The following is a 57671-nucleotide window of genomic DNA, read 5'->3' as shown; positions in this document are numbered from 1 at the left end:
GCAACGAAACCACAGCTTATGATATCAAGGTTTGCTGCTAGCCAGTTTTCATCTCCTAAAACTTCATAACCGTAAACAATTGAACCAACTGGCTTGAATCCATCCAGTAAGCCAACAATTTGATACAGACCTTCTCTCTCAATTGTATCGATTACGGCTTTTGCATGACCGCCAGCACCATACACGATAATATTTTGCACGAGCTTTCAACCTCCCTATTTGTTAAGTCCAAACATTTAACTCTTCCATTCTAGCAGATTAAGTCGTTATTTTCTAAAAGAATAGTGAATGTATGGAATGTTTATTGACAGATATTAGGCTAGGTGATAATCTGTATCTATGTTCGTTTTATAGAACAATATTTAAGTTATTGTTCGTTATTGGCTAATCAGTTAGAAGGAGATATTCATGAATAACAACGTTACTCTCCATAATGAAGAACTGTCTGACGAATTACGATTAATGCTCGCTTTTCTTTCGTCAGACGATGAAGCGGATCAGTCCTTCGATTATCAGGAGCTGCTGCAAAATGCGGATTGGGACCGGTTTATCGAGCTTGTAAGGCATCATCGGGTGTTTCCAACTATCAATCGCAAGCTTCAGCAACTGAAATCAGCAGAAATCCCGGTGTTTGTTACCCAAATGTTTCAGCGTGACTATTATCGGAATACCTTGCAGATGCTTACGCTCAGTGGAGAGATGGAACAACTCGCAAAGGAATTTTCTGAACGTGGCCTACGTTCGCTGTTTTTAAAGGGGCCGGTTATTGCTGCTGATTTATATGGAGACGTATCGCTGCGTACCTCTTGTGACCTCGATCTCCTTATACCCCTCAAAGAACTTGATCAGGCGGAARCACTTCTGGTGTTCCTTGGGTATGAGAAGGATGAATATATTGTTTCGGTGCTAAATGATTGGAAATGGAGACATCATCATACTACTTTCGTGCATCCCGAAAAAGGTATAAAGGTAGAATTGCACTGGAGATTGAACCCAGCTCCTTCTAAGGAGCCAAGTTTTAATGATCTATGGAGCCGTAAGCGAAAAAGCGCTTTAATTAGCCGTCCGATTTATTATTTAGGAAGAGAAGACCTATTTATGTTTCTTGTTTCTCATGGTGCTCGTCATGGTTGGTCTAGACTTCGCTGGCTGTTGGATATTAAACAGCTAGTTAATCAGAAGCTTGATTGGCCAAAGTTGAACCGGCTGCTTTCCAAGCATAACTATTCCCATATTGGTGGGCAGGCAATATTACTCGCAGCACGTTTATTATCTTCTCCTCTTCGCGATGAAATGAAGCCGCTTCTTGCAGGAAGGAAGGCATATTGGCTCGCGGAGGATGCTATGTTTTATATTAATCGGCTGGTTAATCTACATTCCCCGCCGGTTCCAGAAGAAATTAGAAGCTATCATGAACGATATCTTTTTGCCTTACTGACAATTCCGCAAAAAATACAGTTTATTGCAAGTTTTCTATTTCCTTATCCGGAAGACGTCGAGACGTTACCTCTTCCAAAGAAACTTCATTTCTTGTACTTTCCTCTTCGTCCTTTTTTGTGGATATGGAGGAAAACTAAAAAAAAATCTACAACGTATAAAATGTGATTTTTTAAGTTAGGGGATAACGATGAAAAACGTGCTAATTGCTTCCTATGATATGGAGGTTGGGGGGGTAGAACGAAGCCTTGCCGGTATGCTGGATGAGTTTCAATATGACTATTTTAATGTCGAGTTGATGCTGTATCGGCATAAAGGAGATTTTATGTCGCTTCTAAATGATAGAGCAAATCTTCTTGAAGAGATTCCGCAATATGCTTCTTTCCGAAAAGGTATTGGAAGCCTATTGAAATCGAAACAGCTGCATTTAGGAATTGCTCGCCTCCTATCAAAAATTCATGCGCGCATAATTGGAAGTTTAAAGGGAATACCCGAATCGGGATATATTCAGCAACAGCTAATGTGGAAGTATGCCCTGCCGTTTCTTCCTAAGCTGACACCTGAATATGATATAGCGATTAGCTATTTATGGCCGCACTATTTTGTAGCAGAAAAAGTTAAAGCCAACAGAAAATTTGCATGGATACATACTGATTTTTCTACTGTCCATACCATAAGCAATATGGATTTGAAAATGTGGAATAAATTTGACCACATTATCGCAGTTTCCGATGCGTGCAGAGATTCATTTTTAGAGAAGTACCCTACTTTAAAAAATAAAACGATAGTTATCGAGAATATCATGTCGCCTGAATTCATCAGAAGCATGGCATTAGAGAGACTGCCAAGTAATCCAATGATTTCGGATAAACGATTTAAGCTTCTCACAGTAGGCAGATTGTCTCACGCCAAAGGAATTGATAATGCAGTAAAAGCCTTCAAGCTTCTTACCGACCAAGGATATGATGATATTGTTTGGTATATTGTTGGCTACGGCGGAGATGAAGTGATTATTCAAAACTTGATAGCGGAATATAAACTGGAAGATCGTTTTATTCTGCTAGGTAAGCAAATAAATCCATATCCTTTTATCGAAGCTTGCGACATATATGTTCAGCCTTCCAGATACGAAGGGAAAGCAGTCACAGTTACGGAAGCAAAGATATTGGGAAAACCAATCATCATAACGAATTACGCTACTGCAAACAGCCAAGTAAGCCATGAGGTTGATGGAGTTATTTCCGAATTATCCGTCGATGGGATTGCGAATGGAATACTAAGACTTTATCGAGATCAAGAGCTCAGGGAGCGCTTGTCAAAGAAATGTGCAGAAGTCGACTATGGAAATCGTCATGAGCTTGATAAGCTTTATAGCTTGTTTCAACCGAAAGAGAGGAGTATCGCGAGGTGAGTATAAAGCTAAGTGTGATCATTCCAGTCTATAATGCTGAGCCTTATATTAAACGCTGCATGGAGTCTCTTTTAAACCAGACTATACAAGATTATGAGCTTATTTTTGTAAATGATGGCTCTACGGATAATAGCAAGGAAATCATTGAAGAGTATCAGAAACATAATCGACAGATTATTCTTATTAATCAGGATAATAAGGGTGTCAGCATTGCTAGGAATGAAGGGCTAGCTGCTGCAGTAGGGGAGTATGTTGGTTTTGTTGATGCAGACGATGATGTTGAGCCGGAAATGTATCAGATTCTCTATGCAGCAGCAGTATCAGGGGATTGTGATGTTGTAATTTCAAACTATGAAAGTGAGCTTGATGGTCATTATATTATTACGAGGTATCCTTTCCCTAGTGAAGTTGTCCTAACCGAGGGCGAGATTCAAAAACAAATATTACCCTTCTTCTTGAAGAGTGATCAATTAAATACAGCATGCAACAAAATTTATCGAAAATTTCTCATTCAGGAGCATGAAATTGTTTTCCCTGCCAACGTTGCTCTTGGAGAGGACGGAATGTTTAATATTTTTTTCTTTAGTCATGCAAAGAAACTGAAATATATTGATTACACCGGATACCATTATCGTGAGACAAAAGAGAGTGCAACTAGAAATGTATCCAAAAAGGATTATTTTCAGCGTGCTATTGAGGTATATAAATCTGAGCTTCCTTTATGTTATTCGAATTTAATTAGTGAAGTAAATATTCAACAATTTAAAGCCATTAAACTAATCCATAGCGTATTGGCCTACATACATATTTATCTTGAACCCTCGGCGAATATGCCATTTAAAGACAAGACACATTATGTTAAAAGGATGATATTGCACCATGATGTCAGGGAAGCTTTGCCGATCTACTCCAAAGAAATGAGCGAAGAATTAGGGAAATATCAAAAAGCATTATTGTATCTTATTGATCAAAAGTCATTGCTAGGCATTTATTTGATAACGGCGTACAGCAGATACCGAAATAGAAAAGTAAGGGGGATAACAATATGAAGATAATGATGTTTGCTCATGATGGCAGTCTTAATCGAGGATGTGAAGCTATCGTACGATCTTCAACAGCTATTTTAAAGGAGAGGATAAAGGACGCTAAGGTGTATCTAGCATCTAATAATCCGGAAACCGATCAAATTATAGCCAAGTTGGATGGTATTTATGATGGTTCTAAACTTGAAATAAAAAAATACTCGTATGATTGGTTCCTATCTTCACTAAAGGTAAAACTTTATCAGGATGAATCTTATGCGCTCGGGAAAATCCATAACAATATTATAAAAAATATTGAAAATATGGATGTTTGCATGTCTATAGGTGGAGACAATTATTGCTATGGAGAGCAGCCAGGATGGTATGAAATTGACAGGAGAGTAAAACAACAAGGGAAAAAACTTGTATTGTGGGGATGTTCGATCGGAGAAGAAGATATGTCGGAAAGAAAGCTGGAGGATTTAAAGCTCTTTGATCTAATCTTATCTCGTGAGTCATTGACCTACAATATGCTTATCGGTAAAGGCCTTAAGAACGTAAAGCTTTGTGCAGATCCTGCATTCACTATGGAAAAAGAAGAGTTGGATTTGCCAAAAGGGTGGCAGGAAGGAAACACAGTTGGAATTAATTTTAGTCCGTTGGTATGGAAACGGAATAAACAATCGCAGGCTGCGATCGACGAGCTGATACGGCATATATTGAGTAAAACGGATATGACGATTGCCTTAACTCCGCACGTTATTATAAATGGGAACAATGATTATGAGGTGTTAAAAGGCTATTATGAAACTTACAAGCATACAGGTAGAATTATTCTTTTGCCGGATCATTTAACAGCGATTCAATATAARGGTTATATCGCTAGAATGAGATTTTTTGTTGGTGCACGTACACATGCTACTATTGCTGCTTACTCCAACTACGTTCCGACGATGGTACTTGGATACAGTGTGAAGTCCAAAGGAATAGCAAGAGATATTTTTGGCGAAGAAAAGCTGGTGCTTGGTATCGAAGAATTATCAAATAGTGTCCTATTAATTGAGAAATTCGATGAAATGGTCCAAGAAGAGGCAGAGCTGATACAGAAGCTCAAGCAGGTAATTCCAAACATTCAGAAAATGTCTTATAAAGCGGTGGATTATTTATGTGGTCTAACATGAGGTGGGTATGAAAAAAAATATATTGTTTGTCATTCCAAGTCTTTCAGCTGGTGGTGCGGAACGAAGCTTAATTAATTTAATTACTCAAATTGACTTCAATCAATATAACGTCGATTTATTTTTGTTTAGTCATAAAGGCATATTTATGGATTTAGTGCCTGAGAATGTTCACATTCTGCCGATGTCTGAAAGTTATTATCGTTTTATTAAGCCTCTTTTCCCTTCGGTATCCCAGTTTTTGGTTAGGAGAAATGCAAAGCTGGCCTATAGTCGATTCATGTTCAGTTACAAAAGTAGGATGTCTAAAAGCGTTAGTATTAACGAGCAAGAAGGATGGAAGTATATTGCTCGTTCCATTGATTTAGTAGAGAAGAAATATGATGTAGCTATTGGGTTTTTAGAAAAAACCTCTATTTATTTTTGTGCGGAGAAGGTTAATGCCGCCAAAAAGATAGGATGGGTCCATAATGATTACGACAAGCTGGGGATGAATCCTTATTTTGATCAGGGGTATTTCGCAAAGATGGATCATATTGTAACCGTTTCTGAAGAATGCGGCCATATTTTAAAACAAAGATTTCCCGATCAACATTCAAAAATTGAAGTTATTCATAATATTGTCTCTCCGAAGATCATTAATCAGCTCGCTGATTTGGTTGAGAAGGATGTTTATGATCGTAAGAGTGATGAGCTAGTTATTTTATCTATTGGTCGTTTGCATGCTCAGAAAGGATTTGAGTTGTCGATTAAAGCCTGCAGAATTCTATTGGACAAGGGTTATAAATTCCAGTGGAATATAATCGGCGAAGGTGAAGAAAGGGAAAAACTATCCGCCCTTATTACAAGTGAAGGATTGGATAAAAATATTAAACTGCTTGGTCTGAAGGTAAACCCATACCCTTATATTAAACAGGCGGATATATATGTACAAACCTCATGGTTTGAAGGAAAAGCAATTGCAATCGATGAGGCGAAAATATTGAATAAACCTATCGTCATAACTAATTTCAGTACAGCTAAGGACCAAATTAAAGATGGCGTTGAGGGATTAATCGTTGATTTGGATGTCGATGCCATAGCAGTTGGGATTTCTAAGTTGATAGAGGATCAAGAGACTCGTACAAGGATGACAAAATATTTATCGAGTCTTCATTTAGGGACGGAAGATGAAATTCATAAATTGTATAAAATTCTCGAATAGGTGGATATGCCTTGAAAATTAAAATTCTATTTGTAATGAATAATTTAAATTGCGGCGGTGCCGAGAAGTCGCTTCTCTCGTTATTACAAACAATCGATTATTCGAGATTTGATGTGGATCTCTATTTGTTCAAGCACGAAGGAATATTTTTAAATAAGATTCCAAGCTCTGTGAAATTGTTAGAAGAGCCTGTTCAGTACCAATATTTTGATATGTCTATGAAACTGGCAGTCATTGATTGTTTGAAGAACGGAAAAATAGGGTTAGCGTTAGCAAGATTGAAAGCAGGATACATTTTTTATACAGAAAAGAATCCAGCAAAACTTGAGCAAAGAGTTTGGAAATATTTATCTAAAGCGCTGCCGGTGCTCCATAAAAGGTATGATGCTGCAATAGGTTTTCTTGAGAAGGATCCTATTTATTTCAGTATTGAGAAAGCAAACGCAGCAAAAAAAATTGGATTTATTCATAATGATTACGACAAGCTGCGGATGGATCCGTCTTTAGATGCCCCATACTTTGAGCAATTAGATCATCTAGTCACGGTCTCGGAAGGATGTGGAGAAGTATTGATACAACGCTTTCCACAGTTTATAGAAAAAATTAGAGTCGTTCATAACATCGTATCGCCTACACTGATTCATGAAATGTCAGAGGAAATGACCGAATTAAATCTGAACAAAGGAATTTCTATAGTTTCAATCGGACGATTGAATTACCAGAAAGGTTTTGAAATGGCAATAGATGCATGTAGGATTTTAGTGGCTAAAGGGTATAACGTAAACTGGTATGTAATAGGGGAAGGGGAAGAACGGGGTAAGTTGGAGCAACTGATAGATATGCATCAGCTCACTGACCACTTCCATTTAGTAGGGATTAAAGAAAATCCATATCCTTATATCAAAGAGGCAGATATTTACGTTCAACCATCACGGTTTGAGGGGAAATCCATAGCTATTGACGAAGCAAAGATTTTGCATAAACCAATTATTGTTACTAATTTCAGTACAGCAAAAGATCAAATTGTACATAACCAAAATGGATTAATTGTTGACATGAATTCAGAATCGCTATCTGAAGGGATTCAGCAGCTGATAGAAAATGAAAGTCTAAGACAATTCTTCTCAAACCAGCTTTCAAAGGAAAATTTCGGAACAGAGCTGGAAATTGAAAAGCTATATGCGTTGATATAATTGTTTGTGAAGGAGCGAATAAGATGCTAGAGATTCTAGCTGTTATTTTATTGGGGCTAATCGGTATTATAATATTTATTGATATTATGCCAATTAGCAGGGATTGGCTGAGCAGAATACATATCGGTAGATATAGAAATAAACAAGAATGGAATCAATCCATTACGCATATTGGCGTTAATTGGCTTAATCATACACCAAAAATTAAAGTAACTGATAATGTTAGACTGGTAGCAATCGACATGCTGAAAGGTAATTATTCTAAGAGTGTTATTCAGCATTGGCAGGAAGCATCTTTGTTATTAGGATTATCCGAGTGCTTGAAGAATGGTACAGATAAAGAGCTTGAAACAAATATCAAACAATTTCTTAAGACAAAATTCGACGAGAATGGTCAATGGAGGGAACTTCCTTCCTACATCGACTCTGCCATTCTTGCTTACGGAGTTATGAAGCTAGAAGGTATAGACACCCAAAAATTCAAACCGGCTTTTGACAGTACTTGGGAGCTTATACAGTCACATATCGGAGAAGATGGAACGGTTCAATATCGGAAATTTATGAAAAATTATCGATATGTCGATACGATAGGTTTTATCTGTCCGTTTCTGGTTACCTATGGAATAAGGTACAACAAACAGGAATGTGTACAGTTAGCAGTCAAGCAGTTGGAGCAATATGAAAGGTACGGTATGCTTGACGATCATTTCATACCAAGTCATGCATACCACATGGGAAATGCACTACCACTCGGTTTATTTGGCTGGGGACGCGGGCTAGGGTGGCTAGCAATTGGTCTTTGTGATGCTTGGAGTGAATTACCGGAAGCACATGATTCAAAGGCGAAACTAGAACGGTTTGTAAAAAAATTCGCGCGGGCCATTCTTGTTTTTCAAAGGCCAGAAGGAAATTGGAACTGGACGGTAACACGGAATGAAACAAGAGCAGATTCATCTACTACAGCAACATTAGGCTGGTTTTTGCTTCAGGCATCTCAGATTGAAGAACTTTCTGAAGAATGCTCAGCAGGAGCAGAGAGAGCAATCCAATACTTAATGAAGGTAACAAGAAGAAACGGTGCAGTTGATTTCTCACAAGGGGACACAAAGGATATTGGAGTGTACTCTATGTTATTTAATATCTTGCCTTTTACTCAAGGTTTCTGTATTCGAATTGTAAATTATAACAAGAGAGTAATATAGACTGAAGAGCAATGAGAACAGTAACAATGGGATTTGTCAGATAGGAGCTTCGCATGAGGGTAAAAAGTTCATTATTGAATATTTCAGTCGGRCTAGGTAACCAGCTCATTATAACGGTTTTGAGTTTTATATCCAGGACGGTTTTCATTAACAGCTTAGGCATGGAATACCTAGGGATTAATGGGTTGTTTACTAGTATTCTTGCCATGCTTACATTGGCAGAGGCTGGAATCGGCTCAAGTATTATATATAATCTCTATAAACCTGTTGCCGATAATGATAGGCCCAAAATATTAGCCTTAATGGAGTTATACAAAAAAGCATATCTGGTCATAGCAGGAGTAGTACTAGTTCTCGGTTTAGGGGTTATGCCTTTCTTGGATCTCTTCATCAAAGAAACGAGTGTTGAAAACCTCAATTTGATATATATACTTTTTCTTATCAATACAGCTGCTCCCTATTTGTTTGTTTACAAACACTCTTTTCTTAATGTAAATCAGAAAAACTACATCGTAACAGCTGTATTTTCAATTTCAGCGATTATCTCTACCTGCATGAAAATAGCAATTTTATACTACACGGAGAACTATATTTTATATCTTGCAGTAGAGAGCGCTCTTTCCATTATAACATCCATTATTCTGGTCTTAATTGTAGATAAATTATATCCATACTTAAAGGAAAAGGTAAAGAGCAAGCTGGATCCCGAAACGAAAGCCAATTTCATTAAAAATATGAAAGCGATCATTCTTCAAAATGTCGGGAATTACTTTATTTTTGGAGTAGACAGTATTCTTATCTCTTCTTTTGTCAGTATCGCAGCGGTAGGTCTGTATTCAAATTACAAAATGCTTATTGATATTTGTCGAACATTCCTTAATCAGATATTTGCCAATATGTATCACAGTTTGGGTAATTTGGTTGCGAAAGAAAGTCCCGATGCTGTTTATCGAATATTCAAGGTTACATATCTTCTTAACTTTTGGTTATATTCACTCTTATCAATTGGTTTATATTTATTAATTGAGCCGCTGATCGACATTTGGATAGGCGAAGAGTATAAAATGACGAATGTAGTACTGCTGATATTGGTTCTATCCTTTTATGAAAGAGGCATGCGGAACTCTTTAAGCGCAGTGAAAACGACAGCCGGTATTTTTCATGAGGACCGATTTGCTCCTTTATTCCAGGCTGCGGTCAATCTTGGTTTATCACTGATCCTTGTACAATATTTAGGTATTGCCGGTATATTCATTGGAACATTAGTTAGCGGATTAGCGGTTCCTTTTTGGTATACGCCATTGCTTGTTTATCGTAAGGTATTTCGTCAGCCTGTAGTGCACTATTTTATGAGTTACATGCTCTACACTGCTATTGGAATTGTTGCATGTATCATTGTTGGTGGAATCAATTATTTTCTTCCGACATCCAACGTACTATGGCTACTGCTTAAAGGCATAATCTGCCTCATTCTAGTAAATGGGATTTATATTATCGTATTCCATAGAACGGAGCAATTCAAATATTTACTCGGTATTTTTAAAAATCTATTAATCAAACTACCAAACATAAGTGCAATATTCAGAAGGGCAGAAAAGCGACGTCATGGTATAGAAGCTGGTGGAAATAAGTAACCTTTTACGGATAAGCTACATAAGATAGTGTAAAAGGAAGGTGAGTTCTATGAGTCAACAAGGCTCTTACCGAATAGAACTAGACCGTTTTGCTATTAGCAACTTAGGCATAAATGCAGCTGAGACTACTAAAGGAATAAATGATGCTATTAGTTGGGCTAAATCGCAAGGATTTGTACATGTCATTCTACCAAGTGGAAATTATATTGTAAGAATGGATCCAAGTACTCTCGTAGCTATTAACATGTTGAGCGGTATTCATTTAGAGCTTGAGCAAGGCTGTGTAATAATGCTGGAGGGGAATTCATCTCCAAGTTATACGATTGTCGAAATGAGAGGAATTAATAATGCAAAGATATCAGGTGGTAAACTAGTAGGCGATAAGAAAAACCACGTATATGAGATTTTTGTAAAGTTTGTTAGGGGAGGTATAAACGCTGACGGAACGCTAAACAATGACCCCAACTGGATTCGCAGCGAGGTGATTGACCGTTACGCAAACCCCGGGCTTCTTGCAAGCTTTAGACTATGGAGCATTGCGGGTGTAAATGCTACAGGCTATCAATTCTATCAATATAAAGATACCGTATCTAAAACAACACTTACTGGCTCACGAACGAACGGTGTTTTTGCACCGGCCAGCTCAGGAGGAAGAGGCTGGTTTCTTAATGAGGATAAGGATTTAAGTAAAAATAATAAAATGATTTTTGCGATACCCATTACAGCTCCTCTAACAGATAGTCAAATTGCGGATATTCGGGCTAAGGTTGATAATTCATTTTATACGCATGAAAGCGGGTACGGGATCGGATCGTTTGGATCCAATAATATAGAAATAAGCAATATGGAGATTTCAAATTGTACCGGCGATGGAATTTTAACGGGTTATGAGAAATATCAGCTTGATCCTACCTTATATACGCAGGAACAGATGGGTCAAAATGTTCTTATTCATGACTGTCATATCCATCATTGCAGAAGACAAGGAATTTCTATCTGTGCTTCAAATGATACTCATATTTACAGAAATAAGATTCATCATATTGGCTATGATGACGATGGTGTAACAACTAATTTTAGAAACGGTACACCGCCCATGTTCGGAATCGATATCGAATCAATGTACAGTGAAACCAATATTCCGTATAAAACAGCAGATCGTCCTAATGGGTTTGAGCTTAATTATCGCATATTTATACAAGATAATTATATTTATAATAATGCACGTGGACATCTAGTTAATGCCGATGGTACAAATCTCTTGATAGAGGGAAATACCTTTGAAGGCGTTAATATTGGAGGTGTTAGCTCAAATCCGAATTTCGCAAATGTCAAATACATTAATAATTCATTTGATGGGTGTGAGTTATGGGTACAGGGAGATAACTTTGTTAACGGAGCTGTTATTCGAAACGGAAATTTAAGACTGCTGGATGTAAGGGGAGCAGTTGTTCAAAATTGTCAGGTTAAAAACGGCTTAGTATATGGTTCAAGCGTGTATGGTTATTTTGGATCACCTGCTGTTGATGTTGCTAAAGGCACATTCACATTTAAATCACCTCATCTTATGGGTAACGGAGCACAAGTATCGTTTGAGCAATGGTCCGGTAAGATTCCGACAGGCATAAGTACAGATAAGCTGTATTATACCGTAAATGTTACTTCACTAGGGTTTCAGGTATCTGAATCGCAAGGTGGAGTGCCAGTCATTTTTAAGGATGCGGGTGTTACGGGATTTAACTTGGGTAGATATAATTATGGCAGATGTTATCTATCCAATATAACCGTTGAACGAGATTGGCGTTCTGATAATTCGTTAACTCCGAACTTTAATTTATTAGCAGCCGGAGCTGTTATCAAGGATGTAACAGTGAAAAATTATGATGTATCTATATTAGTTCCGCAAGATTATGCAGGACGTCCAATAGTTGTAGAGGGCTTAACTCTTATTGAAGGCTCTGCAAGGTTTGAGGGTTGCCATATCAGCAATAGTGAATTTATTCGTGCAAAGACTCCTCTTTTAGGTAGTACTGATATTCAGCTAGGTTCAAGTGATACTAAATATATGAGACAGAATACACTAAGAAATGGATTGTTTCAAAATCTTGGACTCGTCATGGATGGAAATTCGCTTGTAACAGGAACTACTTTTATTAATGCTGTAGTTGGAAAAGCAGATAATAACAAAAAAGCAGTCATTTCTCATTCATTTTTTGATAATAGTAAAATCAACTTTAATTGGTTGAGACAAAATAAATCTGCAATTATTACGAAATCTGTATTTAGAGGAGTAACCGTGACAGGTACTGCGCCATATATCTGGCTAGATGATATCTCGGATTTGGGAAGTACTGTATAGCGTAAGTGAAAGAAGAAAATATATCCCTGTAGTTTTTCAAGATGCAGGGATTTTATTCCATATAGTGTTCTTAATAAAGAATAAATACTTTTCTTATAATGAAGGCTGAGAGGGGTCAATGAAATGGCTATCTTAATTACGGGTGGAGCAGGTTATATTGGAAGTCATACATGTGTGGAACTTCTTGAAGCAGGGTATGAGGTAGTTATTGTTGATAATTTGTCAAATAGCAGCTACATCTCATTAAACAGAGTTGCAGAAATTACAAACAAAGCCTTTACATTTTATCAAATGGATCTAATGGATCAAATCGGACTTGAAGGTGTTTTCACCAGACATACAATTGATGCAGTAATTCACTTTGCAGGATTGAAGGCAGTAGGTGAATCTGTGCAATTGCCACTGTCTTATTATCACACTAATATTACTAGCACTTTAATCCTGTGTGAGGTTATGAAGAAGTATGGTGTTCATAAGCTTGTATTCAGCTCCTCTGCAACGGTATATGGTCGACCGGAACATGTGCCGATTGAAGAAAGTTCTTCGCTTGGAGCAACGAATCCTTACGGAAGAACAAAGCTCATGCTAGAACAAATTTTACAGGATTTAGCGGAGTCTAACGAGCAATGGGGGATTTCAATTTTACGATACTTTAACCCAATTGGTGCACATAAAAGTGGAAGAATTGGCGAGAATCCTAATGGTATTCCTAATAACCTTATGCCATACATATCTCAGGTAGCTGTAGGCAGGCTTAAAAAAGTTAATATTTTTGGAGATGACTATCCAACCATAGACGGCACAGGCGTAAGGGATTATATTCATGTCGTGGATCTTGCGAGAGGACATCTATGTGCACTGGAAAAAATCATGAACAAATCAGGTGTGGATATATTTAATCTCGGAACTGGGCGCGGGTATAGTGTATTAGAGATGATTAATGCATTCGAGAAGGTATCGGGACGAAGTATTCCATATTCATTTACAGATCGTAGACCAGGAGATATTGCCATTTGTTATGCAAATACGATGCTTGCAAACGCGGAGTTGAATTGGGTTGCGACACTTGGGATAGAGGAGATGTGCGCTGACTCATGGCGCTGGCAATATTTGAATCCAAATGGTTATGAGGAAGAGACCACTAGAGATTCCATTAAAGAATTAACATCATAATTAAAAGCTGAGTAATAATTAAATACAATTAGGTCTGTTTTCTATGTCTGTTGATAGCTCTTACCTATTTCTCGTTCCGTTTAACATTACTTAAATAAATTCGACAAAAAATGTAATTATCTATCATTTTTGTGAGACATGAAGCGACAGTATGCGCACTTGTGGTGATTTATAATACATCTATAAACGAATGACAAGCATGGGAGACGTTGAAATGCGTTTAGTATCTGGGCACCTTAAACGCATGGAGTCAGTGGTGCAACCGTCCTGAAATGAATGGGGGACATGGGAAGATGGTACTAGCTAAAGCAGAAGATATTCAGGAATTGGATATGGAATGGGTAACATTAATCATGAAAGCACGTTCTTTGGGATTCAGCAAGGACGAAGTAAGGAAAGTATTGCTTTGTCTTGAAGAAAGTAAGGATAATGATGTGCAAGTAACGGCTGTATAAAAGTGGAAAAAGCGCTATTCGCGCTTAATTTTCCATTTATTAAATTCTAAAAACTCTTTAAATTGATCTTTGCTCACACCGGAAGCCATAGCTTCTCTTACTAAATCAGCCCACTCGTTGTCTAAATTGTCGGGTTTGCGATCATTTTTTTCATCGGTATTTAAAAAATCTTCAACCGTCACATTCAATACGGCGCCTACCTTTTCGAGGAATTGAATCGAAGGATTTTGCTGGAGCCCTCGTTCAATGGAGCTTAAATAAGATTTAGCGACGCCCGCCCGTTGGGATAACTCTGTAAGGGATAGGCCATTTCTCTTGCGCAGCAGTTGAATGCGTTCTCCAATCATAACAAATTCCTCCGTTATCACATCGTTGTAGACTATTTCTATTATAACGAATTATTCTTAATTACGAAAGGTTGTTAGCTATAACGCACTTATTTTTTTATTCAAACATTAAAACCACTTATTTTAATAATGAGTGGTTATTTTTTTATTTATAAGAGTACTATGTAGAGTTGAAAAAAATGTTTTTATTGTAAAATACTCAGGCGAAAAACTAATCGACATTTTGTTTTTAATAAAGAACAAAAACTATGAATTTTTTGCAGTTTATCGTAGAAAAGTCATTGACAAAGGTTTATTTCAGGTGTAATATTCAAATATGTTCTTTATAAAGAACTAAAAACAAATGCCTAATTTTTGAAACAAGTACGTTAATAAAACAAATTCGATGACCACCCGGAGGCCACGATGAGCGCCATCGCAGGAGTTTTTCATACCGGCAAGGAAAGTTTGGCATGGCAGCAGGGCGATGCTTTAATGGAGGCACTTTCTCAGTTTCCATGTAATACAGCTCAAGCTTGGCATGACGATAATATATTTTTAGGTTGTCATAATCAATGGATTACACCTGAGTCGATCAATGAACGTAATCCTTTTTTGGATGATGAACGAGGGCTTGTTATAACTGCAGATGCAATTATTGATAACCGCATAGAATTATTCAACCGACTCGGAGTAGAGCAGCAATTAAGAAGAAATATGACGGATAGCGAGCTAATTTTATTAGCTTATGATAAATGGGGGGATAGAACACCTATTTATTTAGCTGGTGATTACGCCTTCCTAATCTGGGATTGTAGAAGACAAAAGCTGTTTGGTGCTAGAGACTTCTCCGGAGGTCGCACGCTCTATTATCATCGAAATAATGAGCGTGTTGCCTTTTGTACAACAATTGAACCCTTACTTACATTGCTGGGTAAGGAGAGATTGTTAAATGAACAATGGCTTGCTGAGTTTCTGGCTATTTCTGGCATGGTTGACGTTGCGGATGCATCCAAGACGGCTTATCGGAATATTGAGCAGCTCCCTCCATCTCATACGATAACGATAACTGCAGGACGAATTACTCTTGCAAGATATCACCAACTGAGACCAGATGAAGTCGTACGCTTTAAATCAAATGATGAGTATGTTGAGGCATTTCAGGATGTGTTTCAACAAGCTGTTACTTCAAGGCTGCGGACACATCGTAATGTCGGAGCACAGCTTAGCGGCGGTTTGGATTCAGGCTCTATTGTTGGCTTTGCTTCAAAGGCATTGCGACCGCAAAATAAAAGTCTGCACACGTTCAGCTACGTACCTACAAGCGACTTTGTTGATTATACACCCAAATCAATGCTGACTAATGAAAGACCACTTATTGAATCGACTGTTGGGCATGTGGGAGGTATTGAAGAGCACTACCTAGATTTTCAAGGGAGAGATTCTTACTCCGAAATCGACGGGTTTCTAAATATTATGGAAATGCCTTATAAGTTTTTCGAGAATTCTTTCTGGATGAAAGGAATGTTTGAGAAAGCAGAGGAGCAAGGAGTTGGTGTGCTGCTTAATGGTGGCAGAGGCAATTTGTCAATCTCGTGGGGAGATGCCATTCCTTATTACGCCACATTGTTGAAAAAAATGAGATGGATCAAGCTGCTTCGAGAAATGCGTCAGTATAGTCTGAATATCGGTTCTGGTCGTGCTCATGTATTTTCAAATGTAAGCCGTACTGCTTTCCCCTTTATAGATCAATTGCGCCCCATTGGAGAAAATTATCATTATCCTATGATTATTCATCCCGATTTCGCCAAAAGGACCGATGTATTTAATCGGCTTAGTGAATATGGAATTGATGCTTCTGGATGGTTTGCAGCCAAAAATGTGTACGATGAAAGAAGAAGCCATTTTGATGAAGTCTATCATTGGAATGCAGGCAATACGCTTTCGACAAAACTTTCATTAAGACACTCATTATGGAAGCGAGACCCCACTAATGATATACGAGTCATTCGTTTTTGCTTGTCACTACCAGAGGATCAGTACGTTCAGAATGGAATGGATCGAGCCCTGATAAGACGTGCAACTCATAATTTATTGCCCGACAGTGTAAGGTTGAATCAGCGCACAAGAGGAGTGCAGGGAGCGGATTGGGTTCATCGTATGCGTCCCAAATGGCAAGCATTCACAGATGAGCTGAGAAAAATGAGCCAAGATCGAGAATTCATGCAATTTGTTGATTGCAATGTGATCCAATCAGCGCTAGCACAAATTGAGCAAGGTGCTCAATCTAAGCTTGCGCTTGATCCGAATTACAGATTATTGATGCGCAGCCTAATCGTTTATCGCTTTCTTATAAAATTGAATTGAAGGGAGGTGACAAAATGCAAACGAAAAAACAATGGAATAAACCTGAATTAGAGGTCCTTCATGTACATATGACTGCGGCTTCTACTAAAAACGGTCCACTTACTGATGAGGCTTATATACCAGGTAAATGGTCTGAAAACCCACGTTTTACTAGCTAAGGAATTATGTGTGTTATGAAGAAGAAGGTCCTTATACTTAAGTAGTATAAGGACCTTCTAATTATTACTAAGGAAATTGATGGAGTGAGGACCTTGCAGCTGACGGGAACGAAAAAGGTGTATAGTGCGTTTGGACTAACGATCGAGAGCGAAATTCCATTGCCGGAATTGACTCCTATTTTAGGAGACCGTAAGCCAATAGACATAACAATTCTAATCGATAGCTCTTTTACAGAAATGATTGAACTGGAGCCTTATGATTTTGTTGTTGAGAAAAACGTTGTAACAGTAAATATGCCGGACGCGGGAGTTTTTCGGATCCAAAATGGTAATCAGATCATCATATCACCTAATAAAGGTGCAGATGATGATCTGATTAGAATTTATGTTCTCGGTACCTGTATTGGTGCACTGCTATTTCAACGCAGCATGTACCCGTTGCATGGAAGTGCAATTGCCATCAATGGTAAAGCTTATGCATTCGTTGGTCATTCCGGTGCTGGGAAATCGACTTTAGCTTCAGCTTTTATTAGACGGGGTTATTCGCTCTTGAGTGATGATATTATTGCTGTGACACGGGATTCCTTAGATCAAATGCCATTAGTTATCCCAGCTTACCCGCAGCAAAAGCTATGGCAGCAAAGCTTAGACGCATTTGGTGTAAACAACGAAGAACTTCGATCTATTTATGGAAGAGAGAATAAATTTTGTCTTCCAATCGAGGCAGACTTTTGTTCTAATGTATTGCCGCTTGGAGGGATATTCGAGCTTGTAATAACGGAATCAGATCAGGTGTCAATTGTTCCTGTTCATAAACTTGCTCGCCTAGACCTCTTATTTCAACATACATATCGACAATTTTTAGTGCAAAAGCTAGGACTAACGCGGTGGCATTTCACTAAATCTGCCTTACTCGCTGAGGAATTGCCTATTTATCAGGTGCAAAGACCTATCGCAAGGTTTACCGCTCCTGAGCTTGTCGAACTCGTTTTACAAACCATATCTACGGGGGATTAGAAGATGACAAAGAGCCAAGCAATTACGATTCAAACATTAGAGTTACAGCAGCTGATTATGCAAGATAGCAACAATATTGTAAGTGATATGGGCGGAGAAAAGGTGATTTTGAGTATTGAGAATGGTAAATATTATAATTTGGGTGTAATGGGCAGCCAAATATGGAATCTGATTAAACAGCCTGCAACGGTATCAGAAGTAGTTGAAGCTTTACTTCAAGAATTTGATGTTGCTAGAGAAGTGTGTGAAGAGCAAGTGCTTTCTTTTTTGTCTCATCTACTTGAAGAACGACTCGTTTATATAAAAGATTAAATATATGGTGATGTCATGGGGAAGTTGATGAAATTAAAAGCATTGTTTTCATTGGATTTCAAAACACTATTTCTATTAATAGAGGCAACATTATTACTAGGATACGCTCGTATACGGATTCTAATTCAGCCGTTTTCTAAAATCGCTCCTACTCTTGGGCAATACATGAAAGAAACGGAGAGTGATGCTGAAGCAGAGCATAGAAAAACATTAGTGCAAATCCGTTATGTTCTTCAAGTTGCAAGCAGAAATACGCCTTGGGATAGTAAATGTTTAGCTCGAGCAATAGCTGGCATGCAAATGCTGGAGAGACGTAAAATAAGCAGTACACTTTATTTAGGTACAACAAAAGATGAAGCCGGCAAGTTGATTGCTCATGCCTGGCTGCGAAGCGGAGCCCTTTATATTACAGGTTCAGAAGAAATGCATCGATTTACGGTCACCGGTATGTTTGCTAATGTAACCTATTCCTAAAGACGGAAAGTGATGAAGCGATGAATCATCTAATGTATTTTTCCAAAAAGCTGCATGCATACGGAGGCAAGATTCTATACTTGAATCTCATAGGCATGATGCTTGTTGGACTTCTTGATGGCGCGAGCATGCTGTTGCTAGCCCCTTTACTTAGTGTGATTGGAATAGTGAACATTCCACTTGCATCATTACCAGGTTTATCTTTATTAGCTTCGTTACAGGAGCTTCCCAAAGAAAGGGCCTTATTTATTATTTTAACGATATATATTTTGATTGTCGCTCTTCAAGCAGTAATTGGTCGTAATTTAAGCTTAAGAGAAATAAGAATACACACTGGTTTTGTTAATCAAATACGTTTAGAGCTTTATCTAGCGCTGTTGCAAGCGAATTGGGGATTTTTTATAAGAAAAAGGAAAACAGACCTTATTAATTCTCTTACTGGTGAACTTTCACGTGTGACGAATGGTGCTTTTCTATTTTTGCAGATGATAACATCTATAGCCTTTACGGTTATTCAAATTGGAATTGCCTTGTTCATATCCATAAAAATGACTTTATTCGTTTTATGTTGTGGGCTTGTTATAGCATTTCTCTCCAGAAGATTTATTAAGCAATCAAGAATGATTGGGAGCACGACGATTGAGCTGGCTCAAAGTTATTTAGCCGGTATTACGGATCATTTTAATGGGATGAAAGATATTAAAAGTAACCTGCTTGAATCATCTCGATATCGTTGGTTGTTAAATTGGTCGAGTGATATCTCACGGGAACGGTATGAAAATTCAAAGGTGCGAAGTAATTCGCAGCTCTTTTACAAGCTGTTTTCAGCTATAATGATTGCTTTTTTTGTTTTCATTTCAGTGATGCTGTTTCAGAGCCAAGGCGGATATTTAGTACTCATCTTGGTCATCTTCTCACGTTTATGGCCACGTTTTACTGGTATTCAAGCCAGCATGGAACAGATTGCTTCCTCTTTGCCTGCTTTTCAAGTTTTGATGGAACTGCAAGAGGAGTGCATAAAGGCCAGAGAATTAGAGGATGTAGGTAGTTTAGGCGGAGAGCATATTTTACCTCTGACACTCCAACACCAGCTCGAATGCCGCCATGTCTATTTTCGGTATGACGAGGAGCAGCCGGAGTATACGCTGGAAGCTATTAATCTGAGCATCCCTGCTAATGGCATGACCGCCATTGTTGGACAGTCAGGCGCGGGAAAAAGCACATTAATTGATCTAATGATGGGACTTATGAAGCCAGAACTTGGTCATGTGCTCATTGACGGCAAGACGCTTACAGATGAGGATCTGTTGTCGTTAAGAAGATCAATCAGTTATGTCCCGCAGGAGCCGTTTCTGTTCCATGGGACGATTAGAGATAACTTAATATTAATCGATCCGAATGCGACGGAAGATCAAATATGGGAAGCGATGGAGTTCTCTTCTGCGGCTGAATTTGTTCGCAAGCTTCCGGATGGCATCGATACGATTATTGGTGATCGTGGAATACGTTTATCAGGCGGGGAGCGTCAGAGACTCGTTTTGGCTAGAGCAATATTAAGAAAGCCATCTATCCTTATTTTGGATGAGGCTACAAGTGCACTAGACAGCTTGAACGAGACAAAAATTCAAGAAGCCATAGAGCGGCTTAAGGGAAAAATGACCGTTATCGTCGTTGCTCATCGCTTATCGACCATTCGGAATGCAGATCAGGTTATCGTGTTGGAAAATGGGAAAATCGTGCAAACGGGCCATTTTATCATGCTCGCTGAGGATAAAAAAGGACTGTTCAGCCGTTTGTTAGGCAACCAGCTGCAAGTAGCTTTATAGTCGTAACTTTACTATACTAATTAGAGTAGTAAAGTTCATGACAGGGACAGGCATTTACTCCTTTGGATAGATTAACTCAGAATTGGTTTCAATGATTAGGAGGACACATTTGGCTATTATACTAACGCTCGGAATAACCGTGCTTCTCTTGTACCTGCTCTTTATCCTCCCAACCCAGTGGTTGAAAATCGAAAAAATTACACATCCCATTGGCATTAACAAACGCATATTGCAAATAAGCGATTTGCATGTAGACAGGCTGCGCATAAGCGCAAAGCGAATTCAGCATGTCATTGCCTCCGTGCAGCCTGACTACATTTTTCTGACCGGCGATTATACGTATAAAGAACACTATTTGACGCGGGTAGGCTATTACTTTAAAGCTATAGCAGACAGCGGAATACCTGTCTATGCAGTGCTCGGAAACCATGATTATGAGCTTCCGCGTTTAAAGAAATTGCTCGATCTATTTGGCGTTTATGGGATTAAGGTGCTGCGTAACGAGAATGTCATGCTCGATGATTTTCAGCTTGTCGGAATCGACGATGACTGCTCTCATCATAGCCGAATCTTACCTTCATTTAGAGGTATGGATGATAGCAAGCCTGTCGTCATTATGACGCATGATCCTAATGTCGTTCTAAAAATTAATCGCCCTTTTCAATATTTAATGGCCGGTCATCTGCATGGGAAGCAGCTGAACGTGCCGTTCTTTTTTGCATTAAAGCCAAAGGGCCCGTTGTCCGTGAAAGGGATCTACAAAGGCCTTCATCACAATAAGGATGGCTCCTTTTACATTTCCAAAGGCATCGGTCAAGCAGGCGTTAACGCAAGGTTTATGGTCAGAAGCGAGATTACGATTCATGACCTATAATCAATGAATCAGAGATGCATCTAGTCATCATCGGTATTTCTGCGGCTTGCCTCGCGAAAGGCAGCTGGAGGAATGCCTTTTGCTTCGGCAAACGTTCGGGAGAAATAATGTACGGATGAGAAGCCGCAGCGCTCAGCGATGGTTTTAATCGGCGTTGCTGTTTGTGATAGCAGCTGCTCCGCCACGCGGACTCGCTCATGTCTAACAAGCATGGAGAACGATTCATGAACGCTTTGCGAAAAAAGCCTAGATAGATGGCGCTCCGACACATTAATGTAGCGGGCAACCTCCGATAAGCTCAAATTAGCGCCTAAATTATCGCGTATGTACAGCTTTGCGCGGCTAATGAGGATAGCTGCATTGGATGCGGGCAAAATGATTTCTGTATTTTTGTTCCTCCCACCTACAATTGTAGGAAACGTTAGGATCAAGGCATGTGCCAGCTGATTCAGCAAGGCGATTGGCACAGCGAACATTTCTTCGCTTGGAATGAGCAGCGATTTCCAAATTTGAGCTGTTGGAGAATGCTGCTGGTTTTCAATCCAAATCGTGCCGCTGTTTAAAGACTGATTGTAATATTCGAATTCATCCGGCTTAGAAAGCTTCTCATCGAGCTCGTAGGCAACATATAATAAATCCAATTGATCTACATCTCTTATTTGATGACGGATATTTGGCCGCGAGCAAAAAAGCACGCCTTCATGCAGAGGATAAGCCGTTCCGCCTTCCTCATAAATACCGGTACCTCCAGCCACGTAACAAACCTCAAAAAAAGAATGCTTATGAACAGCATTTGCAACAAGCTTTGGTACCGCTCCCCAATAATAAACATGGATGGTCAAGCTCTCACCTTGCAGCAATCTTGCATATCTATTTAAGCGTTCCTCGCTTTTTGACCAAACGTACATATGAACGATCAGCTCCTATGGCGTAATAATGCAAAATTATGTCGTTAACAGGTAAATACGATTGCACTATATCCTATCTATAATTAAACCATATTCACATTAATTATACGATAAGGGGAATGAACATGATCACTAATGAAGATGTGCAATTTTATAAAGAAAATGGTTACTTGCTTGTTAGAGGCGTGTTTAACAATGAAGAAGTAGTAGAGATGAGAGCGGCTGTTGAGCGGGTTATTCAACGAGCGGCGCTTGCTCAGGCAGATCATAACCACGCATGGCAAGGAGATTTCCTCCCGCCAGAGCAGCTTAAGAAGCTCGTTCTGAAAGGCTTCCATGATGTGCATTATCATGATGCCTCCTTTACTAAGGCAGTCATTCATCCGAATATGGTATCCGTACTGAATGGAATCATCGGTCCCAATGTACAGCTTCATCACTCCAAAATGCTTGTGAAGCCGCCTGCGAATGGAGCAGCATTTCCTATGCATCAAGATTATCCATATTTCCCTCATAACGACCATTCGATGCTTGCTGCAAGCGTTCATCTTGATGATGCCGATTCAGAAAATGGCTGCTTAGCGGTTATCCCAGGTTCTCATTTGGAAGGACCGCTGAATCATGTGGGAAGACATTATCTCAACCATAAGGAATATCCAATTTCATCTGGAACGCTTTGCCCGGCGAAAGCAGGGGATGTGCTGTTCTTCAACTATTTGACGATACATGGATCGGATGTTAACCGCAGTGACAGAACGAGAAGAAACGTTTTGTTCCAATATCGTGATGCAGCCGACAAACCTTCTGTAAATACTCATTTTGATTGGGGCATGGGCCTTATGGTTAGTGGAGAAAATCTTGATTTCAACAATGTTAAACCAAAATTTGAAATTACGGAGTAACTAATTATACTGAAGTTACGCCACTAAGAGACGTATACAACCGGATGCAAAAGGTTGTTATACGTCTCTTTTTTGTGCGAAGTAATACTTGAAAGAGCTCTACATATTTATAGTATCGAAACTCCAAAAAGCTAAACGAATATTTCTCTGGAAGCTGTGGAAAAATCATATTGACATAAGTTTGAGAACGATGATATATTTGTTTCTGCAAAGTAGAGTATTCTTATCGGAATTAAAAAAGAAATTGATTTTAAGAGTTAATTTTTGCTATTAATCATAATGTGTAGACAGAAAGGATGATTGTTGTATTATGGAAAATAATTTATTGACAGCAATTGAAACAAACTGGATCAGTTTAGTTGTATCAGCAATAATACTTGGCGGTCTTTATTTTATGGCCAAAAAACGTGTAAGCTTCGGAACGAGGGTATTGGTCGCACTTGGCCTTGGCCTTGTGGCAGGTATCATTTTTAACAACTTTAAACTAGATACTGAGGGCGTAGGTACGATTGGCTCCATCTACATTAATTTAATTAAGATGATCGTTATTCCGCTCGTATTTGTTCTCGTTATTAACAGTATTATCTCGATTACGAATCTTGAGTTTCTACGCAAGCTTAGCGTTAAGACGATCAGTTGGTTTCTTGCAACGACAGGTGTAGCCGCAATTATCGGACTTCTAGTAGCATCTGCTATTAATCCGGGTGCAGGCTTCGAGCTTAAAACACCTGAAAATTTTGAAGCGCGTGAAGTTCCAAGCTTTTTCAAAGTGATATTGGATCAAGTGCCTTCGAATCCGATTAACGATGCTGCAGAGGGTAAAGTAGTGCCAATTCTTATTTTCGCACTATTCATTGCTATCGCAATCGTTAAGGTAGGAGCAAAAAATCCGGATTCTGTTCAACCGTTCAAAGCGTTCATTCAATCGGCAACAGTGATTATGCACCAGGTTGTTAAGTTCGTTCTTCGCTTTACACCGTATGGTGTGTATGCCTTGATTGCAGTTATGGCTGCTAGATATGGTTGGGAAACACTCGAACCGCTTGCCATGTTAATTCTTGTAACTTATATCGCATTGCTCTTGCATTTTGTATTCGTCTTTGGCGGCCTTGTATCTTTTGTCGCTAAGGTTAATCCTTTGAAATTTTTCAAAAAAGCATATCCTACGGTAGCGGTAGCGTTCACAACACGCAGCAGCTTTGCAACGCTTCCGGTCAATCTTGAAGTTATTACGAAGCGCCTTCGCATTTCACCAAAAATCGCGAGCTTTGTAGCACCGCTTGGCGCTACAATGAACTTTAACGGCTGCGGCGGGGTTTGGCCGGCTGTTGTAGCAGTATTTATCTCACAAGTTTACGGTGTATCGCTTACTGCAACAGATTATGTACTTATCGTACTTGTTAGTGTAATTTCATCAATTGGTGTAGCAGGCGTACCAGGTCCAGCTTCCATTTCGACAACAGTTGTATTGACAGCAGTTGGACTACCGCTAGAAGGTATTGCACTCGTTGTTGCTGTTGAATCTCTAATTGATATGGGTCGTACGGCTGTTAATGCTACGGGTACTACGGTTACTGCATTGCTTGTAGCAGATTCCGAAGGCGAATTCGATCGTGAAGCATTCAACCGCGGTGACGAAGATGACCTAGAGCTTAATCCTGCATAAACAAACGTATAAATAAGCTTGGAAAAAAGCCCTTGGAAACACGTGATATGACGTGTTATCCAAGGGCTTTGTTTAAATATAAGAAAGTATATAATTTTCTCATACTTATCTTATATTTCACCGTCAAAGCTACTTCAGCGTCTAAGGACGCCGAAGGCGTTTTTGCTTGGTTTAAGGTTCATCATGTACTTCAGGAAAATCATGGTCGTATTCATCTTCACCTGGATAGTCACGAGGCATTCCTGCATGAAGCGCTCGATTCTCATAAGCGAAGCGATTGGATGGTCGCTGATCCACTCTCCAAGGCGTACTTTTTCCTAGCGATTCCATCAGCAGATCAGAGCCATACGGTCCATCCGGAAACTCCTCCGGAATGAGATCGTTGCGCTGCGATTCTACTGTTGATACATCTGTATAGGGCTGGCGATTTTCAGGAACAAATCGATCCATCAGCAGACTCCTCTCAAATGGTATTAGTTTACCATTTTAGTGTACCCTGATTAATCGGTAAAATGCACCGTTCCAACAACAAAGTATAAGAATTGAGCGAGCTCAGCCGCTTCTTCTTCTGTCAGCTTAAACGTATGTTCAAGATAACCTTCCTCTTCAAGGTCATCAGGACCGATAATCGCTGTTTTGCCAAACTGCAAATCAGTAATCAGCTTCTTGCCGTAAAAACGGCTAGTAGATGTAATAGCAAGGTCGAATCGCTTCAAGCTAGGTCCAATAAAAGTGACGTATCTTGTAGACGTTTCTTCCGTGGAATCGGACATAAAATCAAAATCAGGCAACAGCATAAAGTATAGCCTCCAATTCATTAATACAATCATTATACAATATTATGTTCTGCTTTGGCTTATTGCAGTTTATACAAGCTATGGTACATTAGTAATAGCAGTGCCATCAGGAGGGATACAATGATATGAACTACAATTCCGAATCGTCGCGTGATGCAAAAGGATCTATTCGTGACTATGTATACGATAAGCTGAAATCAGATATATTGGATTTGAAACTGGAGCCGGGCCGTTTTATTTCAGAAAAAGATATAATCGAGATGCTGAAGGTTAGCAGAACACCCATTAGGGAAGCATTCGTTAAGCTTTCGCAAGAGGGACTTATTGAAACGATACCCCAGCGAGGTTCATTTATTTCTCTCATTGATCTGGATATGGTGGAAGAGTCACGCTTCGTGCGGGAAACGCTGGAAAGTACGATCGTCAGGCTGGCATGCGAGCAGCTTAAGGCTGAACAAGTGCTGCAGCTGCTAAATTTGATTGCCCTGCAAGAGCTCTGTATCGAAGAAAAAAACTATAAGCGATTGTTTGAGCTCGACGATGAGTTTCACAAAACGATTATCATCGGATGTGGGAAGCTCCGCACATGGAAGCTGCTTCAGGAGCTTAGCGCCCATTACCAGAGGGTGAGGATGCTGCGCCTTGCTGCAAACGATGATTGGCACATCATTTTGAGCCAGCACCGTGCAATCGTAACGGCAATTAAGGACAAGGACGCAGATGCGGCGGAAAAAGTGATGCATGAGCATTTGAATCGTTTTCAACTGGAGAAGGATGAGCTGAAAGAGAAACACCCCGCGTATTTTAAGTARTCATGTGCAATGAAACGGCAGGCAGCCTCATAGGAGGTGTCGGCTGTTTTTTTGATTTTGCTATATATATTCATATAAAAAAGGCATATGCACTTGTCTGAATTAATTGTATACTAGTATTATCAGTTGAGAAAAATGACTAAGGAGATGGAATTATATGATTCGTGTTGCGATTATTGGAACCGGCTCTATATCGTCTGCTCATATCGAAGCTTATCTGGCACTTGGGAACCGCTGCAGTATTGTTGCTTTATACGATATTAATGATGCAAGCGCGCAGGACAAAAAAAAGAAGTTTCAACTGAATTGCGAAATTGTAAACGATTACAAAAATTTGTTGTCGCGTGATGATATCGATTTGGTTTCGATTTGCACACCGCCCTATACACACGCTGATCTGTCCGTAGACTTCCTGCAAGCAGGAAAACATGTCATTGTCGAGAAGCCAATGGCATCTTCGCTGGCTGAATGCGATAGAATGAACGAAGCCGCTGCCGCATCAGGAAAAATTCTTTCCGTTATAAGCCAGAATCGATTTGGCGATGCGGTCATGAAGCTTAAGAGCGTGCTTGATTCTGGGCTTGCAGGACGAATCGTGCATGCGCAGGTAGATTCCTTTTGGTGGCGAGGATATACCTATTACGATTTGTGGTGGCGCGGAACTTGGGAGAAGGAAGGCGGAGGCTGTACGCTGAACCATGCCGTACATCATATCGATATGTTCCAATGGATGATGGGTATGCCTGATAAAGTGACGGCCATTATGGCTAATACTTCCCATGATAATGCAGAAGTTGAGGATTTGTCGGTAGCGATTTTATCCTATCCGCGTGCGATTGCTCAAATCACAAGCTCCGTCGTTCATCACGGACAAGAGCAAAAGCTTATTTTCCAAGGTGAGAAAGCGCGGGTATCCATGCCATGGCAGGTAACCGCTTCATCTGCACAGGAAAACGGTTTTCCTATAGAAAACCCGGAATTGGAGCGGCAAATTGAAGCTGTTGCAGATGGTACAGCTTCCTTAACCTATGTAGGGCACAAAGGCCAGCTGGATAATGTTATAACCGCTATTGAAAACGGCAGCGGTGAAGTACTCGTAACGGGAGTGGAAGGAAGAAAGACGCTTGAGCTTATTACTGCTATTTATCAAGCTTCCAGCACAGGGACAACTGTTGAGCTGCCTATTCGGCCAGACAGCCCTTTTTATACACGGGAAGGGATTATGGCGTCAGCGACTCACTTCTATGAGAAGAAAAACTCCGTTGCAGCGTTCAGCAGCAATCAAATTACGGTAAGCGGAGAAAGCAAATAGGAGGGGATCCGATATGACGTTCGACGAATCGCTGCAGTTTTCCATTCATGCAGGCACTCCGGTCCCAGCCGTTGTTCGAGTAGAAATGGAAGAAACAATGTTTAAGCGGCTTTTGGAATGGTCAGGAAATTGTAATCTATTCGCAGTTAATCATTCGGCAGGTCTTTCGTTTGCATGTCAGTTAAGCCCGTATGCCATGTCAGCAGGGCCGCAAGGTGCAATTGCTGAATGTGCGCTTTATATACTGGTACAGGACGTTTCATTGCCGCTGGAGACCCATTTGTTATTTGAATTAAAAGCTGCTTCAACTGCTGCTCCAGCAGACCGGAAGCATAATCCTTGGAGCGAGCTGCCTGGGGTGTATCTCGATCATCAGGAAGATAATGCAAGAGTTGTCGTAAGCATTGAGGGTAAACTTTTTACTCGGTACCTATATGCGGCTACGAGTGCAAAACCTTACTTTTATCCCTTAATCGGGCCGCATGGAAAGACACTGATCCATGATGGGCCGGACGATCATCTTCATCATCACGGGTTATGGTGGGGACACGATGATGTGAACAGTCATAAGCTGTATCACGAGTTTCGCGGTGAAGGCAGGCAGGTGCACCGGACATTTGTTGTGCTTGCAAGCGGTCCTGTTTTTGGACAAATGACGGCACTGATCGACTGGTTGGACGAGAATGGACGCCTTCTTCTAACAGAAGCTCGAAGTGTCCGCATTTATAATCTGCCTCCAGAATCGAGGTATATGGATCTTACGACACAGTTGTTTGCTGTGAACGGCGATGTCCGGTTCGGAGATACCAAAGAAGGCGGATTTCCATTTATTCGCGTTAACGAGCAAATTAGCGGACATCATCGAGGTGGCCTCACGTCTGCCGAAGGGAAAAAAGGAGAAGCGGACATTTTTGGGTCTGTGACGGAATGGGTTGACTACAGCGGTGAACTGTTTCTCAGCATGCAGCGAGACGGAGATGAAGTGGTCAAGCAGTACACCGAGGCAGGTATTGCGGTTTTCTCCCATCCGGAAAATGAAACTTTTGCTTCTCAATGGTTTGTCCGTGATTATGGCCCTTTCACACCTGCGAATTTCCATTTCTGCGGAGGAAAGCTTTTGCCAGGTGGAGATGCAATAACGATGAAGCACCGTATTTACATTCATGAGGGGAACACAGAAAAAGGCGGAGTAAAGGACAGATACAGTGAATACGCCGAACATGACCGGCAGCTAGCTTCATGGTCTAAGGCATAATCAACAACTGCATGGAGGAGGCCGCGTATTCGCGGTTTCTTTCCTTTGCAGGTAGAGGTTGGCTAGAAGAAGAAACTAGAAACCTCTTTAATTGTAAGCGCTTCATAAATGGACGGGAGGTTGGTTCATTTGAAGATGAACTGGTATTACCGGATGATGCTGTCGTATACGCCGATATTTTTCTTTGTTATTTCATCAGTTATCTTTTTGTTTTTTTCAACGTTAAATAATTCGTCTGAGAAAAAGTATTTAGAAACGAATCAAGCGATCGTGGAGCAGACGATGCAAAATGTGGACGCCAACTTGCAACTGATTGAGCGCAATGTGGTAAGGGAAATGCAGACGGACAAAACGCTGCAAGCTTTTTTTAATGAAAAGCCCAAGTCACTGTATGATTACTTCGTAATTCAAAAAAAGTTAGTTGAAATATCCTCATCTTTGCCGTTCGTTAATTCCATTTATATTTACAGTGATCATACTGGAAAAGTATTATCCGAAGCAGGGATGGTCAAGCTCGAGGCGTTTAAGGACAAACCCTTTTTCGATTCGCATCAATCAAGATCGGCTGCAATGGGCTGGACGAGCCCAAGAGAGTATAGTCAATCTATCCTTGATGATTCCACTCGCAAGGTTGTTTCACTGGTAAAGGCTTACCCATTCGCGTCTGATAAGCAGGGAGCGGTGGTCGTCAATCTTAACGTAAGCTCCATCATCGATTTTATGAATCAATTCAATGGATACGGCGGCACGATTCAACTTCTCGATTGGGAGAAGAAGCCGTTTGAGTCCACTCTGCCTTCTGCCAAGGAAGGCGGTATTTATGCCAGCTCCCCATACACCGGTTGGCAATACTATGCAGACAGCGTGCATGCCAACGAATTTTCCGCCCTCTCATTGTTTTCCAACATGTGGTTTATTATCGTATTTATCATCATCATACTTGCCTTAGTATGGTTTACTTTTATTACGCATGTCTCTTACAAGCCGATCCAGACCATCATGGGTAAAATCGACGGATATGCGGCTCGCAAAAGCCAAGAGCTTGGCATTAAGATGCCCCGAAACGAGTTTAAATTCATCGAAACCGCCATTGATCATTTATTGAAAAAATCGATTGATTATGAGCATCTGCATAAAGAGGATTTGCTGCTCCGTCAACGGAATCTCCTTCAGGAGCTGCTTGTTGGACGATCCATGCTGACCGATCAGGAATGGAAAAAGCAGGCATCGGCACTTGGCTTGCCGCATTCATATGAATACCTTGGCGTCATTGCTCTAGAAATTGACCATTTTGCCGCATTTACCGATAAATATAAAGCCAGTGATCAAAACCTGCTGAAATTTCTTATTGAATCCGCTTTTCGAGAGCTTATGCAGCAGAAGGAATTGCAGATCCAACACGTATGGACAGAGCCTCAGCGAATGGCTTTTGTTGTCCTTTTACAGCAAAGCTCAGAGTCCATTCAAGATAGGCTGGTACAAGTATGCGAGGAATTCCGCAAGTGGATGAACGAGCATTTGGAGTTAACCGTATCTTGCGGAATTGGAGACTTCGTCCATTCGATTCATGATATTGCTGCCGCTTACCGCAGCGCTGCTGAGAATGTATCCTATAAAGCTGTTTTTGGCACAAACAGCGTAATTGATAACCGGTTAAGATGTACAAAACAAACAGGAGAGACACTTCTGTGCTTTCAATCCATATTGGAGCTGTCACGCTCTTGCCGGATGGACGACGGGCAATGGGAAATTAAGCTGAGCCGAATTTTTCTTAAGTTGAAAGGCATGTTAATCTCGCGCGCGGATATTGAAGCGTTCATTCATAATCTAATCCGCCAGCTTGAGAAAGATATGGAAGCATTGCCAAGTGATATCGAGACGATATGGAGCAGCGAATACCGAAGCAGGTTCAGGCAAATCGCGCAGCATGCTGAGACGATCGACGAGCTTGAGATTCAGCTTGCGGCTGTTTTGACTGAACTTGCGGGCGATAGGGATAAGAAAAGGCTGAATGRCAAAAATCATACGATCGCCCTCCAAACGAAGGAATACATCGACCAGCATTACACTGATCCGAGCTTGTCTCTCATTCAAGTCAGCGAGAAGCTTGGTCTAAGCGCGAGAAGCGTTAGTCATTTGTTTAAAGAGGAGCTTGGTGAAAATTTTATCGATTATTTGCTAAAGGTAAGATTCGCACATGCGAAGAACATGCTGCTTGAAACAGATGAGCCTATCCAATGGATTGCTGAACAGGTGGGCTACACACACGTCATTTCCTTCCACCGCGCTTTCAAAAAATTGTTTAATCTACCGCCAGGTGAATATCGAACCATTTATCGGTTAAACGAATGAATGGCAACAAATCTGCCGAATTAATCGGCAGATTTTCTTTTTACTTCCGTAAAGGTTAATCGTCGGAAAATGGTAAAGTCCGCGTGAATAGCGGGATTTCCGATTATGTTAAGCCTCTGATTCTTGTTAATATCCGATTTCTTAATCGCGTGTTACATTTGGAACCAAGTCGAAATATTTGCTTCCAATAAGAGTCAGGAGGTCATCCATGCAGATTGCAACGGAACGCCAGAGGAAGGTCAAGGCCGTGCCGCGCGTTCGTATGAAAGCGCTGTACAGGGATTGGCAGTTATACCTGCTGCTGCTTCTGCCCTTGGCGTATTTTATTATTTTTAAGTACACACCAATGCTGGGCGTCGTCATTGCATTTAAGGACTACAACATGTTTCAAGGCATTTTAGCAAGCCCCTGGGTCGGTTTCGAAACGTTCCGGGAAGTATTTCAGATGGATGGTTTTTACAATGCGCTCCGCAACACCTTTCTACTCAATTTCTTGGATCTTGTCGTAAGTTTTCCGATTCCAATCGCACTAGCGATACTGTTAAATGAGCTTCGTATAAAATGGTTCAAAAAAGGCGCACAGACGATTCTTTATTTGCCTCATTTTATATCATGGGTCATCATCGGCGGGATGGCTATTCAGCTGCTGGCGACCAATAACGGTATTGTCAACAATCTGCTGAAGTCTTTAGGGATGAAGGTCATTCCATTCCTTACGGAGCCTGTTTACTGGGTGCTTACATATTTAGGCATAGGTATTTGGCAGAGCGCTGGGTGGGGAACGATCATTTATCTCGCTGCGTTAACGGGAATTAACAAGGATCTTTACGAAGCGGCAGATGTAGATGGTGCAAGCCGAATGCGTAAAATCTGGCATATCACGCTGCCGGGGATCAAGCCGACAATTATCATTCTACTCATTATTAATATTGGACATATGGCCAGCATTGGATTTGATCGGCCGTTTGTACTTAGCAATCCTCTCGTCACCGATGTGTCTGAGGTTATCAGCACGTATGTATACAAAATCGGAATTCAATCCGCACGATATACAATAGCAACGGCTATCGGTCTGTTCCAAGCGGTTGTAGGTCTTATTTTCCTGCTGTCGGCCGATTATATTTCCAGAAAAGTTAATGATCAAGGCATTTGGTAGGAGGGCAGATATGAGAGCGTATGGAAATGACAAAATCGTAGATGCAATGATCATGGTCGTAATCATAACGGCGGGGCTCTTCTGCCTGCTGCCGCTGCTTCATATTTTCGCCTTGTCGTTAAGCGCCAACGGGCCGATTCTATCAGGAAAAGTTACGATACTACCCGTAGAAATCGATTTTTCCGCTTACGAGGCTGTTTTCGGCAATGCAGCGATGATCCATTCCTTACTTTTTACTATTGGACTAGTTGTTTTGTTCACGGCTATATCGATGCTGATGACGATTATGGCAGCCTATCCCTTGACGAAGCCTAACCTAAAGGGAAGAAACTTTTTTCTTCTCCTTATCGTCCTGACGATGTTTTTCAGCGGAGGAATGATACCGGAATATTTACTCGTAAAAAACTTGCATTTGCTTGATTCGATCTGGGCGCTCATTTTGCCGGGGATGGTTAATGCCTTTTATTTGCTCATCATCAAGACCTTTTTCTCCTCCATTCCAGTAGAGCTGGAAGAGTCGGCGCGGATGGACGGAGCCAACCATTTTAAAATTTTGTGGCATGTCATCCTGCCGCTGTCGCTTCCGGTCATGGCCACACTTAGCTTGTTTTACGCAGTGGGCAGGTGGAACGGATTTATGGATGCCTTGTTGTACATTACCAAATCGGAGCTTTATCCACTTCAATTAAAGCTGTACGAAATGGTCATCAACAGCCAAGTTAACGATATGGCGATAGCAGAGGGGCTTAATGCCTCGGTACCGATACCGGAAAGTCTTAAAGCTGCCTCGATCATGTTCGCAACCATTCCCATTTTGCTCGTATATCCGGCGCTTCAGCGTTACTTTATTTCGGGTATGATGATCGGTGCCGTCAAAGGTTGATAGTCACTCCCGGACAGGCTGGAGCCGAAAGCTCCCGTTTCATGGAGTTGCTATAGATTAAAAAATGATAAAAGGGAGTTGAATGCGTTGAGGAGAGCAAGGCGTAAATTCACGATAATCTTTATGGCAGTGCTGTTGATCACATCCATGTTGTCTGCGTGCAGCAGCGGAAACGGAAATAAGGAGCCTGTCAAAGAAAAGGATGCTGCAAGCAATAAACCGAGCAATTCTGGCTCTGAAGCAACCGAGAAGCCGAAGGGAGATCCAATTAAGCTTCGAATCGAGCTGTTTGACCGAAACAATACACCGGCAGGCGCTCCGAAAATTACCGACAACGACATGACAAAATACATTCAGAAAAATTTTGGTGAACCAAATAATATTACTGTCGAATTTGTTACGGTTCCTCGCTCAGAGGAGGTAGACAAGCTGAACGTGCTTATGGCTGCGAATCAGGCTCCTGACATCGTATTTACTTATGACCAGCCGACGGTACAGCAATACGTAAAAAACGGCGGTCTGACAGATCTTGGTCCGCTGCTGGATGCGCATGGACAAAAGTTGAAGGAAGTATTGGGTGAGGAGCTGCTCAGCTATGGTGTATTCGATGGCAAGCAGTATACGATTCCAGCTAAGCGCGTTCTTCAGCCTCAGAGCTCGACTTTTATCCGTCAGGATTGGTTGGATGAGCTCGGATTGCCGCTGCCGAAAACAACGGAGCAGTTCTATGAGACGATGAAAGCTTTTAAAGAGAAAAAGCCTGGCAAATCCGGTGATAAAGCGATTCCGTATGGACAGATCGACTATTTCCATATGCATCCGATTCAATATTCGTTCTGGGAATGGGACAAAATCACAGATGAGGATCTTTATGCATCAGCTGAGTGGCTCATTCCGGGCAATAAGGAAGCATACCGCTTCTTGAATAAAATGTACAACGAGGGACTTATGGATCCGGATTTTCCGCTCCATATGGGCAAGGATACGCAGCAGTTTCAGAAGAACCTGCTGAACGGGTATATTGGTTCGGCAACAACAAATACCAATGAGCCGGTTTATATGGGCTATTACGCCGAGCTGCAAAAGAATGATCCGAATGCAAAGCTGGCGTTAATCGACCCGTTCACAAGCGCGGACGGCAAGACACCAAAGCCTATTTATTCGCCAAATGGCATATACATGATGGTACCAAAAGCAAGTAAAAATGCTGAAGCGGCCATTAAATATTTGAATTGGATGGCTGAAACGGACAATATTATTGCCCTTCAGAACGGTACGGAAGGCGTAACTTATGAGATGAAGGATGGCGTGCCAATCACGCTTGATAACGATCAGGCGAAGCAGACTTTATATAACTATTTTGATTACTGTATCATTCTTAACGGGAAATATGTCAGTACAACCGATGAGCTGCTGAACATTACAGCAAATGCGTCCGATCCGAATTTCAAAGATTTTACGGTGGAAAGCATCGCGACTGGAACGAAGGATGGAATCATTAAACCTCGTGTGGTGACACCGATTCAATCGGAGATCAAGTACGCTACAACGCTGAAGGAAAAGGACGACGAAATTTTTGTTAAAGTGTTAACTGCGAAACCAGCGGATTTTGACAAGGTTTACGATAAGGAAGTAGCGGATTATATGAAAATTGGCGGCAAGGAAGTAATGGAAGAGAAGCGAGCAGCCTTTAAAGCTGAGAATCCGTAAGGAGAAAAAAGAACGGCTACCCTCCATTAAGGAGTGGAGGCCGTTCTTTTTCAATTACGATGAGACAAAACGCTATACAGTAGGCATATAAATTTTAAAGCTGCCGCTAAGCGCAAGCATGGCAAACAGATAGAGGCAGTTGTCGTAATAGCGGCGGTCGCCTGTGCGAAGCGGCGTGTTCCAAAATAATTCAACGCAAGCTTTGGCGTGCGGTCCTTCGAAACTGGCAAGCGAAGCCATCGCGTTTGTGGCAAGCAGCCCGACGGGATGAAGTGATTTTTCTTCAAATGGTTCGCCAGCTATCGTATAACGTCTATAATCAGACGGATCAATACCTGAGAAAAATGTTTGAATCCGGTTCGCCTCATCATACTGCCATGGATCGACGCCGAACCATTCCGTGTCAAGGCCGATATTGGCGGCCACACGGTACGAGTCGCTGTAAAAATGACCATATCCGCGCTCGTTGTTGGGTGTTCCGTCGTAATAGGCGTACTCGGGTGCTAGTCCAGTAACCGGATGGCATGACAGCTTCAAATAATCTCTGCTCGCAGCTGCAGCTTCTTTCCAGAACTTGCGGTCTTCTGGATTAGCCCACAGCGCAAACAGCTCATAAAAGTGCGGCAAATGGTAGGATGGATCGGAATAGTCGCAATTTGGAATGAATTTGATTAATTTATTGGCAGGCTCCCACATCGGGTAACCGTCGTTATTTTCACCCTTATGCACACAGCTGTGAAGCAGGTTCCGAGCTTGCGCTCCGTAATTAAAAGGAACAGAGCCATCGCCCCATCGGTGTGATGCGAAGAAGAGAGCAAGCGCAAAATATTCCTCGCCGTCGGGCGCCGGACCGTATGATCTTTTGGTGCCATCGGTATTGCATGACCAAGCGAAATAACCGGCATTCTCACCTTCGCTCATATACATGTAAGACATCGTCCATTTCCATATGCGGTCAAAGATATCTTTGCGGTCCATCTGCACAGCCATCATCATGCCATAGGACATGCCTTCGGTGCGTACATCGATGTTTCCGGTGTCTAACAGATACCCCATATCGCTTCCAGCCTCGTAATAGATTCGCGTTTCTTCGTTACCGCCAAACAGGTTGTCCCAAGTATCCTCGACACGTCTCTCAATTTCTTCTTGGCTGTAACCGTACAGCTTAAACAAATTTCGGTAGTTTCCTGTGAAAAAAGCACCCGTTCCCAGCTTCGTCGACATCTTGTATTACTCCCCTTATATTAAATTTTTACTGCATGGAAATGCCTGAGAAATTGACTTCACCAAAACTTTACCTTGTATCGTTCAGAGTTCCTACCCTATAAAGTTTATAGAGTACTGTAATTATTAAAGGTTTGGTCTTATTAAGGAAGTTTGAGAGCATGATTTTGCAACAACAAAATGCTTGTAATAAAGAAATCAATATGATAGCATGAAAGCAATCGAATCATTAAACGTGAGGAAGCACCTCCTTTGCCGCAGGCAGAGGAGGTGCTTTTTGTTGTTTTCCGACATTCTCCCTAATTGTTCGGACGCTTTCCTTGCCTTCAACCGATTCGCGACCACATCTATTTATTGGAGGAATGAGAAACATGCAAATCGTATTTTTGAACACGTTCGAGAAGCTTGGAGAAGGCCAGCGCATTGATAGCGCGCAGCTATCTATCTGTGAGAATCAAGGCATTTGGGCAGTGCTGTGGGTGGAGCTGAATGAGGAGAGCGAAGATCCGATCACTTGGTTTGAAGGAACGTCATGGGAGGAAATGATTGTGGCATTCCGTCATGGCATTGCAAGGGTCATGGGGGAAGGGTACGCGCCTATTATCGATGGCATGCTGGACGATCGCCGTTCTACAACTGGCAGCTTCGTAACTATGCTTCAATGCTACGGAGAGATTCATGCCAATCAAGAACTTTTTCAGAAGCTTCGTGAATGGCGGCGTACGAAAGCGATTGCTGAGAAGCGTTCGGCTTATCTTGTCGCTACTAATCGCATGTTGTGGATGATCAGCGCCTTCGTTCCGAAGACGGCAGATGAATTAGCACAAATTCCCGGTTGGGGAAGCGCCAAGCATGCATCCTATGGATTAGAAGTGCTGGAGATTACAAGTGAGGCTAACCGTGATACCGAGTTTCCGCTGCAATGGGTAAGTGACAAATTAGACTCAATCGCCTATACGCAGTGGCTTTATAAACAAAAGGAAACAAAATATAAATCTCAGATGGATCGCCAGCAGGCAAAAAAACATATTTTGACGGCGGTACAGCAGGGTGGATCGCTTGAACAGCTTGGCGTGGAGCTAGAGCTGTCAAGGCGCGAATTAATGGATCGAATCGAGCAATTAGAACAAGAGGGTTACGATATGGAATCACTGATTACGCGGGAGCTCGTTGAGATGCCAGATGATGAGCAGCAGCTGGTCTGGGATGCTCTCTCGCTGGTCGGCGATAAATATTTGAAGCCGGTATTGCAGCAAGTATATGGCACTTTGGAAGCTTCGCAGTTGAATAAGCCTGTTGATGTCCTTTATGAGCGCTTGAGGCTCATAAGGCTGCGTTTTAGAAGAAGCCTGACAAGCAAGGCTGTATAATTTTTTTTGGGGGAAAAGAAAGACAGGAGAAGGCTCCTTCATTACTCAAGGAGCCTTCATAATTCCGATTTGGTCAGTCCAAACCGTGTCTGCAAAACGGATCGTACTATTAAAGTCGCAATGAAGTCCAGTTTCATAGGAACGATTGTCTATAAGGGCGATGGCATCTTCTCGCAGGAGACGTACATGATAACGCTCCTCTTTTGTAAACTGCGGCTGCTCATAGGCTCTTAGCCAAATGAGGATAGCGCTTACAACCTCAACAGCATCATCTAACGCTTGATTCCATAGCTGCCAAACGCTCTCATTGTGATAGGTGGCGCCGTCCACAGGATCAAGCCAAGGCTGCTCTTCTACATTTAATACGTCAAAGGGCATAGCCCCTCTTTTATAAGTAAAAGGCTCGATTTGCCCAAATGTTAGTATTTTTCGTATGCCAGTCGGATCATGAAATAAACGCTGCGCGGCAGTGAAATCACGATTCGCTTGGTTCCAATCCTCACGTTTAATGAGCGGGGCAAGCTCTTCATAATAAAGGGCAGCAATCGACTCGAAAGCGTCCACTATGGGTGCAGGAAATGCTCCCTTCGTATCGATATGCTTCCAGACTGGAGTTTTCCACGTTTCAATACCCCAAAGCTCACGCGCTATTATCGTATCCATCATAATTTCAAAACGTTGATGATCCCATTTGCGAAAGCCTGATTTGCTAAATACATAAGGATGAAGATTACGATCAAGTATGTGATGCAATACGAATCCTAGTGTGTATAGGATAGAAGAATCAGGACGTTTAGGGCAGGCGGGTCTGCCGACGACACTATCCAGCATTTCGACAAGTACCGGTCCGCAATTGCGATTATGCATTTCCGTTCCTAAACGATTTAAGGCTAGGCTGCGCTGCCAAGGGAAAAAACGATGATAGAACAAAAAGTCAGGTCCTTGGCATCCCATGTTAAATATATTTTTTTTCTCATCTGATTCAATTAGTGYGCATTCGCCAAGCCGCTCGAATACAAGTTGTCCAAAAATGAAGTGAGCCCATACGTTAGGCATAGAAGAGGACCTCCATTCCTATCAATATTCTACAGATTTCGTTTTAAAATATAGTTCTAAAGATACATATATTTTATTTATAGTATACTTGTCCTAGTGAATTAAGTATAATATAAATTAAACAAGACAAAGCGCGAATTTTGTCGAAAAGGAGCGTATCTTCATTATGAAGGCAGAGTACATTAACCCGTTTCTTGAATCTGCAAAAATCGTGATTGAGCAAGTCGTTCAAATACGTCCAGCGACTGGAGAACTAGGTCTCAAGGATATCAAGTTTGTAGAGAACTATATTTGGATTCAAATTGGGCTCAACGGACAGATGAACGGTGACATTGTATTCGGGCTTAGCGAAGAGGTAGCTATGAAAATGGTTTCTGCGATGATGGGCGGATACGTAATTTCTGAAATCGACGAAATCGTGAAGAGTGCTATTTCTGAGCTTGGCAATATGATTAGCGGAAATGCGAGTACGATGCTGTTTAATCAAGGGGTGAGAGTAGATATTACACCGCCGAAGGTTATCCAGTCTGCTCAGTCAGCTGGCTTCACCGCACAAAAAGCGTTGACGATTCCACTGATAATGGAAGGCATTGGAGAACTCGACATCCAAGTTTTAATCGCATCTTAGCATAGAAATGGCTCCTTAGGGAGCTTTTTTTGCGTCTGCAATACCAATCAAGTAAAATTGTAAATGGGTGATGATGGATGTTAAGAGGCAAAGTGATTTTCATCTCCGGTGCATCAAGCGGAATCGGAGCGTTAATGGCTAAAATGCTGGCTGAGCGGGGGGCGATCCCAGTTTTGACTGGACGCAACATCTCGAAGCTAAAGGAGATTTCCGCTGCAATAAAGGGGAAAAGCTCGTTCTATCAGATGGACGTGACCGATAATGAACAGGTGAAGCGAACAGTAGAAGCTGTCATTGCGGAATATGGTAAAATAGATGTATTGCTGAACAACGCTGGCTACGGCAAATTCGAGAATTTTATGAGCATGAATGTGGAAAGCTTTGAGCAAATGATGGACACGAACTACCTAGGCATCGTACGCTGCACGAAGGCAGTTGTTCCTCATATGGTGAAGCAAGGAAGCGGACATATTGTAAACATAGCATCTTTAGCAGGCAAAATAGGCACTGCCAAATCAACCAGCTACACAGCCACAAAGCATGCTGTGCTTGGCTTTACTAATGCGCTTCGCATGGAGCTTCGGGAGCAGGGAATTCAGGTATCTGCGGTTAATCCAGGTCCAATTGATACGCCTTTTTTCTCGCTGGCTGATCCTTCCGGCTCTTACGTTAAAAATGTTAATTGGTTTATGATGAAGCCAGAATATGTAGTCAAAAAAATCATTCGTTTAATCGAGCGGAGAAAAGCCGAGCTTGACCTGCCGAAAACCGCAGCTTTTGGTATTAAACTGTACCAATTGCTGCCGCGAACCATTGATCGGCTATTCGGCGGTATGTTAAATCGAAAATAAAGGTTTAAATGAGAGAGGATTAAAAATGAGTAAGCACACATGGTATGAAATAGGAATTAATGAACTGCTGTCGGATAAGCTCACAGCAAATGGAATTATTGAACCAACGGATGTACAGGCAAATACGATTCCGATATTGCTTGGAGGAAGCGACGTTTCAGCGAGGTCGCAGACGGGTACAGGTAAAACGCTTGCGTATTTGTTGCCGCTTCTTCAGAAGCTGAATTCGCATTCAAGCGCGATTCAAGCGATTATTTTGGCTCCAACACAGGAGCTCGCGATGCAAATTGTTCGTGTAGCAGAAGTGTACGCGGAGCCGCTGAACATTCGCGTTCAGCAATTGATTGGCGGAGCAGCATTAAAGCGGCAGGTGGAGAAATTGAAGCTGCGCCCGCAGCTGGTTATTGGTACACCAGGGCGAATTCACGAATTGCTTAAGCTGCGCAAGCTCAAGCTGAATGATGTGAAAAATGTTGTAGTTGATGAAGCGGATCAAGTATTTCAGCTCGGCTCGACAAAAGAGGTCGAGATCATTTTGCATAGTGTCGGTAAAGAGCACCAAATTGCTTTTTTCTCCGCGACATATCCGGATCAAATGGCTCGTTTTGAAGGACGCTGGATGAAAAACCCGGAACGTATTCAGGTTACGCCGGAGCATACCGTATCACAAACGATCGATAATTATTTTATCGTTAGCGATAAGCGTGATAAAACCGATACGGCAAGAAGACTTGTTCGCTTGCTGAACCCAACCTCTGCGCTGCTTTTCCTAAATGATACCGACAACATTTCCAACTGGGAATCGAAGCTAAGCTATGAAGGCTTTACTGTTGAGGCTTTGTATGGGGATGCGGATAAACAGCGCCGTGCAGCAACATTGACTCGTTTTCGCGAGGGTCGCTGCCAACTGCTGCTAGCTACGGATGTTGCGGCTAGAGGCCTTGATATTGAAGGTCTGCCGCTCGTCATTCAGCTTGATCCTGCATCGGATGCGGATCATTACGTGCATCGTGCAGGACGAACGGGCCGTATGGGACGTCCTGGTACAGTCGTTTCCATTGTTACGCCGCAGGAGCTGTTTATTATGGAGAAATTCCGCAAGCAGCTGGGCATCGAATTGACAGAACGGACAATGTTCAGAGGAAAGCTTCTTAGCGAGGAAGAGCTGCGAGAAGCAACAAAACCGTTTGCGGCTCGTCATGAAGCGAAGCTTGCAGATCGCTCAGAAGCGTTGCAAACGAAGCGAGCTGTAGAGAACAAAAGTGCAGCTGCTGCTCCGAAACAAACGAAGCTTGTAGAGACGAAAGCAGTAGCTGCTCCGCCGAAACCAAAGCCAGCAGCGAAGCCTGCTCCTAAGAAAGTGGAGCGAAAGCGCGAAGGTAAAAACAAAGGTGCTCCTAAGTGGCTTAAAGCTAAACGCGAGGCCGATAAGGAACAATCATAAAAATTTATTTTGAAAGCCACCCTCTTAAATCGATCTGCCTCTCCCGAAACGTATGGGCGAAGGTAAAAAATGCGGCAAAACCCGCAATCGAAAAAGGAGTGTGGCTTTCTTGATGAAACAAACCATGTGGAAAAAGACAGCAATTTCTTCGCTTGCGCTGCTAATGCTTGCAGGCGGTGCGACGTCAGCTTTTGCAGATGGCGGTAAAGGCAAAGGGCATGATGGCGATCGTAATGATGATAAAGGCCGTCATGAGGACAAGGATGACAAGTATGACAAGGACGATAAACATAAAGTAACATGGCAGTTCCAAGATGAAGACGATCTGAAGTGGGCTATGGAATACATTATGCGGTTAGCGTCGAAGGGCGTATTTACTGGCTACGAGGATGGTACATTTAAGCCTAATCAAAAAATCAACCGTATTGAAACGTTGACTGCTGCTGTCAGATTGATGGGTCTTCGCTCACAAGCGGAATCAGCTGATAAAATGAAAACGGATTTGCAATTTAATGACGGGGATAAAATCGCAAAAAAATACCCATGGGCTGTTGGTTACGTTGCAGTAGCGCTGGAGAACGATCTATTCTCTGAGACTGAATCGGAAGTGAAACCGGAAGCAAACGCAACAAGACTATGGTCTACGATTCTTCTCGTAAAAGCGCTTAAACTGGAAGACGAAGCGAAGGCGCTCAATAATACGAAGCTTGACTTTAAGGATGCAAAAGAGATCCCTGCTGGATCTGTAGGTTATGTTGCTCTTGCTTTGAAGAAAGGCATTATTACCGGCTACAATGATAAGAATGGAAAAACGTTCCGTCCAAATCAACCAGTAACCCGTGCAGAGCTGGCAGCGCTTCTCGATCGTACAGATACGGAAATGCCTAATCATGATGCACAAGCCATTACTGGCAAGCTAAAAGCAGCTCCTGCTGATGGCAAGTTGACGGTTGTTAAAGGAGATAACACGGAGGTTTCACTAGCATTAGACTCGAATGTGTTTATTTTCCGAGATGATAAAAAATCGCCAGTGAGCTCACTCCGAGCAGGGGATGAGATACTCGTTCGTACGTATCTCAATCGTATCGTATTTATTGAAGTAACGAAGTCGGCTCCTGTTAGTACAGCTTTCTCGGAGAACGGAATTATTAATACATTAACGTTCAACAATCAGGCGAAATTGACGACGGTTTCTCTCATTACTCGATATGAAAACTCACAGGCAGTTGTCACTACATTCAGCATTGACCCAAGTGTAGTCATCACAGGTGACTCCTCGCAGCTGAAGGTTGGTCAATATGTACAAGTAAAAGGCGACAATGGCGCAGTTAAATCAATTGAAGTGAAATAAGGTATAAATAAGAGAAGGGCTGTCCTGAAAGTAGATTTTTCTACTTTTGGAACAGCCCTTTTTCCATTGCTCAACAATCAAAATACCAGCTTGCGAATCCAGCAGCGCTTTGTTTTCTGCATAATATGCACGATACAGTTCGTTAGAAAATATACGCGTTAACTTTCATAGTTCGTCTGTAAATGAGCTTGATTTCATTGGCGATATCGAACTATAATAAATGTAAATTTTAGGTAGGTGCAACTGGCGTAAACGTGGATGACCACGAGGGAGCACCTATTTCATATGTCGTACGCCTGGGCAAAGTATTTGATCAATGATCAAATGCTTTTTTTATTTTCAGATAAAATAAAAAGGTTGAGGTGAGTATGTTGCAGTCCTATGAAGATCAGTTATTTAATAATCCGTATCCTGGTAGAACGATAATCATGGGGATGAGCCCGTCAGGAAAACATTTTGCTCAAGTGTATTGGATAATGGGCAGAAGCGTGAACAGTCGCAACCGAATCTTTGAGCGTAAGGAGCAGTTTGTAAAAAATAGAGCATATGATGCGGCAAAAATGGAAGACCCTTCATTGATTATTTATAATCCGATAAAGAGTATTAATGGGATGGACATCATTTCCAATGGAGATCAGACGGAAACCATCTATGAAGCTTATGGCAAAAAAGAAACGTTTGAAGATGCATTAAAAAGCAGAAAGTTTGAACCGGATGCTCCCCATTATACACCGCGTATTTCCGGTATTATTGATACTGAATCAGCTGTGTACAGCTTGTCCATTTTGAAAACAAGGCAAAACGATCCGTCATTTTGCATCCGTCATTTCTTTCATTACGACTCTTTTACAAAAGGGATAGGTCATTGCATTCACACTTATAAAGGTGAAGAAAATGGTATTTTGAGATCTTTTGAAGGTGAACCGCTGGAGGTTCCTTTATTTGATTCAATGGATGAAACGGCTCGATTTTACTGGAGCAGCATAAACGCAGATCATAAAATTTCATTGCTTGTGAAGTTTATTCATACCGATGATCGTAAGGTGGAATTTAAAATAATAAATAAAAATCAGACGTTTTAGTGTCTATATAATTAATTCCGACAAAAACGATGGGAAAAATTTAAATAATCGTTGACAGGGTCGTTTCTGAGGAATAATATAGGAATATATTCAAAGTGAGTTGAAAAACCATTTTGTAGGATGACAAAAGAAGATAATCTACTGGACCACCAGAGATTCAATAGGAGCGCAGTTCTGCGCCTTGTTGGGTCTCCTTTTTTTATCCAAAAAAACAAAAAAGCTCAAAGAGCGAAGCGAAAGGGATGTTTACAATCATGAAAAAACTAACACTAACATTAATTTCTGCAACAGTAGCCTTCTCAGCCCTAACCTATGTTGTCGTATCTGCCAAACAGGCGCAAGGTGCGCCTGCGGTGAAGGACAACGCTGCAATTGTTACCGAAGCAAAGGAAGAGAATCAATCCAAAATCATTACCGTTTCTGACACAGAGAAAAAATCAGAAGTAAACACAGCTGCAGCAGAAGGCGAAAAACAACCACAAACAAAAACGGCGGACACGATAGAGGCAAATAAACCTGAAGCAGAAAAAGCAGATGCGAAACAAGAAGATAAATCCAAAGTTACTCTTGCTGTAGATAAGAAGGAAGAGGCGCCTGCAGCTAAAGCGGCAGCAGCAAAGGAAGAGCCTGCGGCTAAAGCAAATACATCGGTTGAAAAAACAGCAACACAGCCGAAAGAAGCTGCCCAGCCTAAAGCAGCAACGACTGTAAAAGAAGAAAGCCAGCCTAAAGCAGCAGCCGTTGTAAAAGAAGAACCAAAAGCAGCAGCACCTGCTGCGAAAGAAGAAACACAATCGAAACCAGCGGAGCCAGCTGCGAAAGAAGAAAAGAAACCATCTAAATCGGTCTCATTCGTGAAAAAAGATGCGGTACAGCCGAAAGCACCATCATCCTCAGAGGCTCCTGCTTCATCCTCTTCATCATCATCTTCGTCTTCCGAAGGTCAACAGCCAGCACCATCGACGACGGAAGAAGAAATCTGCTAGAAACAAGAAATACGTATTTATGAGTTATGAAATGGGGGTGGTCATAAGAGGCAGATCAGTCTCTTATGACCGGCTCCCTGCACGAGATCTTGAAGCGACTAGTGGAGAATACATATTTCACACTTGGCACATCGACAAAATTTGATGAAAACGAGGAATGAACATGAAATTACAATTTAATACATCCAAAAGATGGTTAGCTCTTATATTGGCTGCGTTATTAATTTTGCCGGCTGCCAATATCGTTAATGCCAATCCAGCTTCGGAAACTCTAGTAAATAGCGGCGCCAGCCATTATAACTATTTTAATAATGTGTATGATCATTTGGATGATGAGAACCATATTCTTCAAACGGTAACGTATGAAGATATTATTAATCTCTTTGACAGCGAAGGCACGTATGTTGTGTTGTTTGGCGGAGCTTGGAGCGATAAAACACAAGCGAATATTGGCTTTATTAATCAGGTGGCGAAGCAATATGGCGTAAAAACCATCTATAACTTTGATACGAGGTTAGATGGGAAATCACTAGAAATTGCGGAAACGCAAACGAAAGAAATCAAAGTCGGCAACAACACTTTTGATTTTGCAGAAGCGTATGTCGAGCTGGTCAAAAAATATTTAACGAACCTCGATGAAGTACTTCCAGCAGGAGATATCGTTAGCTATACGAAAAAAGACAGCAAGGGCACAGTAATTTCAGAAGGCTCAGCGAAAAAAATTGAAGCACCATTCTTGTTTGTGTATAACAAAAAGAAAATTGTTTCCTCTTTGGCATCAACGAATGTATGGAACGATTATTTAACAAATGGTGTTTTGGACACGGGCAAAGTAGATGCTTACAAAGCAAAAGTGAGTCAAGTATTTGAAGGAATCACTTCATTTGATACGATTAACCGTTCGAATTCTATCAAAGCAGCTTTCAATAGAAACGGATCAATCATCAACAAAAAAGAAACGATTATTTTTGACGAATCGGATGGCGAGCTCGTATTTGAACATGTAACCTATCACCAATTGACGAAGATTCTCGAGAGCGAAGGGAATTATACGATCTTGTTCGGCGGCTCTTGGTGCCCGAATACACAAGCAGCCATTAAGTTTATTAACGAATATGCGAAAAAAAATAACATTGATAAAGTTTATTTCTGGGACACCAAGCTGGATTCGGGAATTTCGATCCTGGATCTTAATAAAGACCCGAACGCTGACCCGCATAACGGCATATTCTTTCAAACGAGAGATACGAATCATCCAAATGCCAATCTGTATGTAGATTTGATTAACAAATATTTGCCTGATATCAAAACACAATATGTTAAAGCAAGCAACAATGTAAAGTATACGAATGAGAACGGCGTAGAAGTAATCGCAAGCAAAGCTCAGGTTCCTTACCTCTTTCAATATAACAAAGACAACAAGGATGCTGATGGCAACAGAGCTCCGATTCTTGGGCATATTGAATTGATGTATTCTTGGACCAATATTCAACCTGATTATGTAAGCAGCGGGCTTACTGGTGTGAATTACAATAACTATACGAATGCTTTGAACAGCCTATTCGCAAGAGTTGAGGCCAAACCTACAGGGCTGACAGCGGTTAAACCAACCTCATCCGATGAAAATGATGGTCAAATTACAGGAACGAAAGGCAAAGTGCTGGAATACAAGCTTGAAAGTGAAACGGATTACAAGGCTGTAACTGGTGATGCAATAACTAACTTAGTGCCAGGTACTTACAATGTTAGATATTCATCCAAGCTTGGATACAATGGTCCTCATACAGCAGGAATTCCCGCAGCTGTTTCGTACAAAGCGGGCGAAGCTGTAAACGTAGTGGTTCCATCCTTTATTCAAGACCAAGCTGCACCAACAGGGCTGGCAGGCGTTGCACCAACGACGGCAGCTAACAATGACGGTAAAATTACTGGAACAACGACAGCGCTTGAATACAAGTTGTCTAATTCGTTGTCCGATTATATTCGTGCAACAGAACCGTCTGTTACAGATCTTGTTTACGGTACTTATGATGTTCGTTACGCGGCAAAAGAAGGATATCGCCCGAGCCCTAAAGTAGAGGTTGTTATTCCGGCTTACGGCGAGGAAGCGCAAGAAGCGCCGACTGGCTTAACRGGCGTATCACCGACAACGATTGCTAATAACGATGGACAAATTACAGGAACGACTGCAGCTCTAGAATACAGATTAGATGGAACGGATGCTTATCAAGCGGCAACAGAACCAGCGATCACTGGTCTCGCAGCAGGCACCTACAATATCAGATTTGCAGCTAAACCTGGATTCAGTGCAAGCCCAGCAATTGATATCGTTATCAAAGCGTTTGCTCTACAAGAGCAGCCGGAACCATCAGGCTTGACGGGTGTAGCTCCAACCTCTTCAGCTAATAATGATGGACAAATTACAGGAACAACGACAGCACTTGAATACAAGCTGTCAGGAGCTGAGTCCTATCAAGCGGCTACAGCGCCATCTATTACTGGTTTATCATCAGGCACTTACAACGTGAGGTTTGCAGCTAAGGAAGGCTATAATGCCGGCGCAGTGCTAGATGTCATTGTACCTAATTATGTATCCCCTCCAAGCGGTGGAAACAATGGCCCAAATCCAACGCCAACACCTACACCTCCAGCAGGCGGAGATAATGATGGTACAGCACCAACAGCAACGATAACAGCAACAACCGATGCTGCGACAGGAGCAACCGTAGCGAAAGCAACCGCAGCTTCTATTACAAGCCTGGTTGAGCTTGCTAAGAAAGCGGAAGCAGCAGGCAAAACCTCTGTCGTTGAGCTTAAGGTTGAAGCTACAGCTCAAACTAAATCTGTAGAGCTGAGCATTCCTAGAAAATCGTTTAATGAAGTAGCATCTAGCACAAATGCGGGTGTGAAGGCCAATCTTGGCGTTGGCACTGTCGTTTTTGATGCAAAAGCAATCGAAAGCATCAGCAATTCGGCTGAAGCAGGTGACATCAGCATTATTATTACGAAAGTAGAGCTGACTGACGAGGGCAAGGAAGCTTTGGGTGACAGACCGGTTTATGATTTCTCCGTATTCGCAGGAACTACCCAGCTTACAAGCTTTGGCGGCAGCAATGTGCAAGTTAGTGTGCCTTATACTTTAAAAGCCGGAGAAGATCCAAATGCTGTAGTGGTCTACTATGTAACGGATTCCGGCAGCTTGGAAACGATCCGCGGGAAATACAATGCGGGTACAGGAACGGTAAACTTTGTTACGACACATTTCTCCCAGTACATTGTAGGATACAATAAAGTAAGCTTTAAAGATGTATCGGATGCAGCTTGGTATAAGGATGCCGCTTTATTCCTTGCGGCAAGAAGCATTACAACGGGTACAGACGAGGACCATTACAGCCCGAATGCGACAGTGACGAGAGGCCAATTCATCGTCTTGTTATTGAGAGCATACGGCATCGAGCCAAATGAGAAAGAAACAGCTAATTTTGATGATGCAGGGAATACCTACTATACGAATTACTTGGGAGCTGCTAAGCGCCTGGGTATTACGAAAGGTGTAGAAGGCAATACGTTTGACCCTAATAGCAAAATTACACGTCAAGATCTATTTACACTTTTGTATCGTGCACTTGAAGTGTTAGGTGAATTGCCTAAAGCAGAGACAAATGTTGCGGTGTCCAGCTTCAGTGATTCCGCTCAAATTGCAAGCTATGCAACCGACGCTTTCAAGGTGCTAGTTGAGGGCGGCATCATTACGGGGAACAATTCAAAGCTGAGCCCTAAAGATGTTTCTACGAGAGCTCAAGTGGCACAAGTGCTTTATAATCTGCTTTCAAAGTAATACGATATGAACGCAAATCATAGTGTTTAAAGAATGGGCGGCCAATGGCTGCCCATTTTTTTTCGTTTTTGTGCATGCTTCTTGCTTTTGTACACAAATCATTGCTTTCTTTGATATTAGTCCGATAATTCGGTATGCTGTTTACTAGATAAACTAATTTACATAGTTGAAGGTGATAGGATGGATTCTATTTTACAGGTGAATGGTTTAATCGGCGGTTACAGCCCACGAAGACCAGTACTGCATGATATCTCCTTTGAGGTAAAAGCGGGCGAGATGGTAGGATTAATCGGTCTGAATGGCGCTGGAAAAAGCACGACCATTAAGCATATTTTAGGTTTAATGAAGCCGCAGGCGGGGGAAGTAAAGGTTGATGGCGTTACGCTGGAGGAAGAAACGGAGCGTTACAGAAGCGCATTTGCTTATGTGCCGGAGACGCCGGTTCTATTTGATGAGCTGACCGTTGAGGAGCACTTGCGCTTAACGGGGATGGCCTATAGCGTAAAGGACAAGCAGTATGGTGATCGTGAGGACGAGCTGCTGAAGCAGTTCCAAATGACGCCAAAGCGTAAAGCCTTTGCGGCCCACTTATCCAAAGGCATGAAACAAAAGGTCATGATTATGAACGCGCTGCTCGCTGAGCCGCCGCTGTACATCATCGATGAGCCTTTTCTAGGGCTTGACCCGCTTGGCATTCGTTCCTTGCTGGAGCGGCTGGTTGAAGTAAAACAAAAGGGAGCAGCCATCCTTATGAGCTCGCATATCCTCTCAACTGTGGAAGCATATTGCGATCGTTTTATCGTCATGCACCACGGTAAAATCGTTGCGATCGGCACGCTCGATGATATTAGACAAGCAGCAGGCATGGACATGCGCAGCGGTTCTCTGGAGGATGCCTTCTATAAGCTCGTTACTGGGGGCAATCTTTGATGAGCAATATTAGCAAGCTGGAGCTGATGTGGCAGCAAAGAGCAAAGGCATTCCGCGGGGAAACCTTGCCTTATTTTCGGTATATGGGGCAAAGCGGCTTCCCAGCTTTTATGTCATTAATCTTGATCTCCTCTACGATTGGATACATAAATTTAATTCGTCATATGCCAGCCAGCTTTCCCTTTGCGACTGTTGGTGTTATTGCATTAACGTTGGTGTTGTGTTGGAGTCCGCTTCGTACGTGGCTTGCGGCCGGAGACGTCGTCTTTATGATGCCGCGTGAGGCAGAGATGGCCGGTTATTTGCGCTTATCGTTTCGTCATACTTTAATTGCTTGTTCGATACTAGCTGCCATTGTGTTTCTTCTTTATTTGCCGATCTATAACCAAGGCCCAGCCATTAACGGAGCATTGCTTCTTGCAGTCGTGGCTGCCGCTCTGAAGGCGGGCAATGTATGGGGAGCATGGAAAGAGCGCCGAATGACTTGGGCTGGCATGCGACGTCTCATGCGTGTGCTGCGCTGGGCAATGACAGCATTAACGCTGGCTGCTTGGCTTACTTGTACCGCTTGGCAGGCTGCGGGGTTTACGCTGCTCATCGGTATATTGTCTATGCTGCTTTATCGTCTTCCAACAAAACATCCTTTTCCTTGGGAGAGGCTGATTGAAGAGGAAGCAAGGACACGCAAACGGTATTATGTTTTTTTTGGATTGTTTATCGATGTACCTACACTCCCATCGAGTATTGCAAGAAGATCATATTTAAGCTGGATTCTGCGCACGATACCGTATTCGAATCGCAATACATTCGTTTATCTCTATACGGCATCTATGCTTAGAACCGAGATGGGCGGAATTATACTAAGGCTGCTTATTCTCGGCTGCCTCATCACCTATTGGTTTGCTGAAGCCGTATCGCTATCTGGTTATGGCAGTGTTCTCGTATTTTTTATTTTTATGGGGCTCATTGCTGTTCAATTAGGCGGCTTGCGTCATATCCATCGTTATTCGGTTTGGAAGCATGTGTACCCGTTGCCGGAAAAACAGCGAATCGAGCAATATTTGAAAATCGATCGTTTGGCGATGGTGCTGTGCACGCTGCTGCTGTGGCTGTTTGTTGCTTTGCCGCTGGCTTTGGCGGGCGGCGTTTACGTCCCTTCGCTCATAGCTATTGTACTTGCCGCCATGTATATCGCCATTCGTCCAGCGCGTTTGCGCAAGAAGCTTGCGAAAGATGAGGATGAAGACTAAGCAGGGCAGACGGAATACAAAAAAGAACCCCTGAGAGAAGCATTCGTAAAGAAATGCTGACTCAGGGGTTCTTTGCAATTATTCGCGAATGAAGTGCGAGTGTTTATTATACTTTTTGAGCAATCAAATCGTTAACCGCTTTGAAAATCGTATCGAACAGCTCTTCAAGATTTTCTTCCTCGATGCAAGAGAAAGCAACGCGAAGATCTGTTTCACCTAGAGCAATCGTACCGATTCCGTATTGGTTCAACAGATGTGCACGTACGGACTCAGCTGTAACGCCGCTTAGTGTTAGACACATAAAGTAGCCGGAGTTGAATGGGTAATAGCCCCATACATCGCCATAACGGCCGCTGTCGAGCAACGATTTTACGCGATTGGCGCGGCGTTTCATAATATCGTATTTCTCCGCTTTTTGAGCTTCGAATTCAGGTGAAGTCAAAGCGCGCAATACGAATGTTTGTGATGGATGCGGGCCGCTGGAAATCGTAGCACGAATGATACCAATTGTTTTTTGCTCCAACGCATTCAAAGTAGCCGCAGAAGTTGAACCATACGTAATGAAGCCTACGCGGAAGCCCCATACGTACTCTTCTTTGGTCGCACCGTCAACTTTAACGGCAAGCACACGCGGATGCAGATCAGCAAGCTTGGAGAACAGTGATTCTTGCATGGAATCTTCGAAAAATAAACCAAAATAAGCATCGTCTGTTACAACAACTACATTGATGCCAGCTTCCGCTGCGTCGTGAATGGCAGCGATGATTTCATCGCCTTCCTGTGGACCAGGCGTGTAGCCAGTAGGGTTGTTCGGAAAGTTCAGCACAACGATGGCTTTCCCTTTGTCCTTTTGAGCCAGCAAGGCTTCGCGAAGGCCAGCGCTGTTGAAGCGAGTTTGGTCGTTATACAGCGGGTATTCTACAATTTCAGCACCGCGGCGGATACCGAATGTCAATTCGTAGTTTTCCCAGTTTTTATTAGGGATGATTACAGCGTCACCCGCATTAGCGAAAAGGTCAGCTACAATGCTAAGACCGTGGGTCAATGCATTTGTAACGACTGGCGTACCAAAGCCCTTTGATTCAAGGGATGGGTTGTCTTTGATCATTTTTGTACGCCAAGCAGCACGAAGCTCAGGCTTTCCTGCAGGAGGCGCATATTCATATATATCTTTCGGATTGTAAGCAGAGAGGGTATCTTGGATGACCTTCAGGTGCATCGGTTGTCCGCCTTCTGTTGCAATTCCAATAGTAGCATTAAATTTAGTTGCTTTCGTTTTCGCTTCGGCGGACTGACTGAGAATGCCCTCCTTCGGGAAATAAATCGCTTTGCCTAAGTCTGACAACATCGCATAAACGTTAGGGCTTTCTGCTTGTAACGTCTCGTTTAATTGCTGAGCAAGTGGGTTCATGGACTTTATTCCATCCTTCCGAAATCATTCATTTGAATGTAGTATAATTAGGCGTTAGCCGTTTATTCTTGTCGGGTGCTATTATAACATTTTTTTTGAGATGGAAACCATTCACAAAGCAAATTTTTTCGTAACTTCATGTGGCTTGCGCAATAGTTTCTCCCTGTTGTATGATGACGGCATAGATTTGTACAGGAGGTTTCCTTATGCTGCACATTTCGCCTAATTCGTTCATCCTGTTACCTGCGTTTGCCAAAATCGTATGTGAGCCGGGTTGGAGATGGGCTAGACGCGAGAAGCCGATGGCCAATTTTGATTTATTTTATGTTTGGAGCGGAGAAGGGGAAGTTGAAGTCAACGGTACTCACTATGAGGTTGGTCCGGGAAGCTGCTTCTTGTTTCGTCCGGGCGACTACACAAGCTCCACTCATAACCCGCAGCGTCCGCTCGTATTATCCTATATTCACTTTGCCATTAATGAAACGATAGATGCTGTGCCGAGCCGGTATAGGCAATTGAATGACACGGTCGACTTTGAATATATGCTCTCACGCTATGTAAGGCTGTTTCTTGTAAAAACGTATGCAGCGGAAGAGGAGGCGCAGCTTGTTCTTAAGCAGCTGATGATTCATTTGCTTAGAGAGGACAAGCAGCTGCCAGTCGAGAAGAAGGCAAGCAATCAATTGACAGAGGCCATTCATGAGGTGGCAAACTTTGTTCGGCAAAATCCAAGCATTGCGCACCGTGTAGAGGATCTAGCGATGCGGGCGCAGCTGTCGCCCCGATATTTTTCAATGAAATTCAAAGAGCTGATCGGCATGTCAGTGCAAACCTACATGATTCGCACGAGAATTGAACGGGCGCAGCATTTGCTCATGCACGCCGGGATGAATGTGACCGAGGTAGCAGATGCACTCGGCTATCGGGACATCTTTTTTTTCAGCAGGCAGTTTAAGCAGTATACGGGGCGAAGCCCCTCGGAGATCAGATAGGCTAATAAACGAAAAACCCCGAATTCACTCATCGCTGAGAAATTTGGGGTTTTTCGTTTTGAGCTAAGTCTGCTTCAGTTAGTTTTCGTGGAGTGATCCGAGCTTCTCACCCATATGCACCTTCGATCCAAGCATGTGGTTGTCACGCGGAGTAAAGGTTCCATCTTCAAGCAGCAGCACTACAGTAGAACCGAATTCAAAGTAGGCGAGCTCTTCACCCTTGAGCATTTCTTCCTTAAGGGGCTGTACGTACTGAATACTGCTTACGTTCATTGCGCCAACTTTGACAACGGCCGTTTCCCCTGCATGATGCTGCATATAGGTAATCAGCCGCTCGTTGCGGCTAAGCACTCTGCGCATATGGCGAAGACCAAAGTCATTAACCGGATAAACTTTTCCTTCAATATGCTCACGCTCTACAACACGACCGCTGACTGGCGTATGTATACGATGGTAATCGGTTGGGCTCAAATAAAGAACGAAATAATAGCCGTTCATATAATTGGAAGTTCGCGGAGACCGATTAAGAAGCTCCTCAATCGTATAGTCCTGCCCCTTTACGTTAACAATCGTGCCGCTGCTTATTGGCCCAGCTCCGGTTATGAGAGCATCAACAGGACTGACAAGCGAGTCCTCATCTGCATGCACATCACGCAGACCGGGTTTTAATCGCCGCGTAAAAAACTCGTTTAACGTTTTATATTGGGCTAGAGGTTTCTCAGCTTCCTCAGTTTTAATGCCATATGTCGCAGCAAAACGGGAAATAAATCGACGGCTGGCAGCCGATTGAGCGAATTTTCCTGTTATGCGAGATATCCATTTGCGCGAGCTTAATTCTGTCATGGAACGAAGCAGCCATTTTATCATACGTGAACCGTCACGTCCTTTCCTGCAAGGAGGCTTTCGTCCTCACACACATCAAACAGTGTGACATATCCGGTTCTATTTTTCAATATGCAACTGCTTTCCTTTCCTTGCCTGAACCCAAATAACAATGGCAGCAATCATTAAGATAGCAGCAGCGATGCTGGCTGAGAGACTAACCTCGGGCTGCTGATCCTGCTTTACGGCAATAGCAATAAACGACCAAACAAACACTAGAACAAAGGCAGGGTCCACAAACCTAAAACCGATGACAACAGCAAGCAAACTGGCTGCAATCAATAAAGTAATAGTCCAAGCAGCATCAGATAAACCAAAGCCATTCCACTCGGCAGCGTACAAAACGACAGCTGCATTTACAATAGAAGCTACGCAGATCCAACCTAAGTAAATGCTGAAAGGCAGCCGTACAAGCCATTGTTCCATAGGAGCAGGAGGCTGCTTATCCTTTCGAATTGCGCTATAAATAACGATTAGCGAGATCAGCAGAGCGAACATAATGAATACGCTGCTGGTTAGTTTCTCATAGTGCCACAGGAGAATCCAAGCGACGTTGAACAGGCAGCTTATGATGAACCATGGGCCGATGTTCTGTACATTTTTGCTTTTGCCAGCACGTGGCTTGAACTGATAAATGACGAAACCAATCAGCAGCAAATAAATAATAGACCAAATGGAGAAGGCATATGGCGCAGGAGTGATAAGCACAGGGTACTTAGCGGATATTTCTCCAGTCGTTTTCCCGTTGATAGGAAGCCACTGTGCAAGTCCATTAACTGCAAGCACGGCGGCGAGACCGGCAGCATTTAACCAGCGAATAAGATTTTTCATACAGCATTCCTCCAAAATGTTACTTTTATTGGACTTCTTTATCATATGTAAACAAGCTTGGTCGCTTTTATTCGCTATAATCTCATTCCATCCAAAAATGTGAGGTTTAAGTATGCATCAAATGACCGAACCTATCACAAGAGGTGATGGCAAATGATGATATTAATTGGTGCGGCATTAGCTGTTGGCGCCGTTCTCATGGGCTGGTTGAGTCGATTGAGTGGAACAGTCAGTCGAGTTTTGGATGGGCTTGCGGTTACGGCCATCTTTTTATTTTTTGTAACCGCAGCGGATGCCATAACACAGACTCTCATGGATGATACGGTGTTTATGACGGAAGTGCATCGTGTACTCAAAAATTTCGTTTTTTTAATAAGCGGCGCTTATCTTGGCCCTTATGCGCTGGCAAGAATAGCGCTGCAGTCTTCCGCTATGCATAGGCGAAATTGACTAAAGAATCTCTGTCGTCAACGAAGCAAGTGATTAACGGTTAACCTTCATCAAGCCTTGCGATCATTTCCTATATTCCGTTATGATAAGAGCAGACTTTGAAGGAGGTTTCAACTATGGGCATACATAAGCTGCGAAAGCCTGAGGCTGTCATATTTGATATGGATGGAACGTTGTTTGAAACGGATAAATTGCTGGTGCCTGTTCACCACCGCGTTTTTGAGACGCTAAGGGAAGAAGGGCTTTACGAGCATGAAACGCCGCCTGTAGAACGGCTGCTAAGCTGCTTAGGCATGCTGCTGGAGGATATTTGGCGGCAGGTTATGCCAGATAGTACAGAGGCTGCTCGGAAGCGGGCTGATGTCTTGCTGCTTCAGTACGAGCGCGAAGGCTTGGAAAGAGGCGAAGGCCAGCTGTACCCATTTGTCGAGGAAACGCTGCGTGAGCTGCATTCACGTGGGATTAAGCTGTTTGTAGCCAGCAATGGGCTTGAGGAATATGTGAAGGGCGTTGCTGAATTCAAAGGCATTGCGCCTCTATTTGACGGCTTATACAGTGCGGGAGAATATGAGACTTCAACCAAAGTCGACTTAGTTGCTCGCCTGCTTAAGGATCACAATATCCAATCGGCTTGGATGGTAGGAGACCGCTCTTCGGATGTGGAAGCGGGCAAAGGCAACGGTCTTCAAACGATCGGCTGTGCGTATGCTACATATGGTCGTGCTTCAGAAATTGAGGGAGCGGATGTACTGATTAATGATTTCCGCGAGCTCCTGCCTTTATTGGAACAATAATAAGCAGTTTGAATAAAAACACACCTGTTAGGGAGGCCAAGAGATGGCGCCGCCCTAACAGGTGTGTTTTTTTGCTATGGATTTCAAATGCTCAGCCGCATCACAGCTCCTTATCAGAAATGAAGTTCTCATCCACACGGGCATCTGATACGGCAGCCTGCTTCTCTTTACCTTTCTTTCGCTTCTTCTGGTTATATAGCCAGATGGCATATTCCAGAGGTCTAATAATCGCATTGCGATAAACCTCTTTCTCTCCAGCCTGTGCAAATACTTCCCTAGCTGGCTTCGGATTTACCTCCAGCAGCCAGATCCCGCCTTTTCGATCAATTGCCAAATCGAGAGCAAGCTCACAAAGTCTGCCGTAATTTTGCTCTAAGTAAGCGGCAATGCCGACCCCCAGCTTCTCTGTCTCTTCCTTAACCTGCGCGACCTTCGCATCATCGCGAAGCCATTCCTTGAGCAAGCTGCTCATCGTAGCAGCATTGCCGCCGCCGTGTAAATTAGAGGTAATGCTGCCGGATGCCCCGATTCGTCCAGCGCAACCGGTAACTTCCCAATTGCCTTCTCCGTTTTTTTGAACAAGCATCCGATAATCGTGCACACGTCCGCTAGCAAGCTTTATTTGAATGCCCTGCTGGGCGATGTAGCGATTGCCTTTCAAATTCCAAGGAGCCAAATAGCTGTTTAAACCTGCAGTGGAAATATATTGCGGTCGTATAATTTTTCTTGATTGATCCCGGCCTTGGATGTGAAGCTGACCATCCTTGCGCCGTTCGATTCGCAAAATTCCTCTGCCGCCGGTTCCATTAATCGGTTTGAGATAAACAAGCTGATGTTTTCGGATCATATCGGTAATATCTTGATTATCGGTGACATACTTCGTGGCAGGCAAATAGCTTTTATATCGAGAATCTTTCGAGAGGATG

Annotated in this window: 51 protein-coding genes and 2 riboswitches (2 of these 53 cut by a window edge); of the genes, 40 read left to right on the top strand and 11 right to left on the bottom strand. The window is 42.3% G+C overall.

What is annotated here, in order from left to right; all coding sequences use genetic code 11:
- A protein-coding gene (locus tag AC1DPK_RS16830) for an acetyltransferase (protein WP_477511048.1) crosses the window boundary here: on the bottom strand, nucleotides 1–200 show its start. The gene continues 457 nt to the left of window position 1, outside the view; the window shows 200 of its 657 coding nt (coding positions 1–200); it begins with the start codon at nucleotides 198–200; the stop codon falls past the left edge of the window.
- Between the two features lie 208 nt (nucleotides 201–408).
- Between AC1DPK_RS16830 and AC1DPK_RS16825 the strand changes: the two genes are divergently transcribed.
- From AC1DPK_RS16825 to AC1DPK_RS16775, 11 genes are all read left to right on the top strand, one after another.
- Complete coding sequence (locus AC1DPK_RS16825) at nucleotides 409–1605, top strand: nucleotidyltransferase domain-containing protein (protein WP_477511047.1); 1197 nt, start codon at nucleotides 409–411, stop codon at nucleotides 1603–1605.
- Nucleotides 1606–1627: 22 nt separating this feature from the next.
- The gene (locus AC1DPK_RS16820; RefSeq protein WP_477511046.1) at nucleotides 1628–2848 is read left to right on the top strand and encodes a glycosyltransferase; all 1221 of its coding nucleotides are present in this window, start codon (nucleotides 1628–1630) and stop codon (nucleotides 2846–2848) included.
- Nucleotides 2845–3897 carry a glycosyltransferase gene (locus AC1DPK_RS16815; protein ID WP_477511045.1) on the top strand — a complete coding sequence of 351 codons (1053 nt, stop codon included), beginning with the start codon at nucleotides 2845–2847 and terminating at the stop codon, nucleotides 3895–3897. The genes AC1DPK_RS16820 and AC1DPK_RS16815 overlap by 4 nt, the downstream gene beginning before the upstream one ends.
- Nucleotides 3894–5051 carry a polysaccharide pyruvyl transferase family protein gene (locus tag AC1DPK_RS16810; RefSeq protein WP_477511044.1) on the top strand — a complete coding sequence of 386 codons (1158 nt, stop codon included), beginning with the start codon at nucleotides 3894–3896 and terminating at the stop codon, nucleotides 5049–5051. The genes AC1DPK_RS16815 and AC1DPK_RS16810 overlap by 4 nt, the downstream gene beginning before the upstream one ends.
- A 7-nt stretch (nucleotides 5052–5058) precedes the next feature.
- Nucleotides 5059–6252 carry a glycosyltransferase gene (locus AC1DPK_RS16805; protein ID WP_477511043.1) on the top strand — a complete coding sequence of 398 codons (1194 nt, stop codon included), beginning with the start codon at nucleotides 5059–5061 and terminating at the stop codon, nucleotides 6250–6252.
- Between the two features lie 11 nt (nucleotides 6253–6263).
- The gene (locus tag AC1DPK_RS16800; RefSeq protein WP_477511042.1) at nucleotides 6264–7445 is read left to right on the top strand and encodes a glycosyltransferase; all 1182 of its coding nucleotides are present in this window, start codon (nucleotides 6264–6266) and stop codon (nucleotides 7443–7445) included.
- A gap of 23 nt (nucleotides 7446–7468) precedes the next feature.
- A complete protein-coding gene (locus AC1DPK_RS16795) occupies nucleotides 7469–8647 on the top strand; it encodes a glycoside hydrolase family 88 protein (protein WP_477511041.1) in 1179 nt (392 codons plus the stop codon).
- A gap of 53 nt (nucleotides 8648–8700) precedes the next feature.
- Nucleotides 8701–10281 carry a lipopolysaccharide biosynthesis protein gene (locus AC1DPK_RS16790; protein WP_477511040.1) on the top strand — a complete coding sequence of 527 codons (1581 nt, stop codon included), beginning with the start codon at nucleotides 8701–8703 and terminating at the stop codon, nucleotides 10279–10281.
- 49 nt (nucleotides 10282–10330) lie between these two features.
- On the top strand, nucleotides 10331–12640 hold the full coding sequence (locus AC1DPK_RS16785) for a right-handed parallel beta-helix repeat-containing protein (RefSeq protein WP_477511039.1): 2310 nt from the start codon (nucleotides 10331–10333) through the stop codon (nucleotides 12638–12640).
- A gap of 123 nt (nucleotides 12641–12763) precedes the next feature.
- Entirely contained in the window at nucleotides 12764–13813 is a 1050-nt protein-coding gene (gene galE / locus AC1DPK_RS16780) for a UDP-glucose 4-epimerase GalE (RefSeq protein WP_477511038.1), read from the top strand.
- Between the two features lie 193 nt (nucleotides 13814–14006).
- A riboswitch (cyclic di-GMP riboswitch) is annotated at nucleotides 14007–14090 on the top strand.
- A gap of 16 nt (nucleotides 14091–14106) precedes the next feature.
- Nucleotides 14107–14268: an anti-repressor SinI family protein gene (locus AC1DPK_RS16775; RefSeq protein WP_144376746.1), complete on the top strand. Its 162-nt coding sequence runs from the start codon at nucleotides 14107–14109 to the stop codon at nucleotides 14266–14268.
- Between the two features lie 14 nt (nucleotides 14269–14282).
- On the opposite strand, the gene AC1DPK_RS16770 is transcribed toward AC1DPK_RS16775, so the two are convergent.
- Nucleotides 14283–14615 carry a helix-turn-helix domain-containing protein gene (locus AC1DPK_RS16770; protein ID WP_477511037.1) on the bottom strand — a complete coding sequence of 111 codons (333 nt, stop codon included), beginning with the start codon at nucleotides 14613–14615 and terminating at the stop codon, nucleotides 14283–14285.
- A gap of 405 nt (nucleotides 14616–15020) precedes the next feature.
- On the opposite strand from AC1DPK_RS16770, the gene AC1DPK_RS16765 reads away from it, so the two are divergent.
- The 7 genes from AC1DPK_RS16765 (at nucleotide 15021) to AC1DPK_RS16735 (ending at nucleotide 21622) form a co-directional block, all read left to right on the top strand.
- Nucleotides 15021–16961, top strand: a complete 1941-nt coding sequence (locus AC1DPK_RS16765; RefSeq protein WP_477511036.1) for a lasso peptide isopeptide bond-forming cyclase — start codon at nucleotides 15021–15023, stop codon at nucleotides 16959–16961.
- A gap of 14 nt (nucleotides 16962–16975) precedes the next feature.
- Complete coding sequence (locus AC1DPK_RS16760) at nucleotides 16976–17119, top strand: paeninodin family lasso peptide (protein WP_477511035.1); 144 nt, start codon at nucleotides 16976–16978, stop codon at nucleotides 17117–17119.
- Nucleotides 17120–17212: 93 nt separating this feature from the next.
- Nucleotides 17213–18136, top strand: a complete 924-nt coding sequence (locus AC1DPK_RS16755; RefSeq protein ID WP_477511034.1) for an aldolase — start codon at nucleotides 17213–17215, stop codon at nucleotides 18134–18136.
- Nucleotides 18137–18139: 3 nt separating this feature from the next.
- Nucleotides 18140–18448: a lasso peptide biosynthesis PqqD family chaperone gene (locus AC1DPK_RS16750; RefSeq protein WP_477511033.1), complete on the top strand. Its 309-nt coding sequence runs from the start codon at nucleotides 18140–18142 to the stop codon at nucleotides 18446–18448.
- Nucleotides 18449–18463: 15 nt separating this feature from the next.
- Complete coding sequence (locus tag AC1DPK_RS16745) at nucleotides 18464–18922, top strand: lasso peptide biosynthesis B2 protein (protein WP_477511032.1); 459 nt, start codon at nucleotides 18464–18466, stop codon at nucleotides 18920–18922.
- A 20-nt stretch (nucleotides 18923–18942) separates the two neighbouring features.
- Complete coding sequence (locus AC1DPK_RS16740; protein ID WP_477511031.1) at nucleotides 18943–20748, top strand: ABC transporter ATP-binding protein; 1806 nt, start codon at nucleotides 18943–18945, stop codon at nucleotides 20746–20748.
- A gap of 109 nt (nucleotides 20749–20857) precedes the next feature.
- Nucleotides 20858–21622, top strand: a complete 765-nt coding sequence (locus AC1DPK_RS16735; RefSeq protein ID WP_477511030.1) for a metallophosphoesterase — start codon at nucleotides 20858–20860, stop codon at nucleotides 21620–21622.
- Between the two features lie 20 nt (nucleotides 21623–21642).
- Here the strand turns inward: AC1DPK_RS16735 and AC1DPK_RS16730 are convergent, their stop codons facing one another.
- Nucleotides 21643–22530, bottom strand: coding sequence for a helix-turn-helix domain-containing protein (locus AC1DPK_RS16730; RefSeq protein ID WP_441878931.1), 888 nt, complete (start codon nucleotides 22528–22530; stop codon nucleotides 21643–21645).
- Between the two features lie 125 nt (nucleotides 22531–22655).
- Here AC1DPK_RS16730 and AC1DPK_RS16725 point away from each other — a divergent pair, with 125 nt between their 5' ends.
- Together AC1DPK_RS16725 and AC1DPK_RS16720 are read left to right on the top strand one after the other, a co-directional pair.
- Nucleotides 22656–23432, top strand: a complete 777-nt coding sequence (locus tag AC1DPK_RS16725) for a phytanoyl-CoA dioxygenase family protein (protein WP_441878929.1) — start codon at nucleotides 22656–22658, stop codon at nucleotides 23430–23432.
- A gap of 310 nt (nucleotides 23433–23742) precedes the next feature.
- Entirely contained in the window at nucleotides 23743–25098 is a 1356-nt protein-coding gene (locus AC1DPK_RS16720) for a dicarboxylate/amino acid:cation symporter (protein ID WP_076267838.1), read from the top strand.
- A 171-nt stretch (nucleotides 25099–25269) separates the two neighbouring features.
- Here the strand turns inward: AC1DPK_RS16720 and AC1DPK_RS16715 are convergent, their stop codons facing one another.
- Both AC1DPK_RS16715 and AC1DPK_RS16710 read right to left on the bottom strand, forming a co-directional pair.
- The gene (locus tag AC1DPK_RS16715; RefSeq protein ID WP_339207766.1) at nucleotides 25270–25548 is read right to left on the bottom strand and encodes a hypothetical protein; all 279 of its coding nucleotides are present in this window, start codon (nucleotides 25546–25548) and stop codon (nucleotides 25270–25272) included.
- Nucleotides 25549–25598: 50 nt separating this feature from the next.
- A complete protein-coding gene (locus AC1DPK_RS16710) occupies nucleotides 25599–25895 on the bottom strand; it encodes a DUF3055 domain-containing protein (protein WP_179089790.1) in 297 nt (98 codons plus the stop codon).
- 125 nt (nucleotides 25896–26020) lie between these two features.
- Between AC1DPK_RS16710 and AC1DPK_RS16705 the strand changes: the two genes are divergently transcribed.
- From AC1DPK_RS16705 to AC1DPK_RS16675, 7 genes are all read left to right on the top strand, one after another.
- Nucleotides 26021–26707, top strand: coding sequence for a GntR family transcriptional regulator (locus AC1DPK_RS16705; protein WP_441878926.1), 687 nt, complete (start codon nucleotides 26021–26023; stop codon nucleotides 26705–26707).
- A 157-nt stretch (nucleotides 26708–26864) separates the two neighbouring features.
- Nucleotides 26865–28019, top strand: a complete 1155-nt coding sequence (locus tag AC1DPK_RS16700) for a Gfo/Idh/MocA family protein (RefSeq protein ID WP_477511029.1) — start codon at nucleotides 26865–26867, stop codon at nucleotides 28017–28019.
- 13 nt (nucleotides 28020–28032) lie between these two features.
- Entirely contained in the window at nucleotides 28033–29274 is a 1242-nt protein-coding gene (locus tag AC1DPK_RS16695) for a DUF6807 domain-containing protein (RefSeq protein ID WP_477511028.1), read from the top strand.
- 135 nt (nucleotides 29275–29409) lie between these two features.
- Complete coding sequence (locus tag AC1DPK_RS16690; protein WP_477511056.1) at nucleotides 29410–31626, top strand: helix-turn-helix domain-containing protein; 2217 nt, start codon at nucleotides 29410–29412, stop codon at nucleotides 31624–31626.
- 208 nt (nucleotides 31627–31834) lie between these two features.
- Nucleotides 31835–32782 carry an ABC transporter permease gene (locus AC1DPK_RS16685; RefSeq protein WP_477511027.1) on the top strand — a complete coding sequence of 316 codons (948 nt, stop codon included), beginning with the start codon at nucleotides 31835–31837 and terminating at the stop codon, nucleotides 32780–32782.
- A 10-nt stretch (nucleotides 32783–32792) separates the two neighbouring features.
- On the top strand, nucleotides 32793–33665 hold the full coding sequence (locus AC1DPK_RS16680; protein ID WP_477511026.1) for a carbohydrate ABC transporter permease: 873 nt from the start codon (nucleotides 32793–32795) through the stop codon (nucleotides 33663–33665).
- A gap of 123 nt (nucleotides 33666–33788) precedes the next feature.
- Complete coding sequence (locus AC1DPK_RS16675; protein WP_477511055.1) at nucleotides 33789–35375, top strand: extracellular solute-binding protein; 1587 nt, start codon at nucleotides 33789–33791, stop codon at nucleotides 35373–35375.
- Between the two features lie 72 nt (nucleotides 35376–35447).
- On the opposite strand, the gene AC1DPK_RS16670 is transcribed toward AC1DPK_RS16675, so the two are convergent.
- On the bottom strand, nucleotides 35448–36599 hold the full coding sequence (locus tag AC1DPK_RS16670; protein WP_477511025.1) for a family 8 glycosyl hydrolase: 1152 nt from the start codon (nucleotides 36597–36599) through the stop codon (nucleotides 35448–35450).
- 371 nt (nucleotides 36600–36970) lie between these two features.
- Here AC1DPK_RS16670 and AC1DPK_RS16665 point away from each other — a divergent pair, with 371 nt between their 5' ends.
- Nucleotides 36971–37969 (top strand): HRDC domain-containing protein, encoded by a 999-nt coding sequence (locus AC1DPK_RS16665; RefSeq protein WP_475447306.1) that lies wholly within the window; start codon nucleotides 36971–36973, stop codon nucleotides 37967–37969.
- 45 nt (nucleotides 37970–38014) lie between these two features.
- On the opposite strand, the gene AC1DPK_RS16660 is transcribed toward AC1DPK_RS16665, so the two are convergent.
- Nucleotides 38015–39025: a zinc dependent phospholipase C family protein gene (locus AC1DPK_RS16660; protein WP_477511024.1), complete on the bottom strand. Its 1011-nt coding sequence runs from the start codon at nucleotides 39023–39025 to the stop codon at nucleotides 38015–38017.
- Between the two features lie 166 nt (nucleotides 39026–39191).
- Between AC1DPK_RS16660 and AC1DPK_RS16655 the strand changes: the two genes are divergently transcribed.
- From AC1DPK_RS16655 to AC1DPK_RS16615, 9 genes are all read left to right on the top strand, one after another.
- Complete coding sequence (locus tag AC1DPK_RS16655; protein ID WP_054028542.1) at nucleotides 39192–39653, top strand: chemotaxis protein CheX; 462 nt, start codon at nucleotides 39192–39194, stop codon at nucleotides 39651–39653.
- A gap of 77 nt (nucleotides 39654–39730) precedes the next feature.
- Entirely contained in the window at nucleotides 39731–40504 is a 774-nt protein-coding gene (locus tag AC1DPK_RS16650; RefSeq protein WP_076267828.1) for an SDR family NAD(P)-dependent oxidoreductase, read from the top strand.
- 25 nt (nucleotides 40505–40529) lie between these two features.
- A complete protein-coding gene (locus AC1DPK_RS16645; RefSeq protein ID WP_477511023.1) occupies nucleotides 40530–41948 on the top strand; it encodes a DEAD/DEAH box helicase in 1419 nt (472 codons plus the stop codon).
- A gap of 112 nt (nucleotides 41949–42060) precedes the next feature.
- Entirely contained in the window at nucleotides 42061–43299 is a 1239-nt protein-coding gene (locus tag AC1DPK_RS16640) for an S-layer homology domain-containing protein (protein ID WP_477511054.1), read from the top strand.
- Nucleotides 43300–43528: 229 nt separating this feature from the next.
- Nucleotides 43529–43608, top strand: a riboswitch (ZMP/ZTP riboswitch).
- Between the two features lie 59 nt (nucleotides 43609–43667).
- Entirely contained in the window at nucleotides 43668–44381 is a 714-nt protein-coding gene (locus AC1DPK_RS16635; RefSeq protein ID WP_477511022.1) for an IMP cyclohydrolase, read from the top strand.
- Between the two features lie 254 nt (nucleotides 44382–44635).
- Entirely contained in the window at nucleotides 44636–45367 is a 732-nt protein-coding gene (locus AC1DPK_RS16630) for a hypothetical protein (RefSeq protein WP_477511021.1), read from the top strand.
- Between the two features lie 163 nt (nucleotides 45368–45530).
- On the top strand, nucleotides 45531–49205 hold the full coding sequence (locus tag AC1DPK_RS16625; protein ID WP_477511020.1) for an S-layer homology domain-containing protein: 3675 nt from the start codon (nucleotides 45531–45533) through the stop codon (nucleotides 49203–49205).
- Nucleotides 49206–49385: 180 nt separating this feature from the next.
- Nucleotides 49386–50135, top strand: a complete 750-nt coding sequence (locus AC1DPK_RS16620; RefSeq protein WP_477511019.1) for an ABC transporter ATP-binding protein — start codon at nucleotides 49386–49388, stop codon at nucleotides 50133–50135.
- Nucleotides 50135–51385 (top strand): ABC transporter permease, encoded by a 1251-nt coding sequence (locus AC1DPK_RS16615; RefSeq protein WP_477511018.1) that lies wholly within the window; start codon nucleotides 50135–50137, stop codon nucleotides 51383–51385. Before AC1DPK_RS16620 ends, AC1DPK_RS16615 begins: the two co-directional genes overlap by 1 nt.
- A 106-nt stretch (nucleotides 51386–51491) precedes the next feature.
- Here the strand turns inward: AC1DPK_RS16615 and AC1DPK_RS16610 are convergent, their stop codons facing one another.
- Entirely contained in the window at nucleotides 51492–52796 is a 1305-nt protein-coding gene (locus AC1DPK_RS16610; RefSeq protein WP_076267820.1) for an aminotransferase class I/II-fold pyridoxal phosphate-dependent enzyme, read from the bottom strand.
- 206 nt (nucleotides 52797–53002) lie between these two features.
- Between AC1DPK_RS16610 and AC1DPK_RS16605 the strand changes: the two genes are divergently transcribed.
- Nucleotides 53003–53788 carry a helix-turn-helix domain-containing protein gene (locus AC1DPK_RS16605; protein ID WP_076267819.1) on the top strand — a complete coding sequence of 262 codons (786 nt, stop codon included), beginning with the start codon at nucleotides 53003–53005 and terminating at the stop codon, nucleotides 53786–53788.
- 78 nt (nucleotides 53789–53866) lie between these two features.
- Here AC1DPK_RS16605 and asd read toward each other — a convergent pair whose 3' ends face one another.
- Both asd and AC1DPK_RS16595 read right to left on the bottom strand, forming a co-directional pair.
- Nucleotides 53867–54655 carry an archaetidylserine decarboxylase gene (gene asd, locus AC1DPK_RS16600; RefSeq protein ID WP_477511017.1) on the bottom strand — a complete coding sequence of 263 codons (789 nt, stop codon included), beginning with the start codon at nucleotides 54653–54655 and terminating at the stop codon, nucleotides 53867–53869.
- A gap of 75 nt (nucleotides 54656–54730) precedes the next feature.
- On the bottom strand, nucleotides 54731–55501 hold the full coding sequence (locus AC1DPK_RS16595) for a TspO/MBR family protein (RefSeq protein ID WP_477511016.1): 771 nt from the start codon (nucleotides 55499–55501) through the stop codon (nucleotides 54731–54733).
- A 153-nt stretch (nucleotides 55502–55654) separates the two neighbouring features.
- Between AC1DPK_RS16595 and AC1DPK_RS16590 the strand changes: the two genes are divergently transcribed.
- Both AC1DPK_RS16590 and AC1DPK_RS16585 read left to right on the top strand, forming a co-directional pair.
- Entirely contained in the window at nucleotides 55655–55951 is a 297-nt protein-coding gene (locus AC1DPK_RS16590; RefSeq protein ID WP_477511015.1) for a hypothetical protein, read from the top strand.
- A 116-nt stretch (nucleotides 55952–56067) separates the two neighbouring features.
- Nucleotides 56068–56745, top strand: coding sequence for an HAD family hydrolase (locus tag AC1DPK_RS16585; protein WP_477511014.1), 678 nt, complete (start codon nucleotides 56068–56070; stop codon nucleotides 56743–56745).
- A 100-nt stretch (nucleotides 56746–56845) separates the two neighbouring features.
- Here AC1DPK_RS16585 and AC1DPK_RS16580 read toward each other — a convergent pair whose 3' ends face one another.
- Nucleotides 56846–57671, bottom strand: the 3' portion of a protein-coding gene (locus tag AC1DPK_RS16580; RefSeq protein WP_441875601.1) for a YheC/YheD family endospore coat-associated protein. Its footprint extends 350 nt past the window's final position; 826 of the gene's 1176 nt are visible here — the last part of the coding sequence; its start codon lies off the right edge, out of view; its stop codon occupies nucleotides 56846–56848.

It is taken from the genome of Paenibacillus sp. 01T424, from assembly GCF_056398745.1.
This window is presented reverse-complemented; position numbering and strand designations above follow the sequence as displayed.

What these genes read in the sequence shown, in the direction of transcription:
- AC1DPK_RS16645 (WP_477511023.1), top strand. Translation starts at nt 40,530, where the DNA reads ATGAGTAAGCACACATGGTATGAAATAGGAATTAATGAACTGCTGTCG.
- AC1DPK_RS16595 (WP_477511016.1), bottom strand. Translation starts at nt 55,501, where the DNA reads ATGAAAAATCTTATTCGCTGGTTAAATGCTGCCGGTCTCGCCGCCGTG.
- AC1DPK_RS16770 (WP_477511037.1), bottom strand. Translation starts at nt 14,615, where the DNA reads ATGATTGGAGAACGCATTCAACTGCTGCGCAAGAGAAATGGCCTATCC.
- AC1DPK_RS16795 (WP_477511041.1), top strand. Translation starts at nt 7,469, where the DNA reads ATGCTAGAGATTCTAGCTGTTATTTTATTGGGGCTAATCGGTATTATA.
- AC1DPK_RS16650 (WP_076267828.1), top strand. Translation starts at nt 39,731, where the DNA reads ATGTTAAGAGGCAAAGTGATTTTCATCTCCGGTGCATCAAGCGGAATC.
- AC1DPK_RS16675 (WP_477511055.1), top strand. Translation starts at nt 33,789, where the DNA reads ATGGCAGTGCTGTTGATCACATCCATGTTGTCTGCGTGCAGCAGCGGA.
- AC1DPK_RS16750 (WP_477511033.1), top strand. Translation starts at nt 18,140, where the DNA reads ATGACAAAGAGCCAAGCAATTACGATTCAAACATTAGAGTTACAGCAG.
- AC1DPK_RS16820 (WP_477511046.1), top strand. Translation starts at nt 1,628, where the DNA reads ATGAAAAACGTGCTAATTGCTTCCTATGATATGGAGGTTGGGGGGGTA.
- AC1DPK_RS16610 (WP_076267820.1), bottom strand. Translation starts at nt 52,796, where the DNA reads ATGAACCCACTTGCTCAGCAATTAAACGAGACGTTACAAGCAGAAAGC.
- AC1DPK_RS16635 (WP_477511022.1), top strand. Translation starts at nt 43,668, where the DNA reads ATGTTGCAGTCCTATGAAGATCAGTTATTTAATAATCCGTATCCTGGT.
- AC1DPK_RS16665 (WP_475447306.1), top strand. Translation starts at nt 36,971, where the DNA reads ATGCAAATCGTATTTTTGAACACGTTCGAGAAGCTTGGAGAAGGCCAG.
- AC1DPK_RS16620 (WP_477511019.1), top strand. Translation starts at nt 49,386, where the DNA reads ATGGATTCTATTTTACAGGTGAATGGTTTAATCGGCGGTTACAGCCCA.
- AC1DPK_RS16765 (WP_477511036.1), top strand. Translation starts at nt 15,021, where the DNA reads ATGAGCGCCATCGCAGGAGTTTTTCATACCGGCAAGGAAAGTTTGGCA.
- AC1DPK_RS16655 (WP_054028542.1), top strand. Translation starts at nt 39,192, where the DNA reads ATGAAGGCAGAGTACATTAACCCGTTTCTTGAATCTGCAAAAATCGTG.
- galE (WP_477511038.1), top strand. Translation starts at nt 12,764, where the DNA reads ATGGCTATCTTAATTACGGGTGGAGCAGGTTATATTGGAAGTCATACA.
- AC1DPK_RS16725 (WP_441878929.1), top strand. Translation starts at nt 22,656, where the DNA reads ATGATCACTAATGAAGATGTGCAATTTTATAAAGAAAATGGTTACTTG.
- AC1DPK_RS16805 (WP_477511043.1), top strand. Translation starts at nt 5,059, where the DNA reads ATGAAAAAAAATATATTGTTTGTCATTCCAAGTCTTTCAGCTGGTGGT.
- AC1DPK_RS16695 (WP_477511028.1), top strand. Translation starts at nt 28,033, where the DNA reads ATGACGTTCGACGAATCGCTGCAGTTTTCCATTCATGCAGGCACTCCG.
- AC1DPK_RS16710 (WP_179089790.1), bottom strand. Translation starts at nt 25,895, where the DNA reads ATGCTGTTGCCTGATTTTGATTTTATGTCCGATTCCACGGAAGAAACG.
- AC1DPK_RS16785 (WP_477511039.1), top strand. Translation starts at nt 10,331, where the DNA reads ATGAGTCAACAAGGCTCTTACCGAATAGAACTAGACCGTTTTGCTATT.
- AC1DPK_RS16685 (WP_477511027.1), top strand. Translation starts at nt 31,835, where the DNA reads ATGCAGATTGCAACGGAACGCCAGAGGAAGGTCAAGGCCGTGCCGCGC.
- AC1DPK_RS16585 (WP_477511014.1), top strand. Translation starts at nt 56,068, where the DNA reads ATGGGCATACATAAGCTGCGAAAGCCTGAGGCTGTCATATTTGATATG.
- AC1DPK_RS16740 (WP_477511031.1), top strand. Translation starts at nt 18,943, where the DNA reads ATGAATCATCTAATGTATTTTTCCAAAAAGCTGCATGCATACGGAGGC.
- AC1DPK_RS16670 (WP_477511025.1), bottom strand. Translation starts at nt 36,599, where the DNA reads ATGTCGACGAAGCTGGGAACGGGTGCTTTTTTCACAGGAAACTACCGA.
- AC1DPK_RS16615 (WP_477511018.1), top strand. Translation starts at nt 50,135, where the DNA reads ATGAGCAATATTAGCAAGCTGGAGCTGATGTGGCAGCAAAGAGCAAAG.
- AC1DPK_RS16640 (WP_477511054.1), top strand. Translation starts at nt 42,061, where the DNA reads ATGAAACAAACCATGTGGAAAAAGACAGCAATTTCTTCGCTTGCGCTG.
- AC1DPK_RS16715 (WP_339207766.1), bottom strand. Translation starts at nt 25,548, where the DNA reads ATGGATCGATTTGTTCCTGAAAATCGCCAGCCCTATACAGATGTATCA.
- AC1DPK_RS16730 (WP_441878931.1), bottom strand. Translation starts at nt 22,530, where the DNA reads ATGTACGTTTGGTCAAAAAGCGAGGAACGCTTAAATAGATATGCAAGA.
- AC1DPK_RS16605 (WP_076267819.1), top strand. Translation starts at nt 53,003, where the DNA reads ATGCTGCACATTTCGCCTAATTCGTTCATCCTGTTACCTGCGTTTGCC.
- AC1DPK_RS16700 (WP_477511029.1), top strand. Translation starts at nt 26,865, where the DNA reads ATGATTCGTGTTGCGATTATTGGAACCGGCTCTATATCGTCTGCTCAT.
- AC1DPK_RS16590 (WP_477511015.1), top strand. Translation starts at nt 55,655, where the DNA reads ATGATGATATTAATTGGTGCGGCATTAGCTGTTGGCGCCGTTCTCATG.
- AC1DPK_RS16680 (WP_477511026.1), top strand. Translation starts at nt 32,793, where the DNA reads ATGAGAGCGTATGGAAATGACAAAATCGTAGATGCAATGATCATGGTC.
- AC1DPK_RS16760 (WP_477511035.1), top strand. Translation starts at nt 16,976, where the DNA reads ATGCAAACGAAAAAACAATGGAATAAACCTGAATTAGAGGTCCTTCAT.
- AC1DPK_RS16745 (WP_477511032.1), top strand. Translation starts at nt 18,464, where the DNA reads ATGGGGAAGTTGATGAAATTAAAAGCATTGTTTTCATTGGATTTCAAA.
- asd (WP_477511017.1), bottom strand. Translation starts at nt 54,655, where the DNA reads ATGATAAAATGGCTGCTTCGTTCCATGACAGAATTAAGCTCGCGCAAA.
- AC1DPK_RS16775 (WP_144376746.1), top strand. Translation starts at nt 14,107, where the DNA reads ATGGTACTAGCTAAAGCAGAAGATATTCAGGAATTGGATATGGAATGG.
- AC1DPK_RS16630 (WP_477511021.1), top strand. Translation starts at nt 44,636, where the DNA reads ATGAAAAAACTAACACTAACATTAATTTCTGCAACAGTAGCCTTCTCA.
- AC1DPK_RS16720 (WP_076267838.1), top strand. Translation starts at nt 23,743, where the DNA reads ATGGAAAATAATTTATTGACAGCAATTGAAACAAACTGGATCAGTTTA.